Source organism: Acinetobacter sp. 742879 (assembly GCF_000588535.1).
GTDB lineage: Bacteria > Pseudomonadota > Gammaproteobacteria > Pseudomonadales > Moraxellaceae > Acinetobacter > Acinetobacter pittii.
Map to the genome: position 1 here is coordinate 1 of NZ_JFYC01000017.1, position 57,671 is coordinate 57,671.

Genomic DNA, 57,671 nt, shown 5'->3' on the forward strand with positions numbered 1-57,671 from the left:
GGAATGATCTGACCCCATAAAGTTGGACAGTTAGTTAAGCAGTTTTTAAAAACTGGTTTCTATATTGTACAGGGGATAAACCTTGTAGCTTCACCTTGATTCTCTCATGATTATAATAATGAATGTACTCTCGTATAGTTTTCTCTAACTCATCAGTTGATTGAAATTTTTCACCATGAAAGCACTCCGATTTTAATATTCCAAAGAAGCTTTCTATTACAGCATTATCTAAGCAATTTCCTTTACGAGACATACTTTGAATTAAACCATGTTGCTTTAATTGCTGTTGATAATGAGCCATTTGATATTGCCATCCTTGATCTGAATGGAGAATTGGTTTCTCATGTCGCTTAAGTTTAGCTAAAGCATGAATGAGCATATCTTTCACTAACTCATAATTGAGTTTACGTTGGATCCGGAAGGTAATAATTTCCCCATTAAATAAATCTATAATTGGTGATAGATAAAGTTTTTCACCGTTAACATTAAATTCCGTCACATCAGTTGCCCATTTCTGGTTGGGACGGTTCGCTTTAAATTGCCGTTGCATAATGTTATCGGCCACCATCCCGACACAACCACTTTTATATGAGCGATATTTTAGTGCTCTGATACGTGATTTAAGTCCCATAGTTTTCATAAGACGATATACACATTTATGGTTGATTATTATTCCTGTACTTTTCAGAGCAAGAGTAATTCTACGATAGCCATAGCATCCCTTATGCTTGTGATATATGGACTTGATCTGCTGTTTTAACTCAGTATATTTATCCTTAGAGCGTACAGCTTTCATGTGATAGAAATAAGTACTACGAGCGATCTTGGCAATACTGAGTAAGAGCTTTAATGGATAAATTTGCCTTAATTCTGAAATAACTTGAACACTGTCTGCAGTAGAAATTGAATTTAGGTACGTTGCTTCAGTTTTAAGGCTTTTAGCTTTTTTAAAAAGGCAACCTCTGCTCGTAAAGCGGTCACTTCATCAATGAGCTCCTGCTGAGATTTATCTTTGTCATCTTTTACAGACTTGGTTATTTTAGTTTTATCTTGTTTAAGCATATTGGTATAAATCCTCGTGGTATTAAACCCAGCAATCCCTTCTTTATGATACTGAGCTAGCCACCTTCTTAAAATTGACGTCCCGCTCAGATTTAACCGTCTTCTAACTTCTCTTACCGGTATCTTATCAAGAAGCATTTGTACAGCCTTGATTTTAAATTCGGAAGAGTAGTAGGTTTTTTTAGTTTTAACATTCAGGCCATCTTCACCTTGTGCCTTATAGTTTTCAATCCATAAGCGGATGGTTTGGAGATCTACATTAAATTCTTGTGAAAGGATTTTATATCCTTTACTTCCCTCTAAATAAGCTTGAATGACTTTTAATTTTAACTCTTTTGAATGCTTCGGAATTGGCATAGAGCACACCTCATAAGTTTTAAAAGTCTAACTTATGGGGTGCAGTTCAGAACGGGAGGGGGACACCCACGGGTGTGCTGGATCTATGACCAGTCTGCGAACCCCCTTTCGTTCTGCCACCATAATTTTAATGATTTGGCAGAACTCCCAATAAAAAAGGAGTTGGCTTTGCACATTCATTATTTCTTGGCAGCGGCTGCCAAAAGCTATAACGACACAACTTAAAAATTTAAAGCAGCTTGAACGCCATAAGGTATTCAGGCTTTAAGTCATTTTTACTTAAAACTTAGCAACTACAAAACCTGAGATGTGCCAAGCACCGTCTTACGGCTTTGCTGTGCCTTTTTTTCTCCCAAAAAGGGCACAGGCTTTTTATCTCATTTAGACACAACAAGAATTTATAACGGAAAAACTATGCCAACTTTAGAAATATCTTCCAAAAAATTACAGGTTATTCAAACCGCTATCCAACTTTTTACGACGCATGGATTCCATAATGCAGGCGTAGACCTGATTATTAAAAAATCCAAAATTCAAAAAGCCACGTTTTATAACTACTTTCATTCGAAAGAACGCCTTGTTGAAATGTGCCTAATCTTTCAAAAAAGCCGACTCAAAGAAGAAGTTCTGGCAATTGTCTATTCACATCGCTACCCAACCGCAGCCGATAAACTTAAAGAAATTGTCCGCTTACATGTTGATGTAAATAGCCTTTACCATCTTTTGTTTAAAGCTATTTTTGAACTAAAACTGCTTTACCTAAGGGCTTACCGCATGGCGATTGAATATAGAAAATGGCTACTTAAAGAACTTTTTGATTTGATATTTAGTCTAGCAAGTCGTGGCTTGAAACCTGATGCCGATATGGTTTTAAATCTAATAGATGGTTTGATGTTTGGGTTTTTAAGTACCAATAGTTTGAGTGAGAGGGATGAGGTGTTGGAGCGGTTTTTTAAAATAACTTGATGAATAGTGCTTTGGAACAAGATGCTTTTGAAAAGGTGGTTCAAAAGCATCTTGCTCACTTAGTTTATATGGGTCTGATATTTTAAGCTAAACAAGAATATTGGCTCTTATTTTCAGAGTTTAATTTTGACTTATTGAGACTCATCTAAATCACGTTCGCGGCAGGATAATTCATAGTAATTACCTTTTGGCAGAGAACTAATTTTAAACCCATAGTAAGTGCTATCGGTTTCTATCGGAGCGATATTACATTGATTCTTTTTTGCAAATTTTTCAATTAATTTTAAATTGGTGGTTTGCTTAAATACAGCTCCCCAACCTTCACTCACACAACAGCCCACATATTCAGACATATATTCATCTGAAATAAGCACAACGTTTTGTCCCATAAATTCATAAGGTTTTTTGAGTTTGTATATATCGTTATAGTCTGCTCTTGAAATATTAGGTTTTTTGGCTAGGAAACCTTTTTGTTTAAGAATTTGAAACTTTAAAAAATCTTCAGGACCAGTACCAAGTCCCCGATAAATCGAGCTATTGTCCTCTGCAAAACTATATGAGCTGAAAATGCTAACTAAGCTTAAAAGTAATAATTTTTTCATTTGTAATTTCAGAAGTTGTATTAGGGCATAATTGTTTCATATCTTCTTTAAAGCGTAAAGTAAGTGGCTGATTTTTATATCATAGATAGATTTTTCTATACCACGGCAAACCATGATTAATTTACTAATAATAGGTTTCATATAATTAACTATCTATAGAATAAATTTTTTGCTTCTTTAAAAAATTATTTAAACGAATTAAATAAATTTTTTATTAGAGTCCTAATTTATTCGCTTATTTGATAGTCTTTTTGTATATAATATGTATTCTTTGTATTTATTTATCTTTATAGAGTAAACATGAAAAAAATATTAATCATTACTACTTTGAGTTCTTTCGGTTTAATTGCTTGTTCAACTACTGAAACTTCAAGAACGATACAAAGTCCACAAGTCACTGCTGCTACTGCTACAACAAAATATACCGGAGTAAAAACTCCTATTTCTATTGGTAAGTTTGATAATCGCTCTAGTTATATGCGAGGCGTTTTCTCTGATAATGTCGATCGTTTAGGTGGGCAGGCGAAAACTATTCTTGAAACACATTTACAGCAAACTGGCTATTTTTCAGTTTTAAACCGTGACAATCTATCAGAAATTAAACAAGAAGTAGGTTATAGCAATACGAGCCAATCTATTAAAGGTGCTCGCTACGTTATTACTGGTGATGTCTCTGAATTTGGTCGTAAAGAAGTAGGCGATCAACAGTTATTTGGTATTTTAGGACGTGGTAAACAACAAGTTGCTTATGCCAAAGTTAATTTAAATATTGTTGATGTAAAAACATCAGAAGTTGTGCATTCGGTACAAGGTGCTGGTGAATATGCATTAGGCGCACGTGAAGTTTTAGGCTTTGGTACTACAGCTTCTTATGATTCGACTTTAAATGGCAAAGTACTTGATTTAGCTGTTCGTGAAGCAGTTAATAATCTTGTAACAGATATTCAAAATAACCGTTGGTCAATTCAATAATTTTGGATATGTGTTAAATGAAAAAAATTCTTTTAAGCAGTTTTCTTGCTATGGGATTGGTTGGGTGTGCCGCTGGTCCTCAACCTTTATATAATTGGGGAACTTATACTCATCAAACCTATTTGATGTATAACTCACCTGAGAAAGCGACACCAAGTACGCAAATCACAAAATTAGAAGCTGAAATTGAGAAAACTAAAGGCAAGGGCTTAGCCGTTCCGCCAGGTTTATATGCGCATTTAGGATTATTGTATTTACAAGAGAATAATTCTCAAAAAGCAATTGAGTATTTCCAGCTTGAACGACAAGTATATCCAGAATCTACAGTTTTAATGGATCGCTTATTGCAAAAAATGAATGCTAATGGTGGGAATGCAAAATCATGATGAAGAAATTTCTAATTGCTGGTTTGGTTATCTCTAGCCTTGCATTTACTGGATGTGCCGTTACTCCACCACCTAATAAAGATATTACAGCTTATAAAGCTCATATGCCAAAATCGATTTTGGTATTGCCTCCAGTCAATGATTCGCCTGATGTAAAAGCGACTTATAGTTATTGGCCTACTGTGGTGGCACCTGTGGCAGAAGCTGGTTATTACGTTTTCCCAATCTCTGTCGTAGACAATATGTTTAAAGAGAATGGGGTTACTAATGGCAGTGATGCTCAGTCTATTGCACCCCAGAAATTACAAGAGATTTTTGGTGCAGACGCAGCTTTATATATTCGAATTAAAGAATATGGTTCTAAATACCAAGTGATTCAGAGTGTCGCGACAGTAAGTGCTGATGCAAAGCTTGTTGATTTAAAAACTGGAGATGTGATTTGGACAGGTGAGAAAAAACTTGTTCAAGCAAGTAATGATGGTAATGCGGGTTTAATCGGAATGGTCGTCGGTGCTTTAGTTGAACAGATTGCTGGCAGCTTTACTGATCGGGCTTACCCATTAGCGAGTATGGTAAATACTCAACTTTTTACCCCGACGACTTATAATCCGGGTATGGGGTTGTTATATGGTCCACGTTCACCAAAATATCAACAAGATGGAGTAGTAGCTAAGTAAATTAAAGTCTTAACTAAAGTTTTACTTTATTAAAAATAGGCTGCAATCTAGTTTAATTATATGAAATGCTAGATAAAAATTTATTATTCCAGATAGTTTATAAATTTTTTGATTAGGTAGGAGAGCTAGAGTAACTAGTTCTCCTATTTAATTTAAATTACTTCTTTTGCTTAAAACGGTATTTACATTTTAGACAGCGATAATCTTGAAAAATATTCTTGTCGATTATTACGCCAGCTTTCTTACCAAAAATATTACCAACTACACCGCCAGTAATTCCTGCACTAATGGCACCAACAAAAGTCCCTACAGTTCCGCCAACAATTACACCTAAAGGACCAGCAACAGTACCAATAGCTGCTCCAACAGTAGCACCAGTCGCAGCGCCACCTACAGTGCCTGCCGTTGTACCGGCAGCTGTGAGTAAAACACCGCCAGTTGTTCTAAGTAATTTGTCATGGTCACGTGCTTCAATTTCTGTAGAACCACACTTAGGACATTGCAGAGCTTTTTCCATAAAATTTCCTGTCTTTCATCATTGAGTGACACAGTTGACGGCTAAATCAGTGCAGTGGGTAAAGAACCTGTCTTGCGATGCAGTATCTTTTGCCTATTGAGTGATCGTAACGATAAACTGGTCTGCTTTGATTTTAGCTGAACATTGACACAAATATTTATAGATCATGTAAACACTTGTACTTTAATAATTATCTCATTAAATACCAATGTTTAGAATGACTAAGGCTTACATATCCATGTGTCTAGTAGAGAACAATTTAATAATGATGAATAGAATGTGAATGGTTTTTTGAGTAGATTTTCTGAAATTACTTAGGGTGACAAGCTATTCAATTATAAAAGGCTTATCCTGTTTGAATAAGCCTTCTTTAAAGATTAGATTGATTTTTTCCAACTCAAAAATTTATATAATCCAAACATGAATGTAATCCAGATTGGAATTAAAATCACAGATTTTTCAAACCCTTTTGTCCACATGATATATAAAATCATGCCAATAAAAATCAAAACGATATAGTTACTTAATGGTGAAAATAGAGCAGGGAACTTGGCAACTTTGTCTTCAAGTTTCATGGCACGTTTAAACTTTAAATGAGTAAAGCTAATAATTGCCCAGTTTAAAACCAGTGCAGCCACGGCCATGTACATGAGATAGCTTAAAGCTTCTTCTGGGATAAAGTAGTTCAGTAATACACAACCAAAAATCAGAATAGAAGAAAAGATAACAGCAGGTGTTGGAACACCTTGTTTACTGACTTTTGTAAAAATTTTGGATGCGTGACCTTGTACAGCGAGTCCATACAACATACGACTGTTTGCATACATACCGCTGTTATAAACCGACAGTGCAGCCGTCAAAATAATAAAGTTAAGCAAATGCGCTGCCCAGCCAATACCAAGCTGGCTAAAAATCATCACAAATGGACTTTTATCTAAACCACCGAGGTCAAGCTGATTCCACGGAATAAGCGACATGATGATAGCAAGCGAAGCCACATAGAAAATCAAGATTCGAAAGATGACTTGGTTAATGGCTTGTGGAATACTTTTTTCTGGATTTTCAGCTTCAGCAGCAGTCATTCCAATCAGTTCAATACCACCAAATGCAAACATTAAAAAGGCGAGCATATAAAATAGGCCCGAGAACCCATGAGGAAAAAATCCGCCATGCTGCCATAAGTTTGCAAAGCTAGCGATAGAGTCACTACCCGCGGTAAGCAATAAATATAAGCCAAACACGATCATGGCAATGACCGCCGCAACTTTAATAATAGCTAACCAAAACTCAGATTCGCCATAAAATTTAACGTTGCCTAAGTTCAAACATGTGACCAAAACAAAGAAAAATAAGGCTGATATCCAAGCAGGAATGTGGGGCCACCAGTAATGCACATATTTAGCAACTGCTGTCAGTTCGGTCATCGCGACCAGAATATAAACAACCCAATAGTTCCAGCCCGATAAAAAACCGGGGAATTTCCCCCAATATTTTTGTGCAAAGTAACTAAAGGAACCGACCACAGGTTCTTCTACGATCATTTCACCCATTTGGCGCATAATTAAAAATGCGACCAAACCGACAATGGCATAACCTAAAATAATAGAAGGACCAGCAGACTGGATGACTTGTGCAGAGCCTAAAAATAAACCTGTCCCGACAGCACCACCCATAGCGATCAACTGGATATGGCGATTTTTAAGTCCGCGTTTTAATTGGGAAGATGAATTGCTCAAAATATATGCGCTGAATAAAAAAGCTGGCGCTATTGTAATAGATTGGTTAGGGATAACCTAGTTTGAAAAGGATTTTACTCAGCTAAATAAAAAGGATCCGTAAAAAGCTATACGGATCCCTTTTTGAAAATTAGTTATCTTATAAATTAGAAAGATACCATTTTGCCCGGGTTAATCATTGCACCGATGCCATACATGCTTTTAGCGAGTGGAATAACAACGGGAGCAAGGGTACGACCAAACATAATATTTTGATGATCAATTTTAGATAACATTTCGAAGTCATTAGATTGCCCAACAAAGTCATTTGCAATGGCTTTACCAATGCGTACCGTCTGAGCAACGCCGTGACCACTCCAGCCGTGAACAGCATAGATTGGGAACTTATTACCAAACTTACGGCTATCGACTGCACCATTTACGGTTAAATCGGTCGTGCCACTCCAGACAAAATCCATCTCTAGATTTTTAATTTGAGGGAAAACAGTGTGAATTCGATGCTCTAGATAATTTAATGTTTTCTCTGGACCCCAGCATGTGCCAGTGCCTTGGCCACCAAACAATAAGCGGTTATTAAATACGGGGCGATAGTAATCAATCTGGAACTGAGTATCATAAACTGGATGCCCAAATGGCAGTAGCTCTTTAGTATCAAGCTCTAGCGGGGCAGTCGTCGCAACATAAGTATAAAACGGAATAGTGGTATTGTTTTGCTCTGATAAAAGTTTAAACGAAGCGTGGTGTACTGCTAACACTACAGACTTTTTAGCTTTCACGACAGCATTTGCTGTTTGAACATAAATACCATCTGCTTTTTCTTCTATTGAAATGACTTCTGTTTGTTCATAAACAGTACCGTCATTTTGGCAAAAGCCATAAATTAAGCCACGGTTTAAAGCTAAAGGATGAATTTGTCCACCTAACTCATCAATTAAACCACCTGTATAGTAGTCAGATTTAATATAGTCCATGAGTTCATGTTTACCCACAATGCGGGTATGGTCTTCACCTAAATATTTTCGTGCATCGGCGCCTTGCGTTAAACCAACTAAATGTCCTTCATGAACGGCGGCAGTAATGTGGCCGTATTTGCGGTCAAAGTTGAGTTGGTATTTTTCCGAGATGTCATCAATCAGTTGCATCGCTTCTGTAGAGGTAAAATGCCAGAGTTTTTTGGCATCTTCATAACTCAAGCGATCGGCCATTTCTTGAGCTTCCCAGCGAGCTAAACCAGGGGTGAGTTGTCCGCCATTGCGTCCAGAAGCTGCGCTACCAATGCGATTTTTTTCTAATAAAACAGTCTCTACGCCTTGTTCAGCTAAATGTAAGGCCGTAGATGAACCCAATAAACCACCGCCAATAACCACCACATCGCATTCAATATCAGCTTTTAAGCTGTCAAAGGTATGCCAATCAGAAAGTGAGCTTTCATAATAGTTTGCAGGGTTATCTACCGAGGTGCCTTCTACAGTAGTTGAGTCAAATTTTGCATGTTTCGGCTTTAACCAGCTCCACTCTTTACCCACTTGTAGAGATTTACTTGGTTTATATTCCACGTCTTTTAAAAGTTGAGGTTTAGAAATAATTTTCATAATAAAGTTCCTTAAAAATTAATAAGCATTACTAATAGCAATACTTTGTTTTTTAATCGTTTTATAGATAAATAGGAGAACACCCAAAGCTAACCAGAAACAACCAAACATGAGTGAAGATGAATCGAGATTAAGCCAGAGGCAAATAATGCTAAAGACTGATATAAGCGGTAAAAACAGGTTTAGAAATTTGTTTTTAAACCCTGAACGCTGTTTATCTTTAATATAAAACTTCATAAAAACTGAGAAATTTACGGCTGTAAAAGCGACTAGAGCACCAAAGCTGATTAGGCTGACGACTTGGGCTAAATCTAGAAAAACCGCTGACATTGAAATAAGACCAACAAACAAAACCGAGAAAAACGGTGTACCTAATGAAATATGAATTGTCCCAAAATACTTTTTAGGGAAAATATTATCGGTACCCATTATATACAGTAAACGCGAAGCGCTGGCATGTGAGGCAAGGCCAGAGGCGACTGTGTTCATAATTTGCCCGCACAAGAATACGGATTGGAAAAAAGCACCACCCACATACAGTACAATCTCAGGCAACGCTTCAGATGGATGCTGAAAGCGTAGATTGTTTGGAAAATAAAGCTGAATAAACCAAGCGGCTGTGAAGAAAATCAGCCCGCCAGCGAGAGTCGTTAACATGACTGCACGAGGAATATTCTTGGTGGGTTGCTTGGTTTCATTAGAAAGCGTGGTAACCGCATCAAAGCCCAAAAATGAAAAGCACAAAACTGAGGCACCCGCAACGAGAGGGAGTAAAGATTGGTGCTCATGCCAGAGTGGCGCCAATGTAAGCACATGCTCATAACCTTGAGTCGAGCCAATACCCTTAATCACTAAATAAACAAAAATGACCATGAGTATGATCGGTGCAAACACAAACAACAGGCTTAAATTGGCGAGTAACCGAATGCGGAAACAGTTTACTAAAGTGACTAGGCTTGCCGACACAATTACCCAGAACCAGTAAGGCAGACTTGGAATAAGGGCTGTGAGATAAATTGCGGCTAGCAAAACATTAATGAGAGGTAATAACAAATAGTCGAGTAGAGAGCACCAACCGACAAAAAAGCCACTTTTAGGCCCTAAACTTTCAGCTGTATAACTATATGCCGAGCCTGATTTTTCAGAATTTTTACTGAATCTTGCATAGCTCCAAGCGGTGAGTAGCATGGCGCCAAGTGCGAGCAAATATGCCAGTGGCACATGTCCATTGGTAATGCCAGAGACAATACCGAAAGTGTCAAACACCGTCATAGGGGTCATGTAGGCAATACCAATAATCGTGACTTGCCAAAGAGACAGTTTTTTTAAGGAAGACGTTTTATTTTCCATGTCATTTCAACCTCAAATTCGTTGTTTTGCTTTTCATCCGGAAAAGCGATGCTATTTTTGAGCCAAAACTTCCCCTAGACTTGAATAAACACGTCTATTTGGAGAAAGTTTGTACAAAAGTTGGTGGCTGTTTCGCCTTGGTGATGCCCTAAAGCAAGATCAAATACTTATATCTTTGATATAACTCTAGATCACGACCAATTGAAAAGATTGACACGGTCGTGCCAGAAACTGCTCGGGGCTTTGACCTTTAAATAATGTGCCTGTTCTGATGGTGATATCATTTGAAGTAATCACTCGAGAAGAGTCGTTAATTACAATTGCTTTTTGTTTAATGTTTTTAAGCTTCGGCATAAGAATTTTTTCGAGTGCGGAAACTAAAATATCGGTGGCAATCACACCGATAAATTGATCACGAATCATGACTGGATGGGCAAGGGGGATGGTGTATGCGCCATTGCAAATATAGTCGACATATGGCCCATGGATGCACGGACTTTTATTTTGAGCAGGTTTATGGAACCATTCAAAAGAGCGGAAATCTAAAAATCGCTGAGCATTTTGATAGTTTTCAAGCTTGGCTTGTTGCAACTGATCTTCTTTTTTATACCACCATTCGAGTGTCCAATAATCTTGCTCTTCTTGCGTTGCAGGGCTATAACTTGCAAAACCAATGCCTTGACTGTAATGGCTTTCCTGTAATGCCTTTTTAATTTCCTTTTGCAAAGCTGTGCGTTCTGAACCTGAAAGCTTAACGTCTTTTGTTTTTTCAGGTTCATGTTTCGAAAGAATTTTGCTCGCTTTAGTTGCCAGCTTTTCTGTAATGGCTGTCGTTTCTTCAACCACCGTCTTTAACAAATTTTGAAGCTCTTCTATATCTAAATGTTGGGTCATTCCTATAACTCCTAAAATTCCGTATTTCTCACTCGATATTTTATAAGTGCTCTACTTTATTGTTTTTATTCAATAGATAACTTATATCGAAGCATTTGGTCTGTTAGCATCGAAATGATTTTTCGCGCTTGAATAACAGCATCATCTTCATTGCCTTGAACAAAAGATGATAAAAGTTGGTGGTATTGAGCGACGACCAGTTGATGAAATTGATCATCTTGGTAAAGCACAGCAATGAGCGGTGCCCATTCGGCTTGTATGGTTAACTCTTGATTTGCCAGTCGAGCTGATTGAGCAAAAGAGGTAAGTGTTAACAAACAACGTAAATCAAGTTGGGCACGTGTGTCTGCTTCAACGGCCTGTTCAAATTGATCAATAAGTTCTTTAATTTTGCTCAGTTCATATTCAGTGGTTCTTTGTGCTGCCAAATATGCACCATGACTTAAAATTGCACTATGAAACTCGCCTAAATCAGCCAGATATTCATTGGAAGCTTGACGCAGAGGGTGCTTATTTAAGAGTAAATCGGAAGGCAACTCACAAACAAAGCTTCCGCCGTTTCGCCCACGTCGTGTATCAATCAAACCTTTTACGCGTAAAGTATTTAAAGCTTCACGGACCGTAATGGGTGACACTCCCATTAAGCGAGCTAGATCCGCCTCGTTAGGAAGCTGTTCATTGCTTTTGAGCAATCCAGAGATAATTGCATTTTCCAAGCGTTCCACAACTTGTTCCGATCGAGTTGCCTGAGCGATAGGTGCAAAAATTATCGTATATGCTGACATGGCGAATTCTCTAAAAGCTAAGTCAGAGACTTAGCTTAATGAAACGGATAAATGATTAAAACACGCCATATTGATGGACTGCCTGTTCATCTTCAGGCACAGCTGGTATTGCATCCCAAAGTTCAACAATTTTGCCATTATCTACACGCCATAATTCAAAATAGGCATGTCGATTTCCGGCAATACTTCCTTCGGAATGTGTCAACACAAATTGACCATCAGCAATGGAGCGATGCGTTTTGGAGTATACCAAACCTTGTCCTTCATTACGGATATTGTTCAAAAAATCAATGACTGCTTTAACACCATCGCCAATGTCCGGACTATGTTGAATGAACTGATCGTTGTGAGTGTATTCTTTAAATGCTTCGTAATTGCCATCAATTAATGACTTTTTAAAGAAAGAGGTCACAATCTCACGGTTTTTCTCTGGGTCATGGTGAGTTACGATTTCGGTTGGGCCATCTAATTGTGTTCTACCACTCACATTTGGTGCGGCTTCTGCCACAAGACCGTCCCAATGTTCCACAATTTTGCCATCTTTCACTCGGTAAATATCAAACCCAACCAATGGGTTCTCATCTAAGCCTTGAAAGCGGCCATGAATTGCAACCAAGTCACCATCTGCCAATACACGCACAGCTTCATGTTGCATGTCAGGACAGTCTTCTACCAATTGGCGAAGGCCCGAAATGCCATTTGCAACGAGTGGTGAGTGCTCTATAAAGTCTTCAGAAAAATAACGGTCTAAAGCAGTGGTGTCGTGCAAATTAAATAGCTCATGATGGGCTTTAGTCACCAAGTCTTTCATTTCTTGCTTATTCATTTTGATCTCCTTTCAAAACGCATTGTTATTATTCGTTTGAACTCATCACATGTTTAACACGGGTATATTCTTCAAACCCGTAACCAGATAAATCTTTACCATATCCTGACTTTTTGAAACCGCCGTGTGGCATTTCTGCGGTTAAAGGAATATGGGTATTAATCCAAACTGTACCGAAATCAAGTTCACGAGAAAGACGAGTGGCGCGGGCATGGTCTTTAGTCCAAACACTTGAAGCTAGGCCATATTCAACATCGTTGGCTTTTTCAATCGCATCATTTTCATCTGTAAATTTTTGAACGGTAATCACTGGTCCAAAAATTTCATTTTGAATGGCTTCGTCGTGTTGTTTTAAGCCACTAATAACAGTTGGTTCAAAATAGAAGCCTGGACGGTCTGCCTGTTTTCCACCTGTTTCAACTTTGGCGTGAGCAGGTAAGTTGTCGATAAACGCTTTAACGTTTTTCAATTGGTTAGCATTGTTAAGTGGGCCATAAAGCGCGTCTTGATCATCGGGTTCACCAAAACGGGTATTTTTTGCAGCTTCAACTAACTTACTTAAAAATTCATCATGAACAGATTCAGCCACAATTACACGCGTTGCTGCAGTACAGTCTTGCCCTGCGTTGAAATAGCCTGTTAAAGCAATCATTTCAACTGCTTTGTCTAGGTCAGCATCTTCAAAAACCACTACAGGTGCTTTACCACCAAGCTCAAGATGCGCTTTCGCTAGATTTGCTGCGGCAGAAGCTGCAACTTGTAATCCCGCACGAACTGAGCCTGTAATCGAAACGAGTGCAGGGGTCTTATGTGATACAACTTTTGAACCCACCTGAGCTTGGCCTAACACTACGTTAAATGCACCTTTAGGGAAAAATGGTGCAGCAATTTCAGCAAGTAAAAGCGTACTTTCCGGCGTTGTATCACTTGGTTTAAGTACCACGGTATTACCTGCGGCTAAAGCTGGAGCAATTTTCCAAACAGCCATCATGAGTGGATAGTTCCAAGGTGTAACTTGCCCAACTACACCGACAGGTTCACGGCGAATAGAAGAGGTTAAACCTTCTAAATATTCACCTGAAGCTGTGCCATTGAGTAAACGGGCAGCACCTGCAAAGAAACGAACCTGATCTGCTGATGCACCTACTTCTTCAGATGCAATTAAGTGTTTTAACTGACCCGTATTACGACTTTGTGCTTCAATTAAACGATCAGCATTTGCTTCAATAGCATCTGCCAAGTTAAGTAATGCTTTTTGACGAGTCGAAGGTGTACTACGTCCCCAAATTTTAAACGCTTCTTTTGCAGCAGCATAAGCTGCATCAACTTCTGCCTCGGTCGCATTCGGTGATTGCGCATAAACTTCACCAGTGACTGGGCTTACCAAGTCGAAGTAATCATTTCCTTTGCTAGCAACATATTCGCCGTTAATAAAGTGTTGTAGTTGAGTTTTAGCCATTTTTTATACCTTGTCCTTAGGTTTTAACATATAACATATAATACTATATGTATTATGTTTTAAATTTTCTGTCAAATGCTTTGATGAGAGGAGTGAGTGAAAAAAGTGAAAATTTAAATCAAATTGGATTTTAAGTTTTTGATTTGATTGTTTAAAAAATATTAAAAATTTATTGAAGATTTTTAGGAGAGGTTGATTGTCGTACTAGTTCAGTAGATTTGATGAAAGATAATTGAATAATTTTCTAATCGAGAGCAGCTTGAGGAGCCAAGATTTAACTTAGCTCATCAATTTCGAGTTCTTATTTATTGAAATTAAATTGAATGATTAGGTCTTATGACTCGCAAGCAGAATGCTAGTTTCACTGTTATAAATACCTGAAATATTCCTGATTCTTTCTAAAACTTTGTCGAAGTTTTCTAAAGTATCAGAACGTAGCTCGACCAAAATGTCCCATTTGCCATTCGTTTTATGTAAACATTCCACGGCACTTTCTAGGCGTAGTTCTTTAATCACAGACTGCGCTTTGGTGCCTTCGACCATAATGCTCATCCATGCACGGATGACGTTGCGTTCAGCATTCGGTTTAAACCGTACCGTATATCCGGTAATAATGCCCGAAGACTCCAGATACTCCATTCTCTTCTTGATAGTTGCTCTTGAAACGTGAACTTTTTCGGCTAACTCGGTAACAGACATCCGTGCGTTATCTTTAAGTAAACCTAAAATAATTTGATCAATGTTATCCATATTGTAATTGTCAATTATCAAATTGGTAAAAATTAATTCATTTTTGACTGAATTACAAATTTTGTGAATCAATTTGATTTTGAATAATAGGGGCATCGGTTAAGCCTAATAATTCAATTTAATGGACTAGATAAGATGAATAATTTTGCAGTTTCTCGTAATGACTTTAACGAGTGGATGGTTCCAGTTTTTGCACCGGCAAATTTCATTCCGGTACGTGGTGAAGGTTCACGTATTTGGGATCAAGAAAATAAAGAATATATCGATTTTGCAGGCGGGATTGCAGTAAACGCATTAGGTCATGCGCATCCAGTGGCAGTAAATGCTTTAACAGAACAAGCAACAAAACTTTGGCATGTAGGCAATGGTTATACAAATGAACCCGTTCTACGCCTTGCAAAACAACTCACTGAAAATACATTTGCAGATAAAGTATTCTTCTGTAACTCAGGTGCAGAAGCCAATGAAGCTGCATTAAAACTAGCTCGTAAAGTTGGACTCGACAGTGGTGTTGCTGGCAAAAGTGGTATTGTGGCATTTAACAATGCGTTCCACGGCCGTACCTTATTTACCGTTTCGGCGGGAGGTCAACCTAAATATTCACAAGACTTTGCACCTCTTCCAAATGGTATCAACCATGTTGCCTTTAATGATTTAGAAGCTGCAAAAGCGGTCATTAATGAACAAACTTGTGCCGTGATTGTTGAGCCGATCCAAGGTGAAGGCGGCGTTATTCCTGCTGACATCGAATTTTTAAAAGGCTTAAGAGCACTATGTGATGAGTTCGGTGCCTTACTTATTTTTGATGAAGTACAAACGGGTGTTGGCCGTACAGGTGCACTTTATGCCTACATGAACTCTGGCGTTATTCCAGATGTGTTAACTACTGCAAAAGCACTAGGTGGTGGTTTTCCAGTCGGTGCAATGCTAACAACCGATAAGTTTGCTCCGCATTTTTCTGTCGGTACACATGGTACGACTTATGGTGGTAACCCGTTAGCAAGTGCGGTTGCAGGGGCTGTATTTGAATTTATTAATACGCTTGAAGTGCTGAATGGTGTTAAAGAACGTCATGACTACTATAAAAACGCTTTAAATAAATTAAATGAAAAATATGAAGTCTTTAAAACGATTCGCGGTGAAGGCTTATTGATTGGTTGTGCCTTAAAAGATGAATTCGCTGGTAAAGCAAAAGATATTAATAATCTTGCGGGTGAAGAAGGTTTACTGAGTCTTATTGCAGGTCCGAATGTTGTACGTTTTACACCGTCTTTAATCATTCCATTTGCTGATATTGATGAAGGTTTAAAACGCTTTGAACGTGCGCTTGCTCGCTTTGTAGAAATGCAAAAGGATGAACAAGCAGCATGATGATTATTCGTTACATCGAACCTAAAGATGTTAATGATCTTTACCTGTTGGCAAAAAAAGCGGGTTTTGGTTTGACATCTTTGCAGCCCAATATGGAAAAACTTGCTGCTCGTATTGAGAGGGCGTGTAAGACAGTCACAGGCGAACTCCCAAAGGCAGATCAGGTTTACCTATTTGTTTTAGAAGATACTGAACTCAACAAAGTTGTCGGTGTTTGCGGTATTGAAGTCGCACTTGGTTTAAAAGAGCCTTGGTATAACTTCCATGTAGGAACACAAGTTCATGCATCTGAACCGTTAAGTGTTTATAACGCTTTACCGACTTTGTATTTGAGTAATGACCATACCAACTGTAGTGAACTTTGTACTTTATTTTTAGATCCTGACTATCGCTTGAATAAAAATGGCAAATTTTTATCTAAAGTCCGTTTCTTATTTCTTTCAGAATTTCGTCAATATTTTGAAGAAACCATTGTTGCCGAAATGCGCGGATACTCTGATGAAAATGGACAATCACCATTTTGGAATGCGGTAGGTCACAAGTTTTTTAATATTGAATTTACCAAGGCCGATTATTTGAGTGGAGTCGGGCAAAAGGCTTTTATTGCTGAGCTGATGCCAAGACATCCACTCTATGTCGATATGCTACCTGATGATGCTAAAGCCGCGATTGGTATTGTTCACCCAAATACTCGACCAGCCTACAATCTCTTGCTTGAAGAAGGACTGCGCTATAAAGGCTATGTCGATATTTTTGATGGCGGTGCAACGCTGCAAGCAGATATCGAAAATTTACGGGCAATTAAAGAAAGTCAGTCTGTAACGGTTCAAATTGAACAACCTGAAAATATCGCTGTAGGGGATGAAGCTTACATTGTGGCTAATGATGACTATGAAAATTATCGCGCCATTCTTGTGTATAGCCAACCTCATCAGAACATATTGCAGTTAACAAAAGAACAGGCAAACCAATTGAATGTTGAAAATGGCTCTTTAGTTCGGGTGCTAAGTGTTCATGTTAAACAAGTTTCGAGTCCAGAAGTGGTCAATAAACTCAAAGCCACTGAACATTTTCGAATGGCTGTTAATTAAGCGGAAATTACTACACATTTCACCAAATTTAAGAAGGAATACTATATTATCGCTAGCGCAAGATGGGTATATGGATAAATACAATCTTGCTCGCTGAGCTAAGATTAATTAGCCTGTTTTTCTTTATAAAAGTTAAATCAATAAAATATTTAATTAGTTTATATATTTTAAATGTTTATCGAAATTATATTTTGGAAATCAGGCTAATATAATAATGAAGGAAAGGAATGGTGAATAATTTTTATTGTTATAGGTGATGGCTTTTAAAAAGGAATTTATAAGGTCTTAAGTGATTTAATAATATTTTAGAATGGTTTAATGGACTAAATTAATAATCATATAATTTATTTATTATTAAAGCATTTACGACGGTTGCTATAAATTGGAGTAAATATTACATGAGTAAGAATAACGGAAAGCAGTTCTTGGAAGGAGATCTTCTTGGTAGTCAACATATGACTGAGCAAGAAGAAGAGAAATTGCAGCGCTCATTGACAAATCGTCATATTCAAATGATCGCAATCGGTGGTGCAATTGGTACTGGATTATTTATGGGTTCCGGGAAAACATTAAGTGTTTCGGGTACTTCAATTGTTTTAACCTATTTAATTATTGGTTTCTTCTTTTTCTTCGTGATGCGGGCAATGGGTGAATTGTTGCTTGCCAACACGAATTTTAAAACCTTCGCCGATTTTGCAACAGCTTATCTCGGTCCATGGGCGGGGGTTTTCCTTGGTTGGTCCTATTGGTGTAACTGGATTATTACTGCGATTGCCGATGTAATTGTAATTGGAGGGTACATGCAGTTTTGGTATCCCGATTTACCCGTCTGGATTCCAGCATTTACATCATTGGCCATCTTAACCATACTTAACTTTGTGGCCGTTCGATTGTTCGGTGAACTTGAGTTTTGGTTCTCACTCATCAAAATTACTGCAATTATTCTATTTATTCTGGCTGGTATTTATTTAATTGGGACCGGGTTTACTTCACCAAATGGTGTTAAGGCTTCAATGAGCCATTTGTTTGAAACAGAATCAATGTTTCCTTATGGTGTAACAGGTTTCTTGGCAGGTTTTCAAATTGCCATATTTGCATTTGTGGGTATTGAGCTTGTCGGTACGACTGCTGCTGAAACTAAAGATCCGCATACTTCACTTCCAAAAGCGATTAACTCTATTCCTTTACGTATTTTATTATTCTATGTGGGCGCGTTGGTTTGTATTATTGCAGTCACATCTTGGGCAAAAGTTTCACCAGAAAAGAGCCCATTTGTGGAAATGTTTACTTTGGTCGGGTTACCAATTGCGGCAGGGTTAATCAACTTTGTTGTTGCGACTTCAGCTTTATCTTCTGCAAATAGTGGAATCTTTGCAACTAGCCGAATGTTATACGGTCTAGCGTTAGATAATGATGCGCCTAAAAGCTTTAGTAAACTGTCAAAAAGAAAAGTTCCAATCAGAGGACTCGTATTTTCAATGGCGTGCGTAACGGTTGGAACATCTATTTTATTTATTGTTCCAAATGTCATGACTGCATTTACGATTATCTCAGCGCTGACTTCAATTTTATGTATTTTTACGTTTATGTTGATTGTGCTTTCATATATTTATTATCGTAAGAAAAGCCCTGAATTACATACCCAGTCAAAATATAAAATGCCGGGTGGTTTATTTATGGCATGGATGACCATGTTATTTTTAGTGTTTACTATCGTAATTTTGGCTTTAGACCATGATACTTTAATTGCACTTGAGTGTTCACCAATCTGGTTTATTGGTTTATTTATTGCCTATAAATATAAAAAGAAAAAAATGTTGCAGCTTGATATCTTAAAAGCTCAAAAGGTTGATTATATTTAAGCTAGAAGATGAAATGTTTTTAAAGCTAGGCGTGTGTCTAGCTTTTTTATTTTTAAAATAATAATTTTTAGTTAAGATAATTTGTTTATGGTTCCAACATTTAGTAGTAAACTTACTCAGAAAATTTTTGTAAGGTCTGAAATGTTTTTCAGGATTCTAAATATAGTCATAAATATTAAAATGAATTAAATTGATTTTAAAAATAAAGATTACAAAGTAAAAGGAATAGTAATCCCATGATACTTAAGTGTAATGATAGTGATTTGTACGATTTTACTATTGGGAAAAGATACATCTGTTTTGGGGTGCAATTTAATGAATATCGAAATGAAACAAAAGTATCTGTTCGCCGCGATTCAGATGGTACTCCTGTTATTGTAGAAATTTCTAAATTTGAAATAATTAATCCTAGTATACCTGAAGGTTGGGAAATTTCATTTTATAAGCAGGAAGATACTATAACTACGACTATTGAACCTAAAGAATTTAGTGGAGAATTTTGGGATGACTATCATGATGGGAACCCTAAAATGGAAAAATTATTTGAAGATACTTATTTAAAGATCTGTAAATTTCATAATTTTTCTATTACGTCCGGTTGATTAATTAAAAGCCGATAAAAAAGCCTCATAACGAGGCTTTTTTATACTCTTTATTTAATACTTGGATCGCCTTTTTTTAAGAAAAAGCGAATCGCTAACTTTTGCAGAAATGTTCCATAAGGAGGGTGGAAAAGCTGCGTCGGGAAAAACCGATGACGAATAAATACAGTTTTTGCATGTGAAAGTTCGCGGAAACCTTCCTCACCATGATATGACCCCATGCCCGAGTTGCCGATACCACCGAAAGGAGCGTCATGGTTAACTACATGCCAGCCCCAGTCATTAATGGTCACGCCACCTGAATGAGTTTCACGCAAAATACGATCACGTTCTACTGAACTATGCGTAAAGCAATAAAGCGCTAAAGGCCGTTCGTCCGATTTTACATAGGTAATCGCATCATCTAAAGAATCATAAGCCACCACAGGTAAAATAGGGCCAAAGAGTTCTTCTTTCATAATGCGCATATCTGGTGTGCAATTCAGCACAATCTGTACAGGCATTCTACGGCCTTGTTGGTCAAAGCTGTAAGTGTCACAAGGAACAATACGTGCACCTTTTTCTTGTGCATCGGTCAAACTATCTTGAATACGTTTTAAATGATGGTCATTTACAATCGATGTGTAATTCTCATTGTTTGTGATGTTTTGACCAAACATTTTTATAAAGCTGGATTTTGCTGCATCCACAAACTCATCAATACTTTCTTTAGGAACCAACGCATAGTCAGGTGCTACACAGATTTGACCACTATTAGTTGCTTTGCCATGTGTAATACGTTTTGCCGCATCGGCAAGTGGGTAATTACGGCCTACAATTGCTGGTGATTTACCGCCTAACTCAAGTGTCACAGGCGTTAGATTTTCAGCAGCAGCACGCATGACGACCTTGCCAATGGTCGGGGAACCAGTGAAGACAATGTGGTTAAATGGCAAAGAGGTAAATTTTGCTGGGTCTGTAATTTCTTCACCAAACACGGCTACTTCATCTTCATTAAAGACTTCAGCAAGCATGCGTCGAAGCATTGCATTGGTATTTGGGGTAATTTCAGGTAGCTTAATCATAACTCGGTTGCCTGCAGCTAATGCGGCAATGAGTGGGCCAAGTGCTAAATAAACGGGGAAGTTCCAAGGAACAATAACACCAACCACGCCTTTAGGTTGGTATTGCACGCTTAAACGGTTTGATAAAAATAAAAGTTCTGTACGGCGTTTACTTGGACGCATCCAACGGCGTAAATGATGAATCGCATGATCAGCCTCCAACAGAGAGCCAAGCAAATCTAGTAGTTTAGATTCATCAAGTGATCTTGAACTAAAATCGGAATTAATCGCAGCAGCTAAAGCATCTTGATAACGGATAATTTGTTTTTTAAGTTGATGCAGTTTTGTGCGGCGTGCTTCAAGACTTGGGTAAGGATCTGCTTCAAAATTGGCACGTTGTTTGGAAAAAATAAGTTCCATATGTTCAGTGGCAGAGCCGCTATATTCTTTTAAGGTGGACTGTTCCATTATTATTCCTTCCATACTTTTGCTTATCATACTTTATGCTTGAAGCGTCATATGGTCGATGTTAAATTGAGACAACAAGAGGTAGTTTAGTGCCATTATGCACGTCACTCTAGGGATGGTGTGAATTAAATGCCTAATAATGTTTATAAAAATACAAATGCGGTTATCAAAGGAAATTATGATAATACATCCTTAGGTTCCAATACATATTTGCTGGGTTTGACCAGTTTATTTGATGAAATGGGTTTGCAAGGCCATTCAATATCAGATGTTTTATCTGGCACAAATATTTCGCCAGATGCGATGAATCAATCCTCTTTATATATTTCCCAAGTCCAAAAAATTCAGCTATTTCAAAATATTCAAAAGCTATCACATGATCCACTCATTGGTCTGCGCGCAGGGCAAAAGCAGCGATTGTCAGATTTTGGAGTATATGGCTATGCGTTATATTCCTCACGTAATTTTAGACAAGCAGTCGAGCTTGGCATTCGACACATTAAGCTTGCAGGGCCTATTTTAAAGAAGTCATTTTATATTCGATATGATGTTGCCGTTTTTGAAGGGCAGGACATTATTGCACTGGGTAAGCTTTTACCTTTAGTGTGCGAGTTTTGGTTTAGCTCAATGCAAACTTTAATTGAACGGGTACTTGAAGGACCATTTCAAGCGAAGAAGCTTTTATTACCATACCCAGCGCCTGACTATGCAGAAGAATATGAAAAAGTGTTTCGTTGCCCCGTTCAGTTTAATGCTGGGGTGATGCAATGGCATTTTGATTTAAAGTGGCTCGATGTACCTTGCCCAAATGCCAACCCGATTACAGCCGATATGTGTAAGTCGTTTTGTGAGCGGATGCTAGGTGCTGCTGAACTTGAAGAGCCAGAGTTGGTGAAAACGATTCGTTTAATACTATTGGATGGAACGGGGCTTTTTCCATCAGCTCAAGAAATGGCTAAACGTTTACATATCTCAAAGCGTACTTTACACCGGCGCTTGGCAGGTTTTGATTTAACCTATCAAGAATTGTTAGATGAGACTCGGCGCCGTCTTGCTGATGAATATTTGCGAGAGACAACTTTAACCGTAGATGAAATTGCTGAGAGAATTGGCTTTTCAGATACTTCTAATTTTAGAAAAGCCTATCGCCATTGGACAGGCATTTCACCAAATGAGTATCGAATACAGTACCTAAATTAGATTAAGGTTTGTTTGTTATTTAAATCGAGAAAGTAACTTTTTCTGCAAAAATGGATTACAGAGCAAAATCGCAAATAAAATAATAAATATGCCGATAATGCTAAACAGATCAGGTAATTCATGCCAAAAAACAAATCCCCAAATTCCTGCAAAAATAATGGCAATATAGTTCATTGGGCCAATTTGGCCAGCTGGGGCTAGGCTATAGGCATAAGACATAAAAAGTTGGCTTATATTTGCTAAAAGTCCTGCGGCAATGAGTAATGCTAGTTCATGCCAAGTGAAAATTCGCCAATGCCAGAACATCGGAATAGAGGAAATTAAACTACCAAAAACACAGAAGTAAAAAACGATACGTTCAGGTGGCTCTGTACTGGTTAAAGCTCTTACGGTGACAAAAGCCATTGCTGATAAAAAGCATGCCCCCAAGCCAATAAAAGACAATGCGTTAAATAGACCTTGGTCGGGTTTAGCGACAAATAAAACCCCAATGAGTCCAATCACAGCGGCAAAAATCATCGATTTAGTAATTTTTTCTTTTAAGAAAAGCCATGCAATAAGTGGAATAAAGATAGGAGATGAGTAACTAAAAACCATGGCATTTGAGAGTTTTAAGTTTGCAATGGCATAGAAAAAACCGTACATGGCGGCTAGTCCCACAATACTTCGCCAAGTGTGCATCCAAAGTTTATCGGTTTTAATAAAGTCTAAACCTTGTTTAAAGAGCATCGGAATAAAAATAAATAAACCCACTGCATTTCTAAAAAACACGACGGTCGCATTGTCTACTGTTTGTGAAGCAAAACGAATGCACACTCCCATAATGGAAAATAATAATGCTGATGTCATAAGACAAAGCAGCGCTTTTCCAAGTTGAGTTGAGGGGAGATTTGAAGCAGTCTGATTTTGCATAGAGAAATAGAGTTCTTAATTTTCGATGTTATTTTAGCAGCGATGTTAAGTTTTAGTGAAATGTGTCGTAATTAAGATGGGAAATGTGAAAAGATGAGGTGATATGCCTCATCTTTTAAACCTTATTAGGTCACGGGTGCAGGGTTAAATACAGCGAGTGAGTTATGAATACCCCAACGGTCCGACCACGTTTGTTTTTCGCCACTAGCCACTTGTAAAATCAGTTCAAAAAGTTCCCAGCCCACTTCTTCAATAGTCTTCTTTCCAATCGCAATATCGCCAGCACTGATATCAATCAGGTCATACCAACGGTTTGCAATATTGTTTCGGCTTGCCATTTTTATAACTGGCACTGCTGCCAACCCGTAAGGTGTACCGCGACCTGTGGTAAAGACTTGGACCGTAATTCCAGATGCCATTTGCTGCGTACCACAGATAAAGTCACTTGATGGTGTTGCCGCAAAAATTAAACCCTTTTTAGTCGGTCTTTGGCCTGGTGCAAGAACCTCTACAATCGGTGAGCGGCCCGATTTTGCAATTGATCCCATCGCTTTTTCTACAATGTTATTCAGTCCACCTTTTTTATTGCCCGGTGTGGTATTGGCACTTCGGTCTACTTGGCCTGCTGCTAAGTAATCGTCATACCATTTCATTTCCCGAATTAGATCTTTGGCAACTTGTTCATTTACTGCGCGTGGAGTAAGTAGGTGAATGCCATCGCGGACTTCTGTAACTTCCGAAAACATGACGGTGCCGCCACATTGCACAATCAAGTCAGCTGCGAAACCAACGGCAGGGTTAGAGGTAACTCCGGAAAATGCATCACTCCCACCACATTGCATGCCTACAACTAAATTAGAAACTGGAACTTCTTCTCGAGTACGTTGATTAAGCTTTTTAAGGTGTTGTTCTGCCACGGTTAAAATATGGTTGACCATACTTTCAAAACCGTTATGGCGTTCATCTTGTAACTGAATAATGTCCTCATTTGCTAGGGGAATATATTTGTTTTCTTTAGGAATGTTTAGAAGACGTTCGGGTTGCATTTTTTCGCAGCCCAGACTCACAACCATAATTTCTCCACCAAAATTAGGGTTGAGTGCAAGATTATGAATTGTACGAATAGGAACAATTGCAGCGGGTGCATCGATTGCCACGCCACAACCGTATAAATGGTTTAATCCGACTACACCATCTACATTTGAATATTTAGGAAGTAAATCACGTTCAATAATTTTAACGACATAATCAACAATACCCTCTACACAGTTAACACTGGTCGTAATACCTAAAATATTCTTTGTGCCGACACTGCCATCTTTATTTTTATAACCTTTAAATGTATATCCGCTCAAGGTTGGAAGCTTTGGATCAGGACGAGTTGCTAACTCAAGATCATCTAGCTCAGGTGCCTCAGGCATTTGGGTAACGGCTTCATTTACCCATGAACCTGCGGATAAATCTTTATTTGCATAACCAATAATTTCCCCATAACGAACAATTGCTTCCCCTTGCTTTAATGACTTTAATAAAACTTTATGTCCCTGTGGCACATGATCAACCAAGATGAGTTGGTATTCTTCAATATGTGTAGAAGGTGGTAAACCACCGTCATTCACTACAATGGCTACATTATCAAGAGGACTAATTTTTATGAGGAGAGGCTTCAGCATGATCGTTCCTTTTATACATTTGAAGAGAGGTCATAACGCTTAAGTTAGTTAAGCGTTATGACTTAAAGTTTTAAGAGGTAGGTTTTAACTCGAAGCGCTGGATTTTTCCGACCATAAAGAGGTAGCAAATAATTGCGATGACGGCATGTATACCTACAAAAACAAGTGCACCATTGAAAGAACCAGTCGAATTGATAATATAGCCAATCGCAATCGGGATCACGATGCCTGCTGTATTGCCGAAGGTATTAAATAGACCACCCGATAAACCTACCATTTCTTTTGGTGCAACATCCGACATAACTGCCCAACCTAATGCACCAAAACCTTTACCAAAAAAGGCCAGTGACATAAAGAATAAGATGGCTGTTTGCGAATCGACATAGTTACAAACCACAATACTGGTTGATAACAACATGCCAAAAATAATGGGAAACTTACGGGAAAAGGTTAGAGATTTATTCATTTTGATGAGTTTATCGGAAATTACTCCTCCTAATACACCGCCAATAAATCCGCAAAGCGCCGGTAATACAGCTGCAAAACCAGCTTCTAAAATTGACATGTGACGTTCTTTTACAAGGTACACAGGGAACCAAGTAATAAAGAAATAGGTTAAGCAGGTAATACAATATTGAGCGATAAAAATACCTAGAAGCATACGAGAAGAGAGCAGCTTTTTAATATTTTTAAAATTCATTTTATTGTTTTCATCAGCAATTTTAAGCTGATTTTCACCCATGCTGGTAATAGCACCGCCTGCTTGTAAATATTTAAACTCATTTGAATTAATAGTAGGGTGCTTTTCTGGGCTATAGATGACTTTTAACCAGATAAAAGCAATCACAATACCTAGTCCACCCATAATCCAGAATACAGATTGCCAATGAATATGGGCAACCAACCATCCCATGAATGGCGCAAATATGACAGTGGCAAAATATTGAGCCGAGTTAAATATCGCTGCGGCGGTTCCACGTTCTTTGGTTGGGAACCATGCTGCTACAATCTGGCTGTTTCCAGGAAAGGCAGGACTTTCAGATAATCCAACCAAAAAACGTAAAAGAAATAATGAGGCGATAATGAGAGGTATAGAACCTAAAATATCGACAAAACCTAAGAGAATAGTGAAAAATGACCAGAGCATGATGCTCCAGAAATAGACTCTTCGAGCACCAAACTTATCGAGTAACCATCCACCTGGAATTTGACCAATCACATAAGCCCAGCCAAACGCAGAGAATATATATCCCATGGTCACTGAGCTTAATCCAAGTTCTTGAGACATTGGAGCGGCAGCCATTGAAAGGGTTGCTCGATCACCGTAATTTAATGAAGTGACTAAGAAAATCATCGCTAAAATGTAATAGCGCGTTTTATTATGCTTCGCTCGTTGCTGATTCACAGCAGCAATATTTGTTTGCAGATTATCCATATACAAACTCTTTTTAATAATCGACCTATTTGCATATCCGTGAAATAGGTGACGTCATGTCAAATTCATCGATAGAATAGATGAGAAAACGGAATTTTGTATCTACTCTATAGTCCTAGTTCTAAAACCGCGTCTTTAGATGTATGACATCATATGATTAAAAATATTATTTTGGCAAGTAGGGTCGAAAAATAATTTTTATGCGGGTTTATATTGACAAGTTGTCTGATGTCTTATAAGTTTTGGTGATGAAAAAATAGTATCAGAATGCCAAGGAGTATTTTAATGGCGACCTCTACACCTATCGTTAAATCAATTCGAGCAATTCCTGTTGCTGGACATGACAGCATGCTGCTCAATTTGAGTGGTGCTCATGGACCTTATTTCACTCGTAATATACTTATTATCGAAGATAACTCTGGAAATATTGGTGTAGGTGAAATTCCGGGCGGAGAAAAAATTTTAGCGACATTAAATGATGCTAAAGCCTTAGTAGAAGGGCAGCCGATTGGTGAATATAAAAATCTACTCAAGAAAATTCAGCAAACTTTTGCTGATCGTGACAGTGGTGGTCGAGGCAATCAAACCTTTGATTTACGTACCACAATTCATGTTGTAACGGCTTATGAGTCAGCATTACTTGATTTGCTTGGCAAGCATTTAAATGTGAATGTTGCAAGCTTACTAGGTGAAGGCCAGCAACGTAGTGAAGTTGAAGTTTTAGGATATTTATTCTTTATCGGTGACCGAAAACAGACTTCATTAGACTATGCGACTACACCTCAGCATAACCATGACTGGTATAAAGTCCGTCATGAAAAAGCGTTAACACCCGAGGCAGTACAGCGTTTAGCAGAAGCATCTTATGACCGTTATGGTTTTAAAGACTTTAAATTAAAAGGTGGTGTATTACAGGGCGAGCAAGAAGCCGAAGCTGTTACAGCTATCGCGCGCCGTTTTCCAGAAGCGCGTGTAACGCTTGATCCAAACGGAGCATGGTTTTTAGATGAAGCAATTGCTTTGGGTAAACATTTAAAAGGTGTGCTGGCCTATGCGGAAGACCCGTGTGGTGCAGAACAAGGTTATTCAAGCCGTGAAATTATGGCCGAGTTTAAACGTGCAACAGGTTTACCCACTGCGACCAATATGATTGCTACGGACTGGCGTGAAATGTCGCATAGTATCCAATTGCAAGCTGTTGATATTCCTTTGGCTGATCCACATTTTTGGACATTGGAAGGTTCGGTTCGAGTTTCACAGCACTGCAATATGTATAACTTAACGTGGGGTTCGCATTCTAATAATCACTTTGATATTTCACTTGCCATGTTTACCCATGTTGCTGCCGCTGCGGTAGGTAAGGTAACGGCAATTGATACGCACTGGATTTGGCAAGAAGGTACAGATCAGCTCACTAAAGCACCGCTTGAAATTAAAGACGGTAAAATTCAGGTGCCAACCGCACCAGGACTTGGTGTCGAGTTGGACTGGGACCGAATTAACCAAGCTCATGAGCTCTATAAATTAAAAGGTTTAGGAGCTCGTAATGATGCCGATGCGATGCAATTTTTAATACCAAACTGGTCATTTAATAATAAAAAGCCGTGTTTGGTTCGTTAATGTTTTACCGATGTTTTTGAACAATTCGCTTTTTGAATTGTCTTAATGCTTTGCTGTCCATATGGACAGCTTTTTTTATATCTAACGATTAGCCGTGAAATTAAGAATTTTTAACTATATTTTATAAAATAATGGGTTAGGTCTTTTTGGGTAATGAATTTTAATCTTTTTAAAAAATTTAATTTTTCAGAGGAAAAATATATTGATTAAAATAAAATTTATGATGTAAGATGTCTGACAACATAAACATGTATGGATATTTTCTAATGGATGCTCTTGAGTTAAAAAACATTGTTTCTGATGGTCTTCTTTCTTTTCCGGTTACTGACTTTGACCAAAATGGGGACTTTAATAAATCTTCTTATGCAAAACGTCTTGAATGGTTAGCACCTTATGGTGCAAGTGCATTATTTGCTGCGGGTGGTACAGGCGAGTTTTTCTCGTTAACTGGAAGTGAATACTCTGACGTGATTAAAACTGCTGTCGATACTTGTAAAGGTAGTGTACCGATTATTGCTGGGGCAGGTGGTCCGACACGTCAGGCGATTGAACAGGCAAAAGAAGCAGAGCGCTTAGGTGCACACGGTATTTTGTTAATGCCACATTACCTAACTGAAGCAAGCCAAGAAGGTTTGATCGAACACGTTAAGCAAGTATGTAACTCAGTAGACTTTGGCGTAATTTTTTATAATCGTAGCGTATCAAGATTAAATCTCGATTCAATCCAAAAGTTAGCCGAGATGTGCCCGAACTTAATCGGTTTTAAAGACAGCTCTGGTCAAATCGATATGATGACAGCAGTGACTCAGACTATGGGTGATCGTTTGTCGTATTTAGGTGGCCTGCCAACAGCAGAAGTTTTTGCAGCGCCATATAAAGCCTTAGGTTGTCCAGTTTATTCATCAGCTGTATTTAACTTTATTCCAAAGACTGCAATGGAGTTTTATAACGCGCTTCGCAGTGATGACTTTGAAACAACCAATCGTTTGATTAAAGATTTCTTCTTGCCATTGATAAAAATTCGCGACCGTAAATCAGGTTATGCAGTAAGCATGATTAAAGCAGGTGCCAAAATTGTTGGGCATGATGCAGGTCCAGTGCGTCCACCATTAAGTGATTTAACTCAAGCAGACTATGAAGATTTGGCTGCGCTTATTGCGACACTTGGTCCGCAATAATTCTAACTGTTTAGGTATTGGAGCTTTAAAATGAGTAAAAATAACGGTCGGCAGTTTATTAATGGTCAACGTGTTGCTGCAAATGCGCCAGCCCTAGAAAGTATAGCTGCAAAAGACTATCAGCCAACAGGTTATGTATTTAGTCAGGCGACCCTTGAAGAAGTAGATCAGGCTGCTCAAGCTGCACATAACGCTTTTTTAGTTTATAGCCAAACTTCTCAAGAGCAACGAGCCTCTTTTCTTGAAGAAATTGCTCACCAAATTGAAGCATTAGGTGCGAACCTGCAAGAAGTCGCTTCACTTGAAACAGGCTTACCACTTGCTCGTCTTCAAGGAGAGACAGGCCGTGTTACTGGTCAGCTTCGACTGTTTGCTGAACTTTTACGCCGTGGCGATTTTTATGGTGCTCGTATTGATGTGGCATTACCAGAGCGTAAGCCTTTGCCGCGTGTCGATTTGCGTCAATATAGAGTTGGAGTAGGACCGGTTGCCGTGTTTGGCGCGAGTAATTTCCCACTTGCATTTTCAACAGCAGGCGGTGATACCGTAGCTGCTTTAGCAGCAGGGTGTCCGGTTGTCTTTAAAGCACACTCTGGTCATATGGCAACTGCTGAGCTTGTTGCAGAAGCCATTGAAAAAGCAATCGAAGTTTGCGGTATGCCTAAAGGCACATTCAATATGATTTTTGGTGGCCGTATTGGTGCAAACTTGGTAGAACATCCACTGATTCAGGCAGCTGGTTTTACGGGTTCTCTTGAAGGCGGAATGGCACTTTATAACCTTGCGCAGAGCCGTCCTCAGCCAATTCCATTCTTTGCTGAAATGTCGAGTGTGAACCCTGTAGTGGTTTTATCTCAAGCGCTGAGTTCTCGTGGTGAACAAATTGCTCAGGATACGGTTGCCTCATTTAATATGGGATGTGGCCAGTTCTGTACAAAACCGGGGTTAATTTTAGGCGTACAAGGTCCTGAATTTGACAGTTTCGTAGCAGCTTTAGCTGAAAGCACGCAAAAAGCTGTGCCTCAGGTCATGCTGAATGAAGGAACTTTAAAAAGTTACCGTCAAGGTATTGATGCTCTAAACAGTGAAGCTGGTTTTAAAGTTATTGCGACAGGACAAGAGGCCGAGCTAGTTTCTCAAGCAAAAGCACATCTATTTAAAGCGGATCAATCTGTTTTATTGTCAGGCAACCCAAAACTACAACATGAAGTTTTCGGGCCAATGTCGATTGTGATTGGCGTAGAAGATAAAGCGACTTTGTTAAAAGGGATCGAGTCTTTAGGTGGACAGCTCACGGCAACCATTATTGGTGATGAAAATGAGTTGTCTGAAGCAGGCGAGCTTCTTCATTTGCTAACCGGTAAAGCTGGCCGTGTATTGTTTAACGGTTTCCCGACAGGAGTTGAAGTGTCTGATGCCATGGTACATGGTGGTCCTTTCCCTGCAACCAGTGATGCACGCGGAACTTCGGTGGGTACGGGAGCGATTGAGCGTTTCTTGCGTCCGGTATGTTTCCAAAATACACCACAAGTTTTATTACCCGATGCATTAAAAGATAGTAATCCACTACAGATTACTCGTCTGGTCAATGGGCAATTAACTCAGGCTCAAATTTAAAAGTTGTGCAGCTCAATCAATGGTATTGAGCTGCATATTTTTTAACTTATTCAACGCATTATTAAATATCAACAGAAGCATAAGTTGCTTACTTTTTAAATATATGTGAGAGCTTGATAAGGGAGATAAAATATTTTGATTTTAATAACTTAGAGGTATAAAAACCGAATATGACTATCGTCTAAGTTTATAGTAAAATGAATTTTCTAATTTTTTCAACATTTCATGAGTTCTTCAGATTATGTCTAGTGCAATTAAACCTAGATCAACAAAAAAACTAAGCCAGATTATTGTAGAACAACTGATCGAAAAAATTCAGTCTGGAGACTTCCAAGTCGGAGAGAAAATTCCGACCGAACTTGAATTAATTGAAACTTTTGAAGTAAGCCGTTCTGTTATTCGCGAAGCAATTACTGAGTTGCGTTCATTAGGGTTTGTCGAGACTCGTCACGGGATTGGTACTTTTGTAAAAGAACAGACAGTTGAGCAAAATTTTTTGCTGTCTAATGCCAGTTTAGAAACCATTAACGATATTGTTTCTTTACTTGAGCTTAGGATTAGTCTTGAGTCGGAAGCTGTCTTTTTAGCATCTGAGCGCCGTAAGCAAATCCATATTGATAAAATGAAAGCTGCGCTTCAAGACTTTGAGCGTCATATTTCATCAGATGCCAATGATGGTACGGTAAAAGCTGACTATGATTTCCATATTGCCATTGCTGAAGCTTCTGAAAACCAATATTTCGTTGATTTTCTAAAGTATCTTGGCGAAAAAATTATTCCACGTGCACGTTTAAAATCTATTGAGCAAAGTCCTGAAAACCGCGAAGAATATTTAAAAGCGGTTCACCATGATCATGTCAATATTTATAACGCAATTGTCGATCAGGATGGTTTATTGGCCCGACAAATGATGCGAGCTCATTTGTCTAAAAGTATTAAAAAGTTTAAGCAGTGAGCTTGAGCTAAGATTGGGCAGAGTAAGATAAAAAGAGAGCTTACTTAAGCTCTCTTTTTATCTTATTGGATGTTATTTACAGCTAAAGTTTTCAGCTTTCTCACTATCACCTTGACCATTGTAACGGGCGATCAGTGGGTAAGGGCAAAGTGGACGGGTGCGGTCTGGCGCCCAGTCCTTTGGAAGCTCCGTATTAATTTGACCACTCGGATTACCTGCACCGCGTGCAGCCGCAATGATTTTGTCAGGTGCTTGTCCATACTCCACCCAGTTAACTAAAGCAGTCAATGCATCAAATTGGTCGGTCGCAATACCATCACGGGTATGGTTCATGCCCGGAACTCTAAAGAAACGCGCAAATTCAGGTGCTGTACTTTTTGCATCATTTTTATAGTGTTGTAGCAGTTGATCGTACCAATTTTGGGTGTCATCTACAGAGAAAACACCGTCTGCTGTGCCTTGTACCACAATCATTTTTCCACCGTGATTACGGAGTTTACCTAGATTCAATTCATCAGGTGGCATCATGAAAGACATCGAACTTTCAGTATAAACATCATTGGTTGCCGAGAGTTTTGGATAGTCGGTATCGAAGTTAAAATTAAAGGCAAATTGTCTAGAATTTTGAGTCACAGTTGGGTCTGGTGGAACCTGAAAAAGAATTCCAACTGCAACGGGGTCACGTGCTGTTCCCACAGAAGATTCAAATTTCCAGCTTGCCCAGTTACTACCGACTAAACCGGGGTCGAAAGGTTGGGTTGCATAGAGGGCTTGTCCAGCAGAGTTTACAGGACCACGGTAAATGTTGGCTAATACATCAATTTGTTCGGTGCTTAAACAAGTCCCATCTCTTGTGCTTGAGCAAACGGGTACATCTTTGTGAATATCAAAAGCTGTACGGCAAGCTTCGACATCTTGAACCAGCCCATCTGCAACACCGTCTAAGGCATCGCATCGATCTAAAATAGCTTTTGCTAATACTTTGCGCTCTGGAAGAGTTAGAGCAGTACTTAGGTCATTTTCATCTGTTGCGACACGACGAAGCTGTTGTGCTGTGTAGAGTTGAGCCGCGGCTGCACGAGGTAAGTGAAAACCCGGTGTACTTGCTAAAATTCCGTCATATTGGTCGCCCAAACGGGTTGCAGCAATCATGGCGTGACGCCCGCCGTTAGATGTACCGCCTGCATAGGAGCGGTCTGGCAATTTACCATATGCGGCTTTAATTAGGTTTTTTGCCATAGGCGTGAGTTTGGTAATGGCACCGTAGCCGTAGTTAATTCTGGCTTGAGGGTCTAAACCAAACATTGGATTTTGTGAAGCATTATGTCCTGCATCGGAAGAAATAACAGCAAAACCATCATGCAGGGCATTGGTCAGTGGACCACCGCTACCGACCTGACCCGTTGCAGCTACTAAATTACCATCGGTTCCGCCATTGCCTTGATAGAGAAAACGACCGTTCCAGTCTATTGGTAAGCGCATTTCAAAACCAATTTGATAGGTTTGTCCATCGACAGGGCTTACACGTTGGTCCATATAACCTTTAACCAAACAATGAGCGCCAATCGGTTTGTTGGCGACAGTCAATGTACCTGCTTCTTGAAGGGTAGCTGAGCTAATAACGGTATTGTTGTACTGAAATCCCAGTAAGTCTGAACAGCTTCCTGTCATTTTTACGCCAACAGCAGGAGATAACTGCGGTGGTTTGGTTGTTGACGGAACCGTTGTGTCATCATTATCACTTCCACAGCCTGCCAAAGCACCAAGCATGGCAAGCACCAAAGCGGAGCGGGTCAAAATTCGTTTATTGTTGGTGTAATTCATTTATTCATATCCTTATTGAATGAATGGTGTAATTAATCTAAAACCAGAAAATTAGCTGTGCTTCGTGCAATCATTTTGTTGTTTTGCCAAGCTTCACTTTCGAGATTCAGTACGGTTTTGCCTTGTTTAATGAATCGACATTTTGTAAGGACTTCGCCAACGGCACAGGGTCTTAAAAAATCCATCGTTAAGTTAATTGTGGTGGCGGGGTTACTGTCATTTGCAAGAAATGCAAAAAGTCCCATCACGTCATCAAGCATGGCGCAAATCATGCCACCTTCAACGGTGCCGCGTGGATTGGTAAAGCTTTCTAGCGCCGTGTAGTGGATGGTGAGTTCAGTGTTCTTATCATTCCAATAAATATTGTGTCCACCCAAATGATGGTGGATGGGGGGTAAGTGTTCTAAAGTTTTTTGATCCATAATGAAGGGTCCATCCTTTTTGTAGGTGTTATAAAAATTATTATTTCAGGGTGTAGGCATCATAAATAACCGCTTTGCCCAAGCGCATTGCACTACCTACCGCAACGGTCTGGTTAAGCCATGAGTATTTAGGTGAGCTGGTTTCAAAATGCATGGTAATTTTGAAATAGTAATTTTTCGGGTCGACATCTTTGCCTTGAGCAAGCTGTTTTAGTGTTTCTGCTGAGCCATGTCGGTAACCTTTGGTTTGAAGATAAATGAGAGCACCGTCATCGGTTTCTAACAAATATCGCGTATCAATAATGGCCAGCCCTTTACTGTCGACAATTTGCCAATCTGCACCATTATTTAAAATGCGGCCCTTAAGTGATTTCCCTTCAAATGTCCCACCTGTAATGGGAATAATTCGGCGTTTACCTGCATCACTGGTGGTGCCTAACTCCCAAACAGGCGCATTTAGATCAACACTAAATTTTGCTAAAGGCTCAAGCTGAATAGGTGGCGGGCTATATTGTGTTTCGGCATGAGTCAGGGCAATGAGACAAATTCCGCAGAGTAGCGTTACAACTTTCTTCATGATGAATTTCCCGAAATAAAAAGAGGTTCTATGTGTGACAGAACCTCTTGTTTTGAATTATTTAAATTTCCATGTGTAGTCAATGTTGATACGGGTTTCGTTGACAGGTTTGATGTTGGCTGTAGAGAGCATGTTGTTGTCATAAATGGCATAGCGCGCGCGTAGCCCTAAATTTTTTACCCAGCCACTTTGAACGGTGTAGCCTAAATCAAAGTCTGTTTCGCGTTCTTTTAAATTGGTTCCGCCTAAGTTGGGTGCATAAATATTGTGACCTGTGGTGTAACGGGTCATAAAACGTAAACCCGGTACATAATCTTTAAAGTCATATTCATAACGGAAGCTATAGGCTTTCTCTTTTGGGTTTAAAAACTCACCCGGCCATGTGTCAATAAGAAGCCCAGTTTCACCTCCAGTCAAATATGGAAAGGCGGTGTCGCCGTGATGTTGGAAGGTTCCGAAAATAAATTTATGGTTTTGATGTTTGAGTTCGAAATGCGCATGATAAAGGTCATTATCGACTAAGCCTGCTTTCGCCTGTCCATCATCTCGGCTGCGGTAGTAACGTAATTGTGAGCTAAAATTAGTGGTGTCATTAATTTTATGTTGGTGTAAAGCACCGACCATGGTTTGGTTATAAAGATCATCAACATCCATATAAAAAGCGGTGAGCTTGAGTGCAGGATTAAACTGATAGTTTCCACCTAAATAATAAAGCCCATCAGTTTCGGCACTTTTAAATCGTCCATTCACCCCAGAAATTTTAATTTTTTCATAGTTGGTTGAATCCCGATGATTCACTTTATCGAGGTAGGCTGCCTGTAAATCAAAATCTTTAATATCTTTACTGGTCAGTGAAATTCCTCGATAAGTTTGAGGAAGTAAACGCGCGGGTGAAGCCACTAAAACAGGGTTCATTGGCATGAGCGTACCAACGCGTAGCTCGGTTTGGCTCATTTTTGCTTTTGCTGTGACCCCAATTTCGCCATAAGAGTCAGCAGGTTCATTGGTGCGCGTGTCTCTAGGTAAGTTACCTGTACCTCCATGCTCTGCATCGGCATCAAGTTTGAACCCCGCCGTTGCAAGCACATCCAGCCCAAAACCGACAGTCCCTTCGGTATAACCTGAATTGGCTTTAAGAATAAACCCCTGTGTCCAGTCCTTGGCAGCAGGGTAAGCGGATTGCTCTTGGTAGTCGCGGTCAAAATAGAAATTTCGTGTGGTGAGTTCTACTGAACTGTTGTCAATAAAACTGCCAGCCCACACTGAACCTGAGAGCATAAGGGTAGAGTACATCCATAATTTCGACATAGCATTTCTTCCTGAAATATCATTTTTTATTTTCAACAAGGCATAGTTGTTGTGTCTGCCTTGTTTGGTTTTTAAATCGAATTATTTTCCGAGCAGTTCTCGGGCCACGATTTCTTTCATAATTTCATTGGTTCCCCCATAAATTTTTTGTACCCGCGCATCCACAAAAAAGCGTGAAATCGGGTATTCCTGCATGTAACCATAGCCACCAAAAAGCTGAAGTAATTGGTCAATCACTTCACATTGAGTGTCGGTAATAAAGCACTTCAATGCGGCAACTTGAGCGACACTTAACTGGTGTTGTTGATATAGCGCTGCACATTGATCTACAAAGGCTTGTGCGGCTTTTGCTTTGATTTGCGCGTTTGCGAGTACAAATCGTGTGTTTTGCATTTGACTTAACGGTTGTCCGAAAGCTTTACGCTCTAGTACATAGTCTTTAGTAATTTCAATGGCGCCTAAAATTGACCCCAACGCCATCATGGAAATACTCAAACGTTCGCGAGGTAACTCTTGCATTAAATAAGCAAAACCTTGTCCTTCTTCACCCAAACGTTGTGTGACAGGTACACAAACATCATCAAAAAATAGTTCAGCTGTATCTTGGGCATGCAGTCCGATTTTTTGTAATGAACGGCCTTTTTTAACGCCATCTAACGCAGCATCGACTAGAAAAATCGAAATGCCTTTTGCTTTAGCTTGCGGATCAGTTTTCGCAACCAGAACGATCAGATCGGCATGCAAACCATTTGAAATAAAAGTTTTTGAACCATTAATACGGTAATGATCATTTTCTAAAATCGCTTGAGTGCGTATGGCCTGTAGGTCTGAACCAGCATTGGCTTCGGTCATGGCAATTGCAGTGACGACTTCACCTGTCACCATTTTCGGTAACCAATAACGTTTTTGCTCTTCGGATCCGATATTTTGCAGATAAGGAGAGACCAACTCATTTTGCCCGCCAATGGCAACCGCTAAAGATGCAAAACCAGCTTGAGCAGTTTCTTGAACCAACATGAGTGAGTAGTGCACAGGAGCGCCGTAGCCGCCATATTCCTCGGGTACATCGACGCACAAAAAACCATTCTCCCCAAGACGAAGCCATAAATCACGTGGGATAAGGCCATCTTGTTCCCACTGTTCGTAATACGGGGCAACCTGTTCTTTTAAGAACCTGCGATAGCTATCCCGAAATAGTTCAAATTCTGTATCGTGTGGCATGTTGAACCTTTTTTAGGCAAAAGTGAGGCTAAGGCCCAAACCGAAGTTTGAGCTTCCTTTTTTATTTCAATTGCTTATTGCTTTAAGGTGGGCACCCGTATAATCAGCGGGTTATCAGTCTGCTTTTGATAAAGTTCATCAATTAAAGCTGCACGACGCTTGATAATACTGCTTTGATTGAGGTTACCTTTATCGGTCACTTCGCCTGCATCGAGTTGAGGTGGTTCGATCATTAAATAAAGCATGGAGACTGTATTTGAGCTGCCAGTCGCATCTTTATTAAAGGTCGTTAAAAATTGGCGGAACCATTGCTGGACTTTAGGATGCTGTAATATCTCTGTTGGAGAATGTTCGCCCAGCTTAAGGCCAGCTTGTTGAGCACAAGCATCTAGTTTTGGAAAAATCAGAAAGCCAACCGCATTCAGGTTTGAACCTGTAATACAAACATCTTGAACCAGTAAATTACCTTGAATGAGTACTTTGTTGCGTAGTGTGCCCACATTCACAAAAGTGCCTGTATTGAGTTTAAAGTCTTCAGCAATTCGTCCGTCGTACATCAGGCCTTTAGTTGGATCATTCACATCGACCAAACGAACAGCATCGCCCGTATGGAAAAAGCCTTCATCATCAAACACAGTGCTTTGTTGGTCTGCCTTTAAACGCCAATAACCTTTCATGACATGTTTGCCACGAACACAAAACTCTAGTTTGTCACCACATGGCACTAGCTTAATTTCGCATCCCGGAGCAGGGTAGCCAATAAAGCCAGCCATTACGCGTGGGCCAGTTGTAAAAGCGCAAGATGGTGCTGTTTCAGTCATGCCCAATCCGCTCATGATACGAATTTTTTCTCCGCAATGTTGCTGAGCAATTTTATCGAGTCTGTTCCAGCCCGCTTCTGAAAGCGCTGCACCTGCAAAGAATAAAATTTTAACTTTGGCAAAAAAGCGGTCTCTTAATTCTTCATCTTTTTCTAAGGCTTCGGTGAGTTCTTCCCAACCTTTTGGCACATTTAAATAAACGGTTGGAGAGATTTCTTTGAGATTACGAATGGTTTCGTCAAATTTTCCTGCAACGGGTTTGCCATCATCAATGTAAATCGTACCGCCGTTATAGAGTGCGATGCCGACATTATGACTGCCGCCAAATGTGTGGTGCCAAGATAGCCAGTCGAGTAGGACAGGCGGCGTTTCTTCAAACTCAGGGAAAGTTTGTAATAACATTTGCTGATTAACACACAACATTAAATGCGTGGTCGGCACAGCTTTAGGCAATTTGGTTGAACCTGATGTAAATAAGAATTTGGCAATCTGGTTTTCATCAAGAGTTTGGTAAAATTCTTGAACATTTGAAACTGGTGTATCTAACAGCGACTGAAATGATGTGCAAATCTGATCGCCTACAATTCCTTTATTGGTCACCACTTCAATGTCGGATGTAATACATGCCTGAATGGCTTTGGCAAAAGCTTGTCCATCGTTGGCATAGACCATACCAGGTGTAAGAACTTCAAACACATGTTTAAGTTTGCCAAAGTCTTGAGAAATAAGAGAGTAGGCAGGGGAAATAGCTGAGAAAGGTACACCTGCCAGCATGGCAGCCATAGACAGTGTTAAATGTTCGAGATCATTACCACTTAAAATAACGAGTGGTCTTTCTTGGCTTAACTTACGTTCATGCAAAGCCTGAGCAATATGCCATGCACGTTGTAAAACTTCTGCATAACTCAGTTTGACCCATTCACCTTGAGCATTGCGTTTTGCTGCAAAAATATGGTCGGGTTTGATTTGCGCAAAATGAATTAACCGATCTGTCAGTTTTTGTGGATACGGTTTTAATTGCTCTTTTGGGCTGATATAGAGCGTGTCATCTTTATGGTGATAATGAATATCATGTTGCCCTAATTTTACGAACCGTTCGCGGTCTTGTGATTGAGTGGCATTCATTTGCATTTCTTTCACTCCATGGAAAGCGCATCACTGCACTTTATTTTTTTGCATCATGCAATTTTTATTTAATATGTCGGTATTCGCATTAGCCTGACTAAATCGGGTAATGACGTGATTGGGTTTGAATGGTAATCCAGCGTAGTTCGGTAAATTCGGCAACAGAGACTTTACTACCAAAACGTCCGTAACCACTCGATTTTGTTCCGCCAAATGGCATTTGAGCTTCGTCATGTACGGTTGCTCCGTTAATATGACAAATACCCGAATCAATCTGTTTAGCGACTTCTAATGCCAGCGAAATATTTTGGCTAAACACTGCCGAAGACAGACCAAACTCGCTGTCATTTGCCAGTGCTACGCCTTCTTCAATGCTTGAAAAACGTTGAACTGTGCATACAGGTCCAAATGATTCTTCGCGGTAAAGCAGCATGTCAGGTTTGATATTGAGCACCAGCGTCGGTTGCATGGTGGTGTCTTCAATATGGATACCTAAAGGTAAGTCAGCACCTTTGTTTTGGGCATCTTCTAGCAAATGCTGAATACGGTTTGCAGCACGGCGACTTTCTAAAACACCGAGTACATTGTCTTTTGAGGTTGGATTACCTGCCTGAATAGAGCGGGTTTTTTCAATCAGTTTTTCAATAAATTGGTCGGCAATATTGTCTTGAATCAAAACACGTTCTGTCGACATACAGATTTGCCCCTGATTGAAAAACGCCCCGAAAGCCACAGCATTTACGGCTTCATTAATATCAGCCTCATTTAAAACCACAACCGGGGCTTTACCACCGAGTTCGAGCAAAACTGGTTTTAAGTATTTAGCAGCAGTCTCGGCAATAATTTTGCCGACTTTGGTTGAACCGGTAAAATTAATGCGTTTCACAGCTGGATGAGACACTAAACGCTCCACGATTTGTGGTGCATCTTCTGCGGCATGCGTAATCACATTGACCACACCTTCACCTAGACCTGCTTCATGTAACACTTCACCAATGAGACGATGTGTTGCTGGGCAGGCTTCCGATGCTTTTAACACTACCGTGTTACCACAAGCCAAAGGCATAGCAAGCGCACGTGTTGCCAAAATGACAGGAGCATTCCAAGGTGCAATTCCTACAATCACACCACAAGGAACCCGCACACCCATCGCAAGATTGCCCGGCACATCTGACGGAATCAGACTTCCGTCAATTTGTGTGGTCATGGCTGCGGCTTCACGTAACATGTTGGCAGCAAGATGAACGTTAAACCCATACCATGTTGCAGTTGAACCTGTTTCTTGCATTCCAGTTTCAACGAATTGCTCGGTTTTTTGGTCCAGTAGATCAGCTGCTTTTAACAAACGTAAGCGACGTTCGGTAGGCGAGAGTTTCGACCATACTTTAAAAGCTTGTTGTGCCGAATCGATTGCACGATCAACATCTTCCAACGTTGCAGCAGCAGCTTTAGTTGCCACCGATCCATCAATTGGACTGATACGCTCAAAAGTTGCCTGATTTGATGCATCAACAGATTGACCGTGAATTAGTAACTGTACATTTTGCATGGGTTGTGTCCTTACATTGCCATTAAAGAATCAAAAGTTAACCAGTACGTTTATAGCTCTGTAAACCCGGTTTAATTGATTTTTCATCTAAAAATTGTTTCAAACCTTCTTGGCGGCCATTTTCAGTATCTCGGTGGATACATTGATCAAGTTTGGCATATAAGTAGTCTTCGTTTTGGTCCCATGTCAGTTCACGGCAACGCTTAAAGCCATTTTTAGCGGTACGAAGAACCACAGGGTTTTTCTCAAGTAAGCAATTTGCAAGTTCAGTCACTTCTGCTTTTAATTGGGCAAGCGGTACGCTTTTATTCACAAGGCCCATGGTTTCAGCTTCTTTACCACTAAAGGTTTTACCCGTCATGATGTAATACAAAGATGCACGATGACCTACGGTATCTGCCATTGCTTTGCTTACAAGGTTACCCGGTGGGATGCCCCAGTTAATTTCAGATAAACCGAAAGTTGCTTCATCTGCTGCAATTGCTAGGTCACAAGCCACTAAAGGTGAGAAACCGCCTCCAAAGCACCAGCCGTTAACCATAGCAATGGTTGGTTTTGAATACATACGAAGAAGTTGCCACTGCCAGCGACATGAGTCGCGGCGAATACGTTCTTGGAAAATTTCAGGCTGAGTGTCGACTTCACGGAAATATTCCTTCAAATCCATACCCGCTGTCCAAGAATCCCCTGCACCCGTCAACACTAAAACACGTGCATCTTGATCAAGCTCAAGAGTTTCGAGCACATCAATCATTTCACGATTAAGTGTTGGGCTCATGGCATTTTTCTTTTCTGGACGGTTCAGGGTGACCCATGCAATTCCATCTTCAACTTTGACATCTACTGTTTCCCAGCGGTTTTCATAACTCATCTTCATACTCCTTGAATGATTTTTAGCTGTTCTGGGATTTAATCTAATATCAGTTAAACTTACATTCAAGTCTTTTTTATAAAATTTCATAAATATTTTTTAATTCATTGTATTATAAATACTAATTATTTTTTAAATTAATTTAATATAAAAATATGTTGATTTTTTAGTAAGTTTAACTGATATTTTTGGTGTGTTTAAACAACAATACACAAAGGGCTAAATGGAACGACTAGTCAATAAAGGACAACACAATGGAAAAAATATCAGGACAGCCTTCAAGGGCAAAAATCACGTTGCTACTGTGCTTTGCCATAGCAATTTTTGAAGGGTTTGATCTTCAATCAATGGGGGTAGCCGCTCCACGAATGCGGGCTGAGTTCATGTTAGACAATGCCCAGATGGCGTGGGCGTTTAGTGCTGCAATTTTAGGGACGTTACCAGGTGCAATATTAGGCGGTAGATTTGCCGATATTGTCGGGCGTAAGAAAATTCTGATTTTTAGTATTTTACTTTTTGGAATTATGTCTTTGCTAACGGCTTATGCTGCTAACTTTAGTTTGCTGTTACTCATTCGTTTTTGTACTGGTTTAGGAATGGGTGGGGCACTTCCAATGATGATTACACTGGCATCTGAAGCTGTACCTGATAAATATAAAGGTACCGCGGTAAGTATTATGTATAGCGGTATTCCTTTTGGTGGATTACTTACTTCTGTAGTTGCCATGTCGTTGGCTGGCGATGCAGAGTGGCGTCATATTTTCTATATTGGTGGGATTGCGCCAATTTTACTCATTCCACTGATTATGCGCTTTTTACCTGAGTCAAATGATTACCTGCAACGTAAAGGTCAAGCGCAAAAAACGACTCCATTCTTGGAAGTTTTATTTGCAAAAGAGCGTCGTATGTCGACCATTCAACTTTGGGTCAGTTTTTTCTGTACGCTGGTGGTACTGTATTTCTTGTTGAACTGGTTGCCGTTACTGATGGGCGCGCAAGGCTTATCGAAACTTCAGGCAAACTATGTACAGATGGGCTACAACGTTGGTGGAATTTTAGGTTCAATTCTCATGGGTGTATTACTTGATAAATTACGCATGAGTTTTGTGATTAAGCTGATTTATCTCGGTATTTTATTTTCGCTTTGTTGTTTAGCAATATCCCCAACCGTTGCTTTACTTGCACTTTCGGCAGTGGGCTGTGGCTTATTCATTGTGGGTGGGCAATCGGCGTTGTATGGTTTGGCTGCCATGTATTATCCAACCGAAATGCGTGGAACCGGAGTTGGCGCTGCGGTTGCAATCGGGCGTATTGGTTCGTTTGCTGGACCTTTAATGGCTGGTTTTTTACTCTCGCTTGGGCAAAGCTCGACCATCGTGATTGGTTCAAGTATTCCAGTGATTTTAATTGCAGCGATCTCTGCATTACTTCTTGTCAAGAAACCTAAACAGCCTGTACATTTAGTACAAAGCTCAGGTGCTCGCTAAGTTTTAACGAAAGTATGGGGTTAGAACCTCATACTTTCACTACAGATTTTCTTATGATGAATGAAAGGTTATGGTACGTTCGAATTTAGTTCCAAAAAAAGTAGAAGATGAGCCTAAGTTAAGTTATATGATTGCTCGTGTTGACCGAATTATTAGTAAACATTTAACAGAACATTTAAAAGAGCTTGAAATTACCTTGCCGCAATTTACTGCACTTTCTGTTTTAGCTTCAAAAAGTAATTTATCCAATGCCAAGCTTGCTGAGCGCTCTTTCATTAAGCCGCAATCTGCCAACAAAATTTTGCAAGATTTACTGGTGAATGGTTGGATTGAGAAAAACCCTGACCCAACACATGGCCGCCGTATTTTAATTACACTGACAGACAGCGGTATTGATAAGCTAAATAAATGTAATGAAGTGGTTTTGAAAGTTGAAGAAAAAATGCTTGAAGGCATTGATATTAACTTGGCTTATTTAATTCGTAATAACCTCGATATTATGGTGAATAATCTTAAAAATTTTAAATAATTTAGATTAAGATTTTCTAAAATTAGTAAATTATACTAATAAATTGAAAAACAGCGATCTAAAGATTATTTAAATCGCTGTATATAATACTAAATTTATTTAGAGCAATATTTTATTGCAGATGGAGAGACTGTTGGTTCTGAATTTAGCCATTGTTTTGTTGGGGTCACTGTAATATCACAATTTTCAGCAACTTTAATTTTAAATGCACTCCAATAGAAGCTTTCTCCAGTATTTGAAGTAGGTGTAAAAATTTGAGTTCCTTTCATTGTGTTTAATTCAACTTTTATTGGTGAACCATAAATACCTGGATTGGATGTACCAGAATAGTTGTGAACAAAATAATGGTAATCACCTACCATTAATTTACTTAATGTGATCACTTCAGGGCCATAACTCGTCGTATCATCAACATCTAAACTTATAAAAGGATGTCGCAAAAGCGCTCCCTGATCGATGAATGAAACATGACTGCCATCCGGGGCTAGCATATGCGAGTCAATATCATCGGGGTTTTGGCCCCAAGTCAACCTAACCGTAATATTTTGGCTTGGCTCTGTTAAAATTAAGCAATCATTTAAAGTGCTATTTGATGCTAATACAGTATGTTCAACGGTATTACTGCGTAAACTATTTGCTTGACCATTAATTAATACAATAGAGTTTTGTTTTGCTGCGGCTAAGAACTCACCATTATTATTGGTATTAGTAATGGTGTAGCCAGAGTAGTCTTTGCCCTCAAGCAAAATTTGAGCATTAGCAATTCGTTTTCCACTTGAATCTGCTAAGCAGCCAGCAACATTTGTGGTCTGATAAGGAATATCTGCATTTACAACATTTAATGTACTTGAGCTACCTGCGTAGAAACGATTTCCGTTGTTATCCGTCTGTAAGGTGAGTGTTTGGTTACCATCCTGAAGCCAATAACCACGAGTAGGGTCAAAATAATAAAGTGGAATGGTAGCAGGGGCAATTCCTCTCGCCATTAAAGGAATACGAATATTAGCCAATTGGTTAGCTATCAGTTCAACTTTTGCACCAGTGCTATCTCTCAAATCAACAACCATGGCTCCAAAACTTTCCAACGGTGCTCTTGTATTGTTCACTTGAGTTGCTAAATCGCCTGGCATATTGCGCACTTCTTGTGCAGTGTTAATGAGTGCAAAACTCACATTTACATTACCTTGAATAGGCTGTCCATCTACACGTTTTAGACTATTTGGGGCAATAACAACTTGAGCTGTACTGTTTGCTAAGTTTACCGTTCCACCAGTGATGGCAGAAACAGACCCTCCTAAATTTAAAGGTATGAGTTGAACAATAATACCTGAGAGTTCTTGCTTATCCACTAAATCGACAGTAACAAATTGATCTGCATAACCAGTTTTACTAATTTTAATGACAGATCGACCAACAGCAATTTTTTGTAGTTGTGCTTTACCTTCTATATCAGTATTTAATGATACTGTTTTATTTACTATGCTAACTTGAGCATTATTAATTTGATTACCTGTAGTATTATCAAACACTTGTAAGGCAACACTTGCGGAAGGAGTCGTAACAGGTGAAGTTTCATTTGGATCATTATCGCTATCATTACAAGCCATTAAGCCCATACTTAATGCAATAATTAGCGGTAATTTTTTAAAAAATAATAAATTTCTCATCGATAAATCTCTAATCTGATAAATATAAATAATTTTTAAAATTGTCGTTTTAAAGCTGTGTTATTAATTTTAAAACGAGAATAAAGTCATCCTTTTTAATGAGTGATTTGAAAGTAAATATTTAATAAAAGGTGATTAAATACCTATAATCTAAAATAAATGAGTTTAAAATATATTATAAATTTATTTTTTATTAAAGAGGTTGTTTTGAAGATTTATTATAGAGTGGTTTTTAAATTACTCTTAATAATCAATATTTTTATTTATATTATTTAATAAATTTACGACTATATTTTATCAATTTAAAAATAAAAAATAAGTTAATTTTGATATGACAGTAAACCAAGTTGAGTACTTTTTTAAAAAATTAATTTAATCTTGATCCATAAAGTGGATGCTTATAAATGTCTGAGCTGTTAGATTCACACAGAAAATTTATTTCATTTTGCAAATGAACTTGCTAGCATCGAAGTGACGTTTTTGGTGATGTGTGGCAGCGAATGTCTTCAGGACAACAAGTTTTACTTAAACTAAGAAAAATGATTATTTCAGGGGAACTTGAAGGCGGTGCCAGAATTGCCGAAATTCCGACTGCCGAGTTACTTGGTGTTTCAAGGCAGCCTGTTCGTATTGCCTTTCGGTTGCTCGAGCAAGAAGGCCTCCTCATTAAAAACCCAACTCGTGGTTACACGGTTCGTGAAATTTCAGAACAACTGGTACATGACGCACTTGAAGTACGCGGTGTTCTGGAAGGTTTGGCTGCGAAAACTTTGGCAGAACAAGGCCTAAGCGAAGAACAAAAAAAGACGCTACAACATTGCATTCAAGAAACTGAAAAACTATTTAATGAAACAGACGAGTTTGGTGATGCTGAACTGGAACGTTATCACCATTTCAACGTCATTTTTCATGACACGATTATTGAAGGCGCGCAAAACGTCGCACTCATACAAGCCTTGGCGAAAAATAATCAGCTACCAATGGCATCTGCTCAAGCTATTACCTATGACCAGAATCAAGCTTTGTCTGAATATCGTCGTTTGCACTATGCGCATTTACAACATTGTTCGATTTTCGATGCATTGGTACATCGTCAGGCAGGGCGTGCTGAAACTTTAATGCGTGAGCACAGTAGTGTGGTGATTTTGGGTGAAACGCTAAGAAATGTTCTCAGCGCCTAAGGTAAAATAAGTTCCTTTATTTTCGAATAAAGGAACTTGAGTATTAAAGCTCAATCACAAGATTTTTAGTTTTTGCACGAGAACAGCAGGGCGTAAACTGGTTATTTAGTGCATGTTCCTCATCGGTCATAAACATATCTCGATGATCTGGAGTGCCTTCTACAACGCGTGTAATACACGTGCCACAAATACCTTGTTCACACGAAACAGGAATATCAAAACCATTTGCAATTAATGCTTCAGTAGCAGTCTGCTCTGGTAACACTTCAATTCTGCGGCCTGTACCTTTTACTTCAATGGTAAAAGCTTCATCATTAGACGTATCTACTTTTTGGGCGACAAAATGCTCTTGATGTAACTGTTCACTATGCCAACCCGCTTGTTCGGCCGAGCTCATGACAAACTGCATAAACCCTGTAGGTCCACACACATATAAATGTTTATCAGGTGAAGCTTGGCCCAAAACCTCTGCCATATTACATTCGGTGTCTGGTTGGTCTTGAATGTGAAAATGAACTTGGTCACCAAAGTGTTCGGTTAAGTTGCCATAGAAGGCAATCATTTCATGACTACGAACGAAGTAGTGCAATTCAAAAGGAATATTGGCCGACTTGAGTCGATATGCCATCGACAAAATCGGGGTAATACCAATACCACCCGCAAATAAAACCGCCTGTTTGGTTTGAGGGTGAATCTCAAATAAATTACGTGGCTCACCAATTTTTAAATGATCGCCTTCACGATATTCATTGTGAATGCAACGTGAGCCACCGCGTGAATTGGCATCATGTAAAACACCAATGACATAGCGATGCTTTTCAGTGCAGCAGTTTGAAAGTGAATACTGACGGGTGAGGCCGTTTTTTAGGTGCACATCAATATGCGCACCTGCTTCAAAACTCGGTAGCTCTGTACCATTTGCTGCAACCAATTCAAACGCACGAATGGTCGGGGTGAGCTGGTGAATTTTCTGAATAATAACGTCCATGTTCATACTCCTTTAAATAATCCGAATGTTTGGAAACTTCTGTGCGGATGTTTCAGGAGGTGTTTTATTTTCTTCGGCAAGCAGTCGCTCAATCACCTTGCGAGACTGTACACCGCCTGCATCGATATTGAGCATCAGTAATTTGCGATGTGGATTATTTAAAATATTTTGTTGCTGTTGCTCCAGCATTTCTAAATCTTCAGTAAAGATTTTACCTTGGCCTTCACGAATTTGATCGGTGAGTTCAGCATTATCTGGCTGGAAGTTACGTGCCATTCCCCAGAAATACCAGTGAGAGGTTTCGGTTTCTGGCGTAATAAAATCAACCACAATTGAGGAAACTTTTTTGTCTTTTGGTGCGTGATAACCACCATGTCCAGCATGCGCTACACCTACTTCAATGTGGACATTACTTGGCGCAAAGAAGTGGCAACGTTGCCAACGGTCAACAGGTACATCATCTGCTAAATGATTACCGCGAAGGGCCATTTGCCAAAATGGAGGTGCGATCACATTTTCCATATAGCGTTCGGTAATGACATGGTCGCCGTCAACTTTAGTGACAGGCAATGATTCATCAATCTCTTTTTGCCCAATACTGCTTGAGTGAACATAGGTCTCGTGGGTTAAATCCATCAGGTTGTCGACCATCAGGCGATAGTCACACTGAATGTGAAACAGGCCTCCGCCATAGCTCCATTCAGGATGATCTGCCCATTCTAAAGTTGGCAGTTTTGCTTCTTCTGCTAAAGCTTTCTCGCCTGGCCATACCCAAATAAAGCCGAACTTTTCGACAACTGCATATGCTTTGTTGCAAGGGAAACCATTTACACGTTGAGCTGGCATTGAAACGGTCTTTCCGTCACAACCCATGACTAAACCATGATAACCACACACAAGGTTGCCATCTTCTACATAGCCAAGTGAAAGTGGGGCGCCGCGATGGGGACAAAAATCTTCAACGGCTGCAACTTGGTTTTCTTTACCGCGATAAAAAACAATTTTTTCACCACAAATAGTGCGACCTAATGGTTTGTCTTGGATTTCTTCTGGGCGGCAGGCAACATACCAAGCATTTTTAATAAACATTGTGACGACTCCTTATCACTTATTGGATCCAATTTATAATAAATAAAAATATTGGTCAATTGATAAGCAGTATATTTATTCAAAAATATTGTTCTTTAAAGTTGGTTAATTTGTATATTTTTAAATATTGTTAAGGACTTTTGCTATTCTTTGGAATTTTAGAGTGAAATTTTTATTAGTTTTTATTTGGATCCATAATAGCTTCAGTTAAGCCATTATGGGAGTGTAAAGATTTAGAAATTAACTGTGTAGTGAAGCATCATGCGCTGTTCATCCAGACTTTTGCCATGTTTGGTGTCGTAGTTAATATTTAAGAAAAGAAACTTAAGATTTTTAATCCAAGCATTTAGGTCGTATTGAATCAACACGTCACTTTCTTGCTCAAAATCATTTTGATTCATGGTCTGAAATGAATCACCATAAATATATTTATAGGTCACTTTTAGACCCTTGATGTAGTCTTTAAAGTCATACGAGGCAACGAAATGATAAGACTTTTCATCTGCTTTGGTAAACGCGCCTAAGGTCCAGTTCACCATATGCGGGATGGGTATATTGTCGAGTTTGGGAATACCATCTTTGCCAAAGTTTTCTTGGTAGCCAATTCCAGTTGTAAAGTTGCCATGTTTAATGAAATGCATAGCCCCTACAGATGTATTGTCATATTCTCCAAGTTTTGATTTGCCGACATCATCGTGGCGAAACACACGTAATTTTGTGGTGTGCTGTTTTGTCCATTGATAATCAAAAGCAAAGTAACTTTGATTGATGAGGTCAGTTAAATAGCCATTATAAAATTTCCAGTGGTATCGAGGTGTTTTGCCATCCCATTGAAAGAAATAGAGTCCGTCAGATTCATGTTTTGATATGGCTAGTTTGTGGTAGTCCTCCTCATTTTTGGGTGAATAACGGTTAATCAAACCCAGCTCGAAATTTTGTTGCGGTGTCTTATATTTTAATTCCAAGCCTTTATAGTTCACTCGTAATTGATGTGTATCCACTTGTGGCGTAAGTGGTGAGTCGGGAGTGATTTCACCTACATTCATGCGAAAGTTTTGATATTCAACTCCAGCACCTAAGCCATATTTAACATAGTCTTGCGCTTGTTTTTTTGTGTTAGGGTCAAAAGGTATGACCATATCATTGGTATGTTGGTCGTTACTTAGGCGATATGCATATTGGATGCTTGGATTGAGGTGGAGCTGTACATCATTAAGCTTGGTTGACCAGTCACCACGATAAATCAGACCTTGGCTCAAGCTATGAGTATCGGGACTAGTACCATTTTCATATTGTCTGTCGAAGTTGAATGTTTTTAGTGTGAGTGTATTTTGAAAATTAACATCTACTTCACTATGAGCTAAACAACAGGCAAGGGTTGTCCCTGAGAAGAAAATCCCATAAATAAAAATATGCTTCATTTTTAAATCCGTTTAAAAGCGTTTTACTGTTCTAAATCCGACATGGCTGGTGGCAAGGTCGAGTTCCTGTGGATGCCTCGCGGCAGCACGATAACGCGCGCAATAATTGGTTGCACATAAATAAGATCCACCTTTAATCGTATATTGCAAAATCTGTTCGTGACTTTGCCGATATTTCGAGGGATCTCCCATATGGTGATCTCTTGGACCTGTATAGGGTGTTTGCGTCCACTCCCATACATTGCCAATCAAGTCATATAAGCCAAATGGGTTTTTACTAAAACAGCCAACAGGGGCAACATCCTTAAAACCATCTTCCTGAACATTTTTATATGGAAATTCACCTTGCCAGAAATTGGCTACAATATGGCCTTCATGGGTCGGGCCAATATCGGAATTTTGCTGAAAACCTTTGGCTGCATATTCCCATTCAAATTCGGTCGGTAAGTCATGACCTAGCCAGTTTGCATAAGCGTAAGCATCATTCCATGTCACCATACGAACAGGCTCATGAGGTGCTGGTTGTTTAGGGTTGTTTGGGCCCCATGGATGTTTCCAATTGGCGCCTTTTTCAAATTTCCACCACTGTAATTCTTCAACTGGATGATCTGGCTGTACAAACATAGCTGCACCACCTTGCTTTTCTGCATCGCTGACATAACCCGTTTGTTTAACAAACACTTGAAATTGGGCATTGGTGACTTCAGTTGCATCAATTAAAAAAGCGGGAACGGAAGTTGTCTGTAAATTTAATGGGCGTTCATCTTCATAACCTTGTGTAGTGCCTAAAACAATTTTTCCTTGCGGAAGCTTGACCATGCCTGCTTCTTTATTGTTAGGCCATCCCGAAGGAAGGCCTGAATAAGAAGTACATTTAGCTTTAGTGCCTAGGTCGGGCAAGGTGGTCTGTTCTAGTTGAGGTGTGGCTTTTTGGCACGCACAAAGTAAGAGAAACGATGAAAGCATCATGATCTGTTTCATCTGGTTTTCCCTACTTTTTATTGTATTGCTCAAAATCCACAACACCATTTTCATCAGCATATCTTAAATATTTGTCATTTAAGACTTTGACGATTTCAGGATGTTCTGCGTAAACATTATGTTGCTCATTAAAATCTGTTTTTAAATTGTAGAGTTCCCAACCGTGGCTTTTAAATTTAGAAGGTGAGTTTTCAACAAGTTTCCATTCGTCAGTTTTGGCGTAGCGGCTGCCATGTAATTCTTTAAAGTCATAATAATTAACAGGGCGAATACGGGCAGTATTATCCTTAAAAGCAGGGATCAGACTAAAACCAGATGGTTTAATTTTGGTGCTTGAAGTTGGATAAACCTGATTATTTTGAATCCCCGCGAGTTCCATCACAGTTGGGAATATATCTCTGACTGTCGCAAAGTTATTGTTGATTCCACGTTGTTTAGAAATTTGCACAGGTGACTTAACAATAAATGGAACTCGCACACCGCCTTCTGAAGCAGCTGACTTCCAGTGGGTAAATGGTGTGCTGCTCACTTCGGCCCAGCGTGGTCCCATGTAAACATATGAGCTGGCATTGCCTATATTTTCATAGCGATTGTCGGCATCACCCATTGGGAAATTATGATCACCACCTTCAGCGCCGTTATCTGACATAAATACTATCAAAGTGTTGTCATATAAATGATGCTTTTTAAGATATTGAATAACATCGCCCACTCGATCATCTAACTGGGTGACCATGCCAGCATAAACTTCCATTTTACGCGCTTCGTATTTGCGCTCTTGTGGTGTAAGTTCATTCCAGCTTTTAGTACCTAAAGCTTGATTACCACGCTCGACTGTGTATTCTGCATTTGCAGGAATTAATCCTAGTTGCTTTTGTCTAAGAAAGCGTTGTTTGCGAATTGCATCGTAGCCTTGATCATATTTACCTTTATATAAGTCTCTATAATGAGCAGGTGCTTGTAGTGGCCAGTGTGGAGCGGTATAGGCTAGGTAGGGAAAAAATGGTTTTTGCGCTTTATTTTTGTCTAAGTACTCAAACGCTTTTTGCGTAAAAAAGTCGGTTGAGTAGTAGTTGTCTGGCAATGTAACCTTTTGACCATTTTCTGTGTATTGAGTATTACGCGGATAGTTTTTGGGTTGGTCTTTAAAGTGTAAATCGAAGCCATCCAGCAGAGCAAAAGATTGATCAAAACCACGGGCTTTAGGGTTTTGTTCGGGAGCATAGCCTAAGTGCCATTTACCGACCATGAAGGTGTAATAATCTTTTGTCTTTAAAATCTCTGTGAGTGTATAAGCATTTTGCGTTAAATGACCTGAATAGCCATCAATTTTGAGGAGTGCACGCGGGCTATCGGCGCCAACCAATTTTTCTTGTCGTTTTGAAGTTTCATACATCGCACCTAAACCTACCAAGTGGTTATCTGCACCTGTCATAAGTTGTGCACGAGTAGGTGAACACATTGATGAAGCATGAAAATTAAAAAGCATTTTTCCTTGCTTTAACAAACTATCAATATGAGGGGTTTTAATTTCGCCGCCATAAGCGCCAATATCTGAAAATCCAAGATCATCGGCCAAAATAATCATGATGTTAGGTGGTTGTTGATTTTTTGGAGGTGCTGCTTGCGCTGTGTAAAACAATTGGCTGGCAAAAAAAAGTCCCAATGTGAGCTGACTTACTCTTTTGAGTTTCATAACAACAATCCTTTGATGTTTTAAAAATGCATCTTGCATTTCCTGGAAATAAACTGAGCTTTTTTTGGCTAAAAAATGCTCTGGAATCGATCATAATAGATTTTTTAATATGGATCCATAAAAATATTCAAGCATTCTAATTTTATGTTTTTAATAATTTTATACTTATATAATTTATGTGTTTATATACTTTTTAATAATCCGTTTATAATTTTAGTTGATTTTTTGGATCCAAATATTCAGTATAGAAAAAGAGCAGGATGCTCAAAAAACAAATATTCCTCTAGGTCATTATGGATACGGATATGCATAACCACCCAATCGCTCATCTAGCAATGTCGTGTGTATGTCTTATCCAAGGGAGATACACAAATGGAAAGAGACGTTCTAAGTGAGATCAATCAAAACAATATGAGCCGCTATCAATGGTTCGTTATTTTGATCTGTATTTGTCTCAATATTATTGATGGCTTTGACGTGATGGTAATGGCATTTACTGCTCCATCCGTGTCAGCAGAGTGGTCACTTTCAGGCGCACAAATTGGCTTGTTGTTAAGTGCTGGCCTTTTCGGCATGGCTGCCGGTTCCATTTTTCTTGCACCTTTAGCCGATAAAATTGGCCGCCGTTTACTCATCTTAGTTTGTCTTGTCATTGCAGGTCTGAGCATGCTGGGCTGTGCTTTTGTACAAAGTCACGGCATGTTAGCAGCACTTCGGTTTATTACTGGAATTGGGGTGGGTGGCATCCTTGCGAGTAGTAATGTACTGGCAAGTGAATATGCCAATGCACGTTGGCGCAGTCTTGCTGTGAGCTTAATGTCTACCGGTTACGGAATTGGCGCGACGCTTGGTGGAGTATTATCACTGGCATTGATTGAGCACTTAGGTTGGCGTTCAATCTTTTTAGCAGGAGGGGTGACTACCATTGCAATGCTGCTGATCAGCGCATGGTTATTACCTGAATCTTTAGATTACTTACTCGCGAAACGACCAAAACAGGCACTAGAACGAATTAATGCCACTGTAAATCGTATGGGGCTAAACGAATTACCAGTTATGCCGCGTTATGAAAAAATCAGCACGCAAAATGGCAGTGAACTGGTCAAATTATTTGCAGGACAACTTGGATTTCAAACGCTTTGTTTGTGGTTTGCATTCTTTTTAGTGATGTTTGGCTTTTACTTTGTCATGAGCTGGACACCAAAAATTCTAATTTCAATGGGAATGTCGCCACAACAAGGCGTAAGTACCGGTATTTTAATTAGTATTGGCGGTATTTTCGGGGCAGCTATTATTGGTTTATTGGCATCACGTATGAAAATCTTCTATGCCTTAAGCCTGTTTTTAGGTCTAACGTCTGCATGTGTTTTCCTATTTGTCGCAGTCTCATCTCAAGTCAGCATAGCACTCATGGTGGGGTTATTACTTGGCACACTCATTAATGGCTGTGTGGCAGGTTTATATTCGATTTCTCCAACAATTTATGATGCTGAAATTCGTAGTCGCGGCGTGGGCTATGCAATTGGTTTTGGACGAATTGGAGCAATTTTATCGCCAACGGTCGCAGGCATTTTTCTGGATAAAGGGATAGCACCCGCAACGCTATATGCTTATTACGGCGTGGTGTTTATTTTGGCTATTTTCCTGATTTTAAGTTTGGGTAATGCTTTTTACCGCAGTCAAAAAGAGCAAAACTACTCTCTTAAAACAGCACCTTAATCCATTAAAAATTAAATAGTTGAGATAAAAAATGAAAAAGACGCCATTGTGGGTGGGGGTATGCTTGTGCCCATTATTTAGTCAAGTTGTGCATGCCGAATTTCTTGCAGACAGTAAAGCTGAGCTAACACTACGTAATTTTTACTTTGACCGAGACTATAAAAAGGATCCATATCCCTATACAGCAGGTAGAGATTGGGCGCAGGGTCTAATTTTTAAAGGACAGTCTGGTTATACCGAAGGGACAGTTGGGTTTGGTGTAGATGTACTGGCAATGGCAGGTTTTAACCTAATGGGAAGCCGAGCTGATGACTATGCACGTAGTGGTTTATTACCAGTGAATACCGACAACTCGCGTGATGATTATTATGGAAAAATAGGTATTACAGGAAAGGCTAAATTTAGAAAAAATGAGCTTTTTGTGGGAGATTTAGTTCCACAATTACCAACCATATTTTCATCGCCAGCGCGTTTGTTCCCTCAGACTTATCGCGGTATTCGCTTTGTTTCAAATGAAATTCCCAATCTTCAACTCGAAGGTTTTTATGTCGACGAAGTGCGGCAGCGCGATTCCATTCGTTATACCGATGTTGGAACAGACAATATCAACCATCGTTTTGACAAAGCGGCAACTACCGATTCTTTTTATACATTAGGTGGAAGCTATCAGTTAAAGGACTACCGTTTGCGTGCTTATCATGCAGAACTGAAAGACATTTACCAGCAACAGTTTTTAGGCTTTAACGGCAAACAACCTTTAAATGATCAACTTAATTTTTTAAGCGACGTGCGTTTTTTTAATAGTGAAGAAACTGGAAGTAAAAAAATAGGAGAGGTTGATAACCGCCATATTAGTGGCTTATTTGGTTTGAGCTATCAAAATCATACGATTTCTTTGGGCTACATGCAGTCGTTTGGCTCGACTGGTCTGCCATTTTTGTCGGGAACTGAAAGTCCAGTCGTGCTTGATTTTATGAGCTCAGACTACTCGAATAAAGATGAAAAAGTCTATTCGATTCGTTATGAATATGACTTTAAAAATGCGCGGGTAGGTGATGTTTCATTAAATGGGCTACGCTTTATGACTCGCTACGCAAAAGGTGAAGACATTGATTTGTTGCAATATGGCGATCAGCGTTTTAAAGAAGAGTCGATGGAATTTGATTTAGGCTATAAAATTCCTGAAGGTAAGTTAAAAGGTTTGGGAGTGCGAGCTCGTTTTTCTCACTATCGCAACGATATGCCAAGTAATATGACATTTCATTCGACAAATGAAACGCGTTTGAATGTTGACTATACCTTTAAATTTTAACGTTCAATATTTAACTAAATTCAAGACAAGTTAAAACATTGTGATCAGCAATGTTTTAACTTTAGTTATCAACTTCACAAAATCCCTCTATAATACCGCCAATCTTATTAAAGCCAATTGAGTCGCTCATTAAACATATGGCTTTAATCTCTCATTTTTTAAGTCAATTTCTTCGCTGTGATTCGGCTTATTTTTCAATATTTAGATTTTATGTGTCTGTGCTGACACATAAAAATATTTAGGTGCCAGCATGGAAATCAAGGTTAATTATCTCGACAATCTTCGACAGGAAGCTAAGTTCGATGACTTTACGGTAATTGCCGATCAACCAATTCGCTACAAGGGTGACGGTTCGGCACCGGGCCCATTTGACTACTTTTTAGCATCTTCAGCATTGTGCGCAGCGTACTTTGTAAAAGTGTATTGTGCCGCTCGAGATATCCCAACCGATAATATTCGTTTATCGCAAAATAATATTGTTGATCCTGAAAACCGTTACAAGCAAACCTTTAAAATTCAAATTGAATTACCAGCCGATATTTCAGAGAAAGATCGCCAAGGGATTTTACGTTCGATTGACCGTTGTACTGTTAAAAAAGTGATTCAAACGGGACCCGAATTTATTATTGAAGAAGTTGAAAGCATCGATGCAGATGCACAAGCATTGTTATTGCCAAGCTTAACTTCAGAAAGCCATCCCTATATTCAAGGTAAAGCCCTGCCATTAGAAGAAACTATTGCCAATATGTCTGCCATTTTGGCAAATTTAGGCATGAAAATTGAAATCGCATCTTGGCGTAATATCGTGCCAAATGTGTGGTCATTACACATTCGTGATGCCCAGTCTCCGATGTGTTTTACTAATGGTAAGGGTTCAACTAAAGAAAGTGCTTTAGCGTCTGCATTAGGCGAGTTTATTGAGCGTTTAAACTGTAACTTCTTCTATAACGACCAGTTCTGGGGTGAAGACATTGCCAATGCTGAATTTGTGCATTACCCAGATGAAAAATGGTTTAAACCGGGTCCAAATGGTGAATTACCTAAAGAAATCTTAGATGAATATTGTCTTGAGATTTACAACCCAGATGATGAGTTACTTGGCACGCATTTATATGACACCAACTCAGGTAACGTAGAGCGCGGCATTTGCTCGTTACCTTTTGTGCGCCAGTCTGATGGTGAAGTTGTCTATTTCCCATCAAATTTAATTGAAAACTTATACTTAAGTAATGGTATGAGTGCGGGCAACACTTTGGCAGAAGCCCAAGTTCAATGCTTGTCAGAAATTTTTGAACGTGCTGTTAAACGTGAAATTTTAGAAGGTGAAATTGCACTTCCAGACGTTCCTGAAGACGTATTAGCAAAATACCCGAGTATTGTTGCTGGTATTAAAGGCTTAGAAGAGCAAGGTTTCCCTGTATTAGTTAAAGATGCATCGTTAGGTGGTCAGTTCCCTGTAATGTGTGTGACTTTGATGAACCCGCGTACAGGTGGGGTGTTTGCATCTTTCGGTGCGCATCCAAGTTTTGAAGTTGCGTTAGAACGTAGTCTGACTGAATTACTTCAAGGCCGTAGTTTTGAAGGCTTAAATGATTTGCCTCAACCGACTTTCCAAAGTAATGCGGTCACTGAGCCGAACAACTTTGTTGAGCACTTTATTGACTCAAGCGGTTTGGTATCTTGGCGCTTCTTTAGCTCTAAATCTGACTATGACTTTGTTGAATGGGATTTTTCTGGCGAAGGCGAAGAGTCGAATGCAGAAGAAGCTGCAACATTGTTCGGTATTCTCGAAGAGATGGGCAAAGAAGTATATATGGCAGTATACGAGCACTTAGGTGCGACAGCTTGCCGTATTTTAGTACCGGATTATTCAGAAATTTATCTTGTTGAAGATTTGATTTGGGACAATACAAATAAGGCACTTT

General features: G+C 39.3%; 49 protein-coding genes (1 of these 49 running past the window's edge). 19 read left to right on the forward strand and 30 right to left on the reverse strand.

Annotation, left to right across the window (positions count from 1 at the left end; all coding sequences use genetic code 11):
• Positions 1 to 34 precede the first annotated feature (34 nt).
• Both J690_RS24825 and J690_RS24830 read right to left on the reverse strand, forming a co-directional pair.
• On the reverse strand, positions 35 to 904 hold the full coding sequence (locus J690_RS24825) for an IS3 family transposase (protein ID WP_106405999.1): 870 nt from the start codon (positions 902 to 904) through the stop codon (positions 35 to 37).
• A gap of 5 nt (positions 905 to 909) precedes the next feature.
• Complete coding sequence (locus tag J690_RS24830) at positions 910 to 1,419, reverse strand: helix-turn-helix domain-containing protein (RefSeq protein ID WP_002120495.1); 510 nt, start codon at positions 1,417 to 1,419, stop codon at positions 910 to 912.
• Between the two features lie 414 nt (positions 1,420 to 1,833).
• Here J690_RS24830 and J690_RS20240 point away from each other — a divergent pair, with 414 nt between their 5' ends.
• Positions 1,834 to 2,385 (forward strand): TetR/AcrR family transcriptional regulator, encoded by a 552-nt coding sequence (locus J690_RS20240; protein WP_032037918.1) that lies wholly within the window; start codon positions 1,834 to 1,836, stop codon positions 2,383 to 2,385.
• 131 nt (positions 2,386 to 2,516) lie between these two features.
• On the opposite strand, the gene J690_RS20245 is transcribed toward J690_RS20240, so the two are convergent.
• Positions 2,517 to 2,987, reverse strand: a complete 471-nt coding sequence (locus J690_RS20245) for a hypothetical protein (protein WP_000735016.1) — start codon at positions 2,985 to 2,987, stop codon at positions 2,517 to 2,519.
• A 300-nt stretch (positions 2,988 to 3,287) separates the two neighbouring features.
• On the opposite strand from J690_RS20245, the gene J690_RS20250 reads away from it, so the two are divergent.
• Genes J690_RS20250 through J690_RS20260 form a run of 3 tightly spaced genes read left to right on the forward strand, consistent with a single transcriptional unit; the run spans position 3,288 to position 5,022 of the window.
• A complete protein-coding gene (locus J690_RS20250) occupies positions 3,288 to 3,959 on the forward strand; it encodes a CsgG/HfaB family protein (RefSeq protein WP_016802974.1) in 672 nt (223 codons plus the stop codon).
• Between the two features lie 17 nt (positions 3,960 to 3,976).
• A complete protein-coding gene (locus tag J690_RS20255) occupies positions 3,977 to 4,345 on the forward strand; it encodes a DUF4810 domain-containing protein (RefSeq protein ID WP_005070471.1) in 369 nt (122 codons plus the stop codon).
• On the forward strand, positions 4,342 to 5,022 hold the full coding sequence (locus J690_RS20260) for a DUF799 domain-containing protein (protein ID WP_025465434.1): 681 nt from the start codon (positions 4,342 to 4,344) through the stop codon (positions 5,020 to 5,022). The genes J690_RS20255 and J690_RS20260 overlap by 4 nt, the downstream gene beginning before the upstream one ends.
• Positions 5,023 to 5,179: 157 nt before the next feature.
• Here the strand turns inward: J690_RS20260 and J690_RS20265 are convergent, their stop codons facing one another.
• The 9 genes from J690_RS20265 to J690_RS20305 form a co-directional block, all read right to left on the reverse strand.
• Positions 5,180 to 5,539 (reverse strand): hypothetical protein, encoded by a 360-nt coding sequence (locus tag J690_RS20265; RefSeq protein ID WP_002120526.1) that lies wholly within the window; start codon positions 5,537 to 5,539, stop codon positions 5,180 to 5,182.
• Between the two features lie 377 nt (positions 5,540 to 5,916).
• Positions 5,917 to 7,275 (reverse strand): amino acid permease, encoded by a 1,359-nt coding sequence (locus J690_RS20270; protein WP_081405260.1) that lies wholly within the window; start codon positions 7,273 to 7,275, stop codon positions 5,917 to 5,919.
• Between the two features lie 146 nt (positions 7,276 to 7,421).
• Positions 7,422 to 8,867, reverse strand: a complete 1,446-nt coding sequence (locus tag J690_RS20275) for an NAD(P)/FAD-dependent oxidoreductase (protein ID WP_032037923.1) — start codon at positions 8,865 to 8,867, stop codon at positions 7,422 to 7,424.
• Between the two features lie 18 nt (positions 8,868 to 8,885).
• The gene (locus J690_RS20280; RefSeq protein WP_032037926.1) at positions 8,886 to 10,217 is read right to left on the reverse strand and encodes an APC family permease; all 1,332 of its coding nucleotides are present in this window, start codon (positions 10,215 to 10,217) and stop codon (positions 8,886 to 8,888) included.
• A 186-nt stretch (positions 10,218 to 10,403) separates the two neighbouring features.
• Positions 10,404 to 11,111 carry a cache domain-containing protein gene (locus tag J690_RS20285; RefSeq protein ID WP_032037928.1) on the reverse strand — a complete coding sequence of 236 codons (708 nt, stop codon included), beginning with the start codon at positions 11,109 to 11,111 and terminating at the stop codon, positions 10,404 to 10,406.
• A 65-nt stretch (positions 11,112 to 11,176) separates the two neighbouring features.
• Positions 11,177 to 11,896, reverse strand: a complete 720-nt coding sequence (locus J690_RS20290; RefSeq protein WP_032037930.1) for a FadR/GntR family transcriptional regulator — start codon at positions 11,894 to 11,896, stop codon at positions 11,177 to 11,179.
• A gap of 55 nt (positions 11,897 to 11,951) precedes the next feature.
• The gene (locus J690_RS20295; RefSeq protein WP_032037932.1) at positions 11,952 to 12,722 is read right to left on the reverse strand and encodes a nuclear transport factor 2 family protein; all 771 of its coding nucleotides are present in this window, start codon (positions 12,720 to 12,722) and stop codon (positions 11,952 to 11,954) included.
• Positions 12,723 to 12,750: 28 nt separating this feature from the next.
• A complete protein-coding gene (locus tag J690_RS20300; protein WP_002120548.1) occupies positions 12,751 to 14,181 on the reverse strand; it encodes a gamma-aminobutyraldehyde dehydrogenase in 1,431 nt (476 codons plus the stop codon).
• Between the two features lie 327 nt (positions 14,182 to 14,508).
• The gene (locus tag J690_RS20305) at positions 14,509 to 14,931 is read right to left on the reverse strand and encodes an Lrp/AsnC family transcriptional regulator (RefSeq protein ID WP_002001056.1); all 423 of its coding nucleotides are present in this window, start codon (positions 14,929 to 14,931) and stop codon (positions 14,509 to 14,511) included.
• 135 nt (positions 14,932 to 15,066) lie between these two features.
• On the opposite strand from J690_RS20305, the gene J690_RS20310 reads away from it, so the two are divergent.
• The 4 genes from J690_RS20310 (at position 15,067) to J690_RS20325 (ending at position 19,857) form a co-directional block, all read left to right on the forward strand.
• Entirely contained in the window at positions 15,067 to 16,302 is a 1,236-nt protein-coding gene (locus J690_RS20310; protein ID WP_032037934.1) for an aspartate aminotransferase family protein, read from the forward strand.
• On the forward strand, positions 16,299 to 17,393 hold the full coding sequence (gene astA, locus J690_RS20315) for an arginine N-succinyltransferase (RefSeq protein ID WP_032037936.1): 1,095 nt from the start codon (positions 16,299 to 16,301) through the stop codon (positions 17,391 to 17,393). The genes J690_RS20310 and astA overlap by 4 nt, the downstream gene beginning before the upstream one ends.
• A 398-nt stretch (positions 17,394 to 17,791) precedes the next feature.
• Complete coding sequence (locus tag J690_RS20320) at positions 17,792 to 19,255, forward strand: amino acid permease (RefSeq protein WP_032037939.1); 1,464 nt, start codon at positions 17,792 to 17,794, stop codon at positions 19,253 to 19,255.
• 236 nt (positions 19,256 to 19,491) lie between these two features.
• Entirely contained in the window at positions 19,492 to 19,857 is a 366-nt protein-coding gene (locus tag J690_RS20325) for a hypothetical protein (RefSeq protein ID WP_032037940.1), read from the forward strand.
• A 50-nt stretch (positions 19,858 to 19,907) separates the two neighbouring features.
• On the opposite strand, the gene J690_RS20330 is transcribed toward J690_RS20325, so the two are convergent.
• Positions 19,908 to 21,368 (reverse strand): coniferyl aldehyde dehydrogenase, encoded by a 1,461-nt coding sequence (locus J690_RS20330; protein WP_032037942.1) that lies wholly within the window; start codon positions 21,366 to 21,368, stop codon positions 19,908 to 19,910.
• Between the two features lie 129 nt (positions 21,369 to 21,497).
• Between J690_RS20330 and J690_RS20335 the strand changes: the two genes are divergently transcribed.
• The gene (locus J690_RS20335) at positions 21,498 to 22,568 is read left to right on the forward strand and encodes an AraC family transcriptional regulator (protein WP_032037944.1); all 1,071 of its coding nucleotides are present in this window, start codon (positions 21,498 to 21,500) and stop codon (positions 22,566 to 22,568) included.
• A gap of 15 nt (positions 22,569 to 22,583) precedes the next feature.
• On the opposite strand, the gene J690_RS20340 is transcribed toward J690_RS20335, so the two are convergent.
• The 3 genes from J690_RS20340 to J690_RS20350 form a co-directional block, all read right to left on the reverse strand.
• On the reverse strand, positions 22,584 to 23,480 hold the full coding sequence (locus J690_RS20340) for a DMT family transporter (RefSeq protein ID WP_001181015.1): 897 nt from the start codon (positions 23,478 to 23,480) through the stop codon (positions 22,584 to 22,586).
• A 125-nt stretch (positions 23,481 to 23,605) separates the two neighbouring features.
• Entirely contained in the window at positions 23,606 to 25,153 is a 1,548-nt protein-coding gene (garD, locus tag J690_RS20345) for a galactarate dehydratase (protein WP_032037946.1), read from the reverse strand.
• 70 nt (positions 25,154 to 25,223) lie between these two features.
• The gene (locus J690_RS20350) at positions 25,224 to 26,588 is read right to left on the reverse strand and encodes an MFS transporter (protein ID WP_014206146.1); all 1,365 of its coding nucleotides are present in this window, start codon (positions 26,586 to 26,588) and stop codon (positions 25,224 to 25,226) included.
• A 285-nt stretch (positions 26,589 to 26,873) separates the two neighbouring features.
• Here J690_RS20350 and gudD point away from each other — a divergent pair, with 285 nt between their 5' ends.
• The 4 genes from gudD to J690_RS20370 all read left to right on the forward strand — a co-directional run bounded on the left by gudD (position 26,874) and on the right by J690_RS20370 (position 31,958).
• Positions 26,874 to 28,208 carry a glucarate dehydratase gene (gudD, locus tag J690_RS20355; protein ID WP_032037947.1) on the forward strand — a complete coding sequence of 445 codons (1,335 nt, stop codon included), beginning with the start codon at positions 26,874 to 26,876 and terminating at the stop codon, positions 28,206 to 28,208.
• Between the two features lie 266 nt (positions 28,209 to 28,474).
• A complete protein-coding gene (gene kdgD / locus J690_RS20360) occupies positions 28,475 to 29,386 on the forward strand; it encodes a 5-dehydro-4-deoxyglucarate dehydratase (protein ID WP_009387806.1) in 912 nt (303 codons plus the stop codon).
• 30 nt (positions 29,387 to 29,416) lie between these two features.
• Positions 29,417 to 31,003, forward strand: coding sequence for an aldehyde dehydrogenase (NADP(+)) (locus tag J690_RS20365; RefSeq protein ID WP_032037950.1), 1,587 nt, complete (start codon positions 29,417 to 29,419; stop codon positions 31,001 to 31,003).
• A 241-nt stretch (positions 31,004 to 31,244) separates the two neighbouring features.
• A complete protein-coding gene (locus J690_RS20370; RefSeq protein WP_014206150.1) occupies positions 31,245 to 31,958 on the forward strand; it encodes a FadR/GntR family transcriptional regulator in 714 nt (237 codons plus the stop codon).
• A gap of 72 nt (positions 31,959 to 32,030) precedes the next feature.
• Here the strand turns inward: J690_RS20370 and J690_RS20375 are convergent, their stop codons facing one another.
• The 8 genes from J690_RS20375 to J690_RS20410 all read right to left on the reverse strand — a co-directional run bounded on the left by J690_RS20375 (position 32,031) and on the right by J690_RS20410 (position 41,682).
• Positions 32,031 to 33,782 (reverse strand): tannase/feruloyl esterase family alpha/beta hydrolase, encoded by a 1,752-nt coding sequence (locus tag J690_RS20375; RefSeq protein WP_032037953.1) that lies wholly within the window; start codon positions 33,780 to 33,782, stop codon positions 32,031 to 32,033.
• Positions 33,783 to 33,814: 32 nt separating this feature from the next.
• A complete protein-coding gene (locus J690_RS20380; RefSeq protein ID WP_032037956.1) occupies positions 33,815 to 34,204 on the reverse strand; it encodes a PaaI family thioesterase in 390 nt (129 codons plus the stop codon).
• Between the two features lie 40 nt (positions 34,205 to 34,244).
• Positions 34,245 to 34,781, reverse strand: coding sequence for a DUF3237 domain-containing protein (locus J690_RS20385; protein WP_014206153.1), 537 nt, complete (start codon positions 34,779 to 34,781; stop codon positions 34,245 to 34,247).
• Between the two features lie 57 nt (positions 34,782 to 34,838).
• Positions 34,839 to 36,089 carry an OprD family porin gene (locus J690_RS20390; RefSeq protein WP_032037958.1) on the reverse strand — a complete coding sequence of 417 codons (1,251 nt, stop codon included), beginning with the start codon at positions 36,087 to 36,089 and terminating at the stop codon, positions 34,839 to 34,841.
• Between the two features lie 81 nt (positions 36,090 to 36,170).
• Entirely contained in the window at positions 36,171 to 37,310 is a 1,140-nt protein-coding gene (locus tag J690_RS20395) for an acyl-CoA dehydrogenase family protein (protein ID WP_032037960.1), read from the reverse strand.
• Between the two features lie 74 nt (positions 37,311 to 37,384).
• Positions 37,385 to 39,271 (reverse strand): feruloyl-CoA synthase, encoded by a 1,887-nt coding sequence (locus tag J690_RS20400; protein WP_171073750.1) that lies wholly within the window; start codon positions 39,269 to 39,271, stop codon positions 37,385 to 37,387.
• Positions 39,272 to 39,353: 82 nt separating this feature from the next.
• On the reverse strand, positions 39,354 to 40,805 hold the full coding sequence (locus J690_RS20405; RefSeq protein ID WP_032037965.1) for an aldehyde dehydrogenase: 1,452 nt from the start codon (positions 40,803 to 40,805) through the stop codon (positions 39,354 to 39,356).
• Positions 40,806 to 40,842: 37 nt separating this feature from the next.
• Positions 40,843 to 41,682, reverse strand: coding sequence for a p-hydroxycinnamoyl CoA hydratase/lyase (locus tag J690_RS20410; RefSeq protein WP_169538806.1), 840 nt, complete (start codon positions 41,680 to 41,682; stop codon positions 40,843 to 40,845).
• Positions 41,683 to 41,930: 248 nt separating this feature from the next.
• On the opposite strand from J690_RS20410, the gene mhpT reads away from it, so the two are divergent.
• Positions 41,931 to 43,163 carry a 3-(3-hydroxy-phenyl)propionate transporter MhpT gene (gene mhpT / locus J690_RS20415; RefSeq protein WP_032037968.1) on the forward strand — a complete coding sequence of 411 codons (1,233 nt, stop codon included), beginning with the start codon at positions 41,931 to 41,933 and terminating at the stop codon, positions 43,161 to 43,163.
• 70 nt (positions 43,164 to 43,233) lie between these two features.
• Positions 43,234 to 43,692, forward strand: a complete 459-nt coding sequence (locus tag J690_RS20420; protein WP_032037971.1) for a MarR family winged helix-turn-helix transcriptional regulator — start codon at positions 43,234 to 43,236, stop codon at positions 43,690 to 43,692.
• Positions 43,693 to 43,787: 95 nt separating this feature from the next.
• Here J690_RS20420 and J690_RS20425 read toward each other — a convergent pair whose 3' ends face one another.
• A complete protein-coding gene (locus J690_RS20425; protein WP_032037974.1) occupies positions 43,788 to 45,359 on the reverse strand; it encodes a carboxypeptidase regulator in 1,572 nt (523 codons plus the stop codon).
• 488 nt (positions 45,360 to 45,847) lie between these two features.
• Here J690_RS20425 and J690_RS20430 point away from each other — a divergent pair, with 488 nt between their 5' ends.
• Positions 45,848 to 46,540 (forward strand): GntR family transcriptional regulator, encoded by a 693-nt coding sequence (locus J690_RS20430; RefSeq protein ID WP_005802836.1) that lies wholly within the window; start codon positions 45,848 to 45,850, stop codon positions 46,538 to 46,540.
• Positions 46,541 to 46,583: 43 nt separating this feature from the next.
• On the opposite strand, the gene J690_RS20435 is transcribed toward J690_RS20430, so the two are convergent.
• The 5 genes from J690_RS20435 to J690_RS20455 all read right to left on the reverse strand — a co-directional run bounded on the left by J690_RS20435 (position 46,584) and on the right by J690_RS20455 (position 52,715).
• Positions 46,584 to 47,528 carry a PDR/VanB family oxidoreductase gene (locus J690_RS20435; protein WP_032037976.1) on the reverse strand — a complete coding sequence of 315 codons (945 nt, stop codon included), beginning with the start codon at positions 47,526 to 47,528 and terminating at the stop codon, positions 46,584 to 46,586.
• 12 nt (positions 47,529 to 47,540) lie between these two features.
• A complete protein-coding gene (locus J690_RS20440; protein ID WP_014206162.1) occupies positions 47,541 to 48,617 on the reverse strand; it encodes an aromatic ring-hydroxylating dioxygenase subunit alpha in 1,077 nt (358 codons plus the stop codon).
• Positions 48,618 to 48,850: 233 nt separating this feature from the next.
• A complete protein-coding gene (locus J690_RS20445; protein WP_032037979.1) occupies positions 48,851 to 50,038 on the reverse strand; it encodes an OprD family outer membrane porin in 1,188 nt (395 codons plus the stop codon).
• 12 nt (positions 50,039 to 50,050) lie between these two features.
• Positions 50,051 to 51,004: a formylglycine-generating enzyme family protein gene (locus tag J690_RS20450; RefSeq protein ID WP_081405263.1), complete on the reverse strand. Its 954-nt coding sequence runs from the start codon at positions 51,002 to 51,004 to the stop codon at positions 50,051 to 50,053.
• A 25-nt stretch (positions 51,005 to 51,029) separates the two neighbouring features.
• On the reverse strand, positions 51,030 to 52,715 hold the full coding sequence (locus J690_RS20455) for an arylsulfatase (protein ID WP_032037984.1): 1,686 nt from the start codon (positions 52,713 to 52,715) through the stop codon (positions 51,030 to 51,032).
• Positions 52,716 to 53,087: 372 nt separating this feature from the next.
• Between J690_RS20455 and J690_RS20460 the strand changes: the two genes are divergently transcribed.
• From J690_RS20460 to J690_RS20470, 3 genes are all read left to right on the forward strand, one after another.
• Positions 53,088 to 54,434, forward strand: coding sequence for an MFS transporter (locus J690_RS20460; RefSeq protein ID WP_032037987.1), 1,347 nt, complete (start codon positions 53,088 to 53,090; stop codon positions 54,432 to 54,434).
• A gap of 31 nt (positions 54,435 to 54,465) precedes the next feature.
• Positions 54,466 to 55,746, forward strand: coding sequence for an OprD family outer membrane porin (locus tag J690_RS20465; RefSeq protein WP_032037990.1), 1,281 nt, complete (start codon positions 54,466 to 54,468; stop codon positions 55,744 to 55,746).
• Between the two features lie 250 nt (positions 55,747 to 55,996).
• Positions 55,997 to 57,671: the 5' portion of an OsmC domain/YcaO domain-containing protein gene (locus J690_RS20470; RefSeq protein ID WP_032037992.1), read on the forward strand. It continues 524 nt past the right edge of the window; 1,675 of the gene's 2,199 nt are visible here — the first part of the coding sequence; the start codon lies at positions 55,997 to 55,999; its stop codon lies off the right edge, out of view.

What these genes read in the sequence shown, in the direction of transcription:
- J690_RS24830 (WP_002120495.1), bottom strand. Translation starts at nt 1,419, where the DNA reads ATGCCAATTCCGAAGCATTCAAAAGAGTTAAAATTAAAAGTCATTCAA.
- J690_RS20240 (WP_032037918.1), top strand. Translation starts at nt 1,834, where the DNA reads ATGCCAACTTTAGAAATATCTTCCAAAAAATTACAGGTTATTCAAACC.
- J690_RS20245 (WP_000735016.1), bottom strand. Translation starts at nt 2,987, where the DNA reads ATGAAAAAATTATTACTTTTAAGCTTAGTTAGCATTTTCAGCTCATAT.
- J690_RS20250 (WP_016802974.1), top strand. Translation starts at nt 3,288, where the DNA reads ATGAAAAAAATATTAATCATTACTACTTTGAGTTCTTTCGGTTTAATT.
- J690_RS20255 (WP_005070471.1), top strand. Translation starts at nt 3,977, where the DNA reads ATGAAAAAAATTCTTTTAAGCAGTTTTCTTGCTATGGGATTGGTTGGG.
- J690_RS20260 (WP_025465434.1), top strand. Translation starts at nt 4,342, where the DNA reads ATGATGAAGAAATTTCTAATTGCTGGTTTGGTTATCTCTAGCCTTGCA.
- J690_RS20265 (WP_002120526.1), bottom strand. Translation starts at nt 5,539, where the DNA reads ATGGAAAAAGCTCTGCAATGTCCTAAGTGTGGTTCTACAGAAATTGAA.
- J690_RS20275 (WP_032037923.1), bottom strand. Translation starts at nt 8,867, where the DNA reads ATGAAAATTATTTCTAAACCTCAACTTTTAAAAGACGTGGAATATAAA.
- J690_RS20280 (WP_032037926.1), bottom strand. Translation starts at nt 10,217, where the DNA reads ATGGAAAATAAAACGTCTTCCTTAAAAAAACTGTCTCTTTGGCAAGTC.
- J690_RS20285 (WP_032037928.1), bottom strand. Translation starts at nt 11,111, where the DNA reads ATGACCCAACATTTAGATATAGAAGAGCTTCAAAATTTGTTAAAGACG.
- J690_RS20290 (WP_032037930.1), bottom strand. Translation starts at nt 11,896, where the DNA reads ATGTCAGCATATACGATAATTTTTGCACCTATCGCTCAGGCAACTCGA.
- J690_RS20295 (WP_032037932.1), bottom strand. Translation starts at nt 12,722, where the DNA reads ATGAATAAGCAAGAAATGAAAGACTTGGTGACTAAAGCCCATCATGAG.
- J690_RS20300 (WP_002120548.1), bottom strand. Translation starts at nt 14,181, where the DNA reads ATGGCTAAAACTCAACTACAACACTTTATTAACGGCGAATATGTTGCT.
- J690_RS20305 (WP_002001056.1), bottom strand. Translation starts at nt 14,931, where the DNA reads ATGGATAACATTGATCAAATTATTTTAGGTTTACTTAAAGATAACGCA.
- J690_RS20310 (WP_032037934.1), top strand. Translation starts at nt 15,067, where the DNA reads ATGAATAATTTTGCAGTTTCTCGTAATGACTTTAACGAGTGGATGGTT.
- astA (WP_032037936.1), top strand. Translation starts at nt 16,299, where the DNA reads ATGATGATTATTCGTTACATCGAACCTAAAGATGTTAATGATCTTTAC.
- J690_RS20320 (WP_032037939.1), top strand. Translation starts at nt 17,792, where the DNA reads ATGAGTAAGAATAACGGAAAGCAGTTCTTGGAAGGAGATCTTCTTGGT.
- J690_RS20325 (WP_032037940.1), top strand. Translation starts at nt 19,492, where the DNA reads ATGATACTTAAGTGTAATGATAGTGATTTGTACGATTTTACTATTGGG.
- J690_RS20330 (WP_032037942.1), bottom strand. Translation starts at nt 21,368, where the DNA reads ATGGAACAGTCCACCTTAAAAGAATATAGCGGCTCTGCCACTGAACAT.
- J690_RS20335 (WP_032037944.1), top strand. Translation starts at nt 21,498, where the DNA reads ATGCCTAATAATGTTTATAAAAATACAAATGCGGTTATCAAAGGAAAT.
- J690_RS20340 (WP_001181015.1), bottom strand. Translation starts at nt 23,480, where the DNA reads ATGCAAAATCAGACTGCTTCAAATCTCCCCTCAACTCAACTTGGAAAA.
- garD (WP_032037946.1), bottom strand. Translation starts at nt 25,153, where the DNA reads ATGCTGAAGCCTCTCCTCATAAAAATTAGTCCTCTTGATAATGTAGCC.
- J690_RS20350 (WP_014206146.1), bottom strand. Translation starts at nt 26,588, where the DNA reads ATGGATAATCTGCAAACAAATATTGCTGCTGTGAATCAGCAACGAGCG.
- gudD (WP_032037947.1), top strand. Translation starts at nt 26,874, where the DNA reads ATGGCGACCTCTACACCTATCGTTAAATCAATTCGAGCAATTCCTGTT.
- kdgD (WP_009387806.1), top strand. Translation starts at nt 28,475, where the DNA reads ATGGATGCTCTTGAGTTAAAAAACATTGTTTCTGATGGTCTTCTTTCT.
- J690_RS20365 (WP_032037950.1), top strand. Translation starts at nt 29,417, where the DNA reads ATGAGTAAAAATAACGGTCGGCAGTTTATTAATGGTCAACGTGTTGCT.
- J690_RS20370 (WP_014206150.1), top strand. Translation starts at nt 31,245, where the DNA reads ATGTCTAGTGCAATTAAACCTAGATCAACAAAAAAACTAAGCCAGATT.
- J690_RS20375 (WP_032037953.1), bottom strand. Translation starts at nt 33,782, where the DNA reads ATGAATTACACCAACAATAAACGAATTTTGACCCGCTCCGCTTTGGTG.
- J690_RS20380 (WP_032037956.1), bottom strand. Translation starts at nt 34,204, where the DNA reads ATGGATCAAAAAACTTTAGAACACTTACCCCCCATCCACCATCATTTG.
- J690_RS20385 (WP_014206153.1), bottom strand. Translation starts at nt 34,781, where the DNA reads ATGAAGAAAGTTGTAACGCTACTCTGCGGAATTTGTCTCATTGCCCTG.
- J690_RS20390 (WP_032037958.1), bottom strand. Translation starts at nt 36,089, where the DNA reads ATGTCGAAATTATGGATGTACTCTACCCTTATGCTCTCAGGTTCAGTG.
- J690_RS20395 (WP_032037960.1), bottom strand. Translation starts at nt 37,310, where the DNA reads ATGCCACACGATACAGAATTTGAACTATTTCGGGATAGCTATCGCAGG.
- J690_RS20405 (WP_032037965.1), bottom strand. Translation starts at nt 40,805, where the DNA reads ATGCAAAATGTACAGTTACTAATTCACGGTCAATCTGTTGATGCATCA.
- J690_RS20410 (WP_169538806.1), bottom strand. Translation starts at nt 41,682, where the DNA reads ATGAAGATGAGTTATGAAAACCGCTGGGAAACAGTAGATGTCAAAGTT.
- mhpT (WP_032037968.1), top strand. Translation starts at nt 41,931, where the DNA reads ATGGAAAAAATATCAGGACAGCCTTCAAGGGCAAAAATCACGTTGCTA.
- J690_RS20420 (WP_032037971.1), top strand. Translation starts at nt 43,234, where the DNA reads ATGGTACGTTCGAATTTAGTTCCAAAAAAAGTAGAAGATGAGCCTAAG.
- J690_RS20425 (WP_032037974.1), bottom strand. Translation starts at nt 45,359, where the DNA reads ATGAGAAATTTATTATTTTTTAAAAAATTACCGCTAATTATTGCATTA.
- J690_RS20435 (WP_032037976.1), bottom strand. Translation starts at nt 47,528, where the DNA reads ATGGACGTTATTATTCAGAAAATTCACCAGCTCACCCCGACCATTCGT.
- J690_RS20440 (WP_014206162.1), bottom strand. Translation starts at nt 48,617, where the DNA reads ATGTTTATTAAAAATGCTTGGTATGTTGCCTGCCGCCCAGAAGAAATC.
- J690_RS20445 (WP_032037979.1), bottom strand. Translation starts at nt 50,038, where the DNA reads ATGAAGCATATTTTTATTTATGGGATTTTCTTCTCAGGGACAACCCTT.
- J690_RS20450 (WP_081405263.1), bottom strand. Translation starts at nt 51,004, where the DNA reads ATGCTTTCATCGTTTCTCTTACTTTGTGCGTGCCAAAAAGCCACACCT.
- J690_RS20455 (WP_032037984.1), bottom strand. Translation starts at nt 52,715, where the DNA reads ATGAAACTCAAAAGAGTAAGTCAGCTCACATTGGGACTTTTTTTTGCC.
- J690_RS20460 (WP_032037987.1), top strand. Translation starts at nt 53,088, where the DNA reads ATGGAAAGAGACGTTCTAAGTGAGATCAATCAAAACAATATGAGCCGC.
- J690_RS20465 (WP_032037990.1), top strand. Translation starts at nt 54,466, where the DNA reads ATGAAAAAGACGCCATTGTGGGTGGGGGTATGCTTGTGCCCATTATTT.